The following is a 53034-nucleotide window of genomic DNA, read 5'->3' as shown; positions in this document are numbered from 1 at the left end:
GGTGAACGGTTCGCAGCTGTACGCGACGAACACGAACGTGTCGAACCTCGCGGGCACGGTGACGAACATCGCCGGTGACGTGTCGAACATCGCCGGTAACGTGACCACGCTGCAAGGTCAGATGGCCGATGCGGTGTCGTACGACTCGTCGGCGCATGATTCGGTGACGCTGGGCGGTTCGGGTGCATCGCCGGTCGCGCTGCACAACGTGAAGGACGGCGACGTCTCGGCATCGAGCACGGACGCAGTGAACGGCTCGCAGCTGTACGCGACGAACACGAACGTGTCGAACCTCGCGGGCACGGTGACGAACATCGCCGGTGACGTGTCGAACATCGCGGGTAACGTGACCACGCTGCAAGGCCAGATGGCCGATACGGTGACGTACGACACGTCGGCGCATGACTCGATCACGCTGGGTGGTACCGACGCAACGACGCCGGTCGCGATCCACAACGTGAAGGATGGTGATGTCTCGGCATCGAGCACCGACGCGGTGAACGGCGCACAGCTGTACACCACGAACACGGCGGTTTCGAACCTGGCCGGCGACGTGACGAACCTGCAAGGCGACATCACGAACATCAACGGCAAGCTGCAGGACGCCGTGCTGTACGACACGTCGGCGCACGATTCGGTGACGCTGGGCGGTTCGGGTGCCTCGTCGGCAGTCGCGCTGCACAACGTGAAGGATGGCGACGTCTCGGCATCGAGCCTCGACGCAGTGAACGGCTCGCAACTCTACGCACTCGGCAGCAGCACCGCCGACTCGCTGGGCGGTGGCTCGACGGTGAACCCGGACGGTTCGATTTCGAACCCGACGTACAACATCGGCGGCAAGTCGTTCACGAACGTGGCGGGCGCGATCACGAATCTCGCAGGCGATATCACCAACATCCAGGGGCAACTCGGCGATACGGTGTCGTACGACTCGTCGGCGCATGACTCGATCACGCTGGGCGGTACGGATGCAACGACGCCGGTCGCGATCCACAACGTGAAGGACGGCGATGTCTCGGCATCGAGTACCGACGCGGTGAACGGCGCACAGCTCTACACCACGAACACGGCGGTGTCGAACCTGGCTGGCGATATCACGAACATCAACGGCAAGCTGCAGGACGCCGTGCTGTACGACTCGTCGGCGCATGACTCGGTGACGCTCGGCGGTTCGGGTGCATCGTCGGCAGTCGCGCTGCACAACGTGAAGGATGGCGAAGTCTCGGCATCGAGCCTCGACGCAGTGAACGGTTCGCAGCTCTACGCACTGGGCAACAGCACCGCTGATGCACTGGGCGGTGGCTCGACGGTGAACCCTGACGGTTCGATTTCGAACCCGACGTACAACATCGGCGGCAAGTCGTTCACGAACGTGGCGGGCGCGATCACGAATCTCGCAGGCGATATCACCAACATCCAGGGGCAACTCGGCGATACGGTGACGTACGACACGTCGGCACACGACTCGATCACGCTGGGCGGTACGGACGCAACGACGCCGGTGGCGATCCACAACGTGAAGGACGGCGATGTCTCGGCATCGAGCACCGACGCGGTGAACGGTTCGCAGCTCTACACCACGAACACGGCGGTGTCGAACCTGGCTGGCGATATCACGAACATCAACGGCAAGCTGCAGGACGCCGTGCTGTACGACACGTCGGCGCATGATTCGGTGACGCTGGGTGGTTCGGGTGCCTCGTCGGCAGTCGCACTGCACAACGTGAAGGATGGCGACGTCTCGGCATCGAGCCTCGACGCAGTGAACGGCTCGCAACTCTACGCACTCGGCAGCAGCACCGCCGACTCGCTGGGCGGCGGCTCGACGGTGAACCCGGACGGTTCGATCTCGAACCCGACGTACAACATCGGCGGCAAGTCGTTCACGAACGTGGCAGGCGCGATCACGAATCTCGCAGGCGATATCACCAACATCCAGGGGCAACTCGGCGATACGGTGACGTACGACACGTCGGCGCATGACTCGATCACGCTGGGCGGTACCGACGCAACGACGCCGGTGGCGATCCACAACGTGAAGGACGGCGATGTCTCGGCATCGAGCACCGACGCGGTGAACGGCGGCCAGCTGTACGCGACGAACACGAACGTGTCGAACCTGGCCGGCGACGTGTCGAACCTGGCTGGCGACATCACGAACATCAACGGCAAGCTGCAGGACGCCGTGGTGTACGACTCGTCGGCGCACGATTCGGTGACGCTCGGCGGTTCGGGTGCATCGCCGGTGGCACTGCACAACGTGGCAGCAGGCGAAGTCTCGGCATCGAGCTTCGACGCAGTGAACGGCGCGCAGCTCTACGCACTCGGCAGCAGCACCGCCGACGCGCTGGGCAGCGGCTCGACGGTGAACCCGGACGGTTCGATCTCGAACCCGACGTACAACATCGGTGGCGACACGTTCAACAACGTGGGCGGCGCGCTGACGAACATCGACGGCCGCGTGACGACCATCGCGAACGAGATCGACAACGGCACGATCGGACTGGTGCAGCAAGACCCGACGTCGCGCAACATCACGGTCGCGAAGGACACGGACGGTACGGTCGTGGACTTCACGGGCACGGCGGGTACTCGCGTGCTGACGGGCGTGAGCGCGGGCGAAGTGTCGGCATCGAGCGTCGATGCAGTGAACGGTTCGCAGCTGTACGCGACCAACACGAACGTGTCGAACCTCGCGGGTACGGTGACGAACATCGCCGGTGACGTGTCGAACATCGCCGGTAACGTGACCACGCTGCAAGGCCAGATGGCCGATGCGGTGTCGTACGACTCGTCGGCACACGACTCGATCACGCTGGGCGGTACCGACGCAACGACGCCGGTGGCGATCCACAACGTGAAGGACGGCGATGTCTCGGCATCGAGCACGGACGCAGTGAACGGCGGCCAGCTGTACGCCACGAACACGAACGTGTCGAACCTCGCGGGCAACGTGACGACGCTGCAAGGCGATATCACGAACCTGAGCGGCAAGCTGCAGGACGCCGTGGTGTACGACTCGTCGGCGCATGACTCGGTGACGCTCGGCGGTTCGGGCGCATCGCCGGTCGCGCTGCACAACGTGGCAGCAGGCGAAGTCTCGGCATCGAGTTTCGACGCAGTGAACGGCGCGCAACTCTACGCACTCGGCAGCAGCACCGCCGACGCGCTGGGCAGCGGCTCGACGGTGAACCCGGATGGTTCGATTTCGAACCCGACGTACAACATCGGTGGCGACACGTTCAACAACGTGGGCGGCGCGCTGACGAACATCGACGGCCGCGTGACGAACATCGCGAACGAGATCGACAACGGCACGATCGGTCTGGTGCAGCAAGACCCGACGACGCGCAACATCACGGTCGCGAAGGACACGGACGGTACGGTCGTGGACTTCACGGGCACCGCAGGCACTCGCGTGCTGACGGGCGTGAGCGCGGGCGCAGTGTCGGCATCGAGCGTCGATGCGGTGAACGGTTCGCAGCTCTACGCACTGGGCAACAGCACGGCTGATGCGCTGGGCGGCGGCTCGACGGTGAACCCGGACGGCTCGATCTCGAACCCGACGTACAACATCGGCGGCAAGTCGTTCACGAACGTGGCAGGCGCGATCACGAATCTCGCAGGCGACATCACGAACATCAACGGCAAGCTGCAGGACGCCGTGGTGTACGACACGTCGGCGCACGATTCGGTGACGCTGGGCGGCTCGGGCGCATCGCCGGTGGCGCTGCACAACGTGAAGGGCGGCGACATCTCGGCATCGAGCACGGATGCAGTGAACGGTTCGCAGCTGTACGCCACGAACACGGCGGTGTCGAACATCGCTGGCGACGTGACCAACCTGCAAGGCCAGATGGCCGATGCGGTGTCGTACGACACGTCGGCGCATGACTCGATCACGCTGGGCGGCACGGATGCAACCAAGCCGGTGGCAATCCACAACGTGAAGAATGGCGACATCTCGGCATCGAGCACCGACGCGGTGAACGGTTCGCAGCTGTACGCGACCAACACGGCGGTGTCGAACCTGGCTGGCGACATCACGAGCATCAGCGGCAAGCTGCAGGACGCGGTGCTGTACGACTCGTCGGCGCACGATTCGGTCACGCTCGGCGGTTCGGGCGCATCGCCGGTCACGCTGCACAACGTGGCAGCGGGCATGGTGAACGCTTCGAGCTTCGATGCCGTCAACGGTTCGCAACTCTACGCACTGGGCAGCAGCACGGCCAGCGCGCTGGGCGGCGGCTCGAAGGTGAACGCCGATGGCTCGATCACGAACCCGACTTACGTGCTGAACGGCAACACGTTCAACAACGTGGGCGACTCGCTGTCGAACCTCGCGGGCAACGTGACGACGCTGCAAGGCCAGATGGCCGATGCCGTTTCGTACGACTCGTCGGCGCACGATTCGGTGACGCTGGGCGGTTCGGGTGCGACGAGCGCGGTGAAGCTGAGCAACATCGCCAACGGTGATGTCTCGGCGACGAGCTCGGACGCGGTCAACGGCGCGCAGCTGTACAACGCGATCGCTGGCATCGAGAACATCGCTTCGTCCGGCAATCCGATGTTCGCAGCGGATGGCAATCGCGACACGGAAGCGGCGAATGCAAGCGGCACGCATTCGACGGCAGCGGGCGCGAACGCGGTGGCCAGCGGTGAAACGTCGACGGCAATGGGCGCAGGCTCGCAAGCCACGGGCAAGAACTCGACGGCGATCGGCGCGAACTCGACGGCGAGCGCGGAAGGTGCTGTTGCGCTCGGCGCAGGTTCGGTGGCGGATCAGGCGAACACGGTGTCGGTCGGCTCGGCTGGCAACGAACGCAAGATCGTCAACGTCGCGAACGGCACGAACGCCACCGACGCGGTCAACGTGAGCCAGTTGAACGACGCGGTGAGCACCGCCCAGTCGTACACGACGCAAGCGGTCGCGCAAGGCGTGCAGCAAGCCAACGCGTACACCAACCAGCAGATCGGTCAGGTTCGTCGCGAGATGAACTCGCTGGGTGCGGCGGCCATGGCGGCTTCCTCGCTGATCCCGAACGCACGGGCGGAAGGCAACTTCCAGATGGCCGTCGCGGCGGGTACGTACGGCGGTGAAAGCGCCCTGGCGCTTGGTGCGAACTGGTACGTCAACGACCGTCTCCTGCTGAACGCGCACGTCGCGCGTTCGACGGGCCCCGGCGGCAGCACCGGCGCATCGGTCGGCGCAACGTTCGGCTTCTGAACGCAGCGCTAACGAGGCCCGCCACGGGAAACCGTGGCGGGCGCGGAGAACGAAGTCATGAAGAAACTATTGCTATGCGGCGCACTGGCGACAGCGCTGTCCGCGTTGTCGGGCGCCCAGGCGTTCGCCAGCGTGGGCAGCGACGCCGAAGCGCTGATGCCCGCCGCGCAACGGATCGCCGATCCGTATCAGCGCGGTCTGGCCGAAGGCTGGCTGGAAATCGCCGATCGTCAGGACAGCCACGTGCTGGTCTCGAAGGTCTACAACGATGCGGCGGCGCGCTCGCTCAACAACGGCCGTCATTACATCGACGGCAGCGTGGCGTTCCAGCCGATCTACGGGCAGAAGAACTGGCCGCCCGTCGAGACGCGCGAGAAGTGGGTGAAGGCGCTGCAGGAAATCGAGCGCACCAACCAGCGCGCCGAGCAATCGCCGTGCAAGGGCGAGGACGCGGGTCGTTTGCGCGCGCTCACCGACGAAGCCTGGAAGGAACAGGACGAGACGCACGGCACGCATTGGGTGCACGGCTGGGACGCCATCGAGCGCGCGCAGAAGCTTGCGCAGAAGGTCAATGGCGAACTCGACAAGTGCGTGCCGCCTGCGCCGCCGCCTGTCGTGGCGCCGGTGGCCGCAGCGGTCGTTGCGCCGGTGGCAAAGCGCATCTCGCTGTCGGCCGACGCGCTGTTCGATTTCGACAGCGCCGTGCTCAAGCCCGAAGGCCATCGCCAGATCGCCTTGCTCGCGCAGCAGTGGCGCGAGTCGGGCGCGACGCTCAGCGTGGTCGGCATCACCGGCTATACGGACCGCTTCGGCTCGGCGGCGCACAACGACCGTCTGTCGAAGCAGCGTGCGGCGGCCGTGATGCGCGAGATGCTGGCGCAAGGCGTGCAGGCGCAGCGTTTCGAGATCGACGGTCGCGGCGCGTCGAATCCGGTCAAGTCGTGTGCGGGCAAGAAGGCGACGTCGGCGGTGGTGGCGTGTCTCGCACCGAACCGGCGCGTGGAGATCACCGCGAAGTAAGCGTGCGCTCGCGCGCTTCGAGCGGAGTGTGAGTCGGGCGGCGTACCGCTGCCCGATTGAGTAGGGCGATTTGCGGCGTGTCTTCGGGCACGCCGCTTTTTTTATGCGCGCCCGGCGCGCGACGTCACGCTTTCTTCGTCACCGATACCGCCGCAGGCTTGCCGAGCAACTCGATGATCGCGCGATGCAGCGGATATTTTTCAGCCAGCGCGGTGGTATCCGCGATCTCGAACTCGCTGAACTCGAACCCCGGCGCCACCGTGCAGCCGACGAGCGCATAAGTGGACGGATCGCAGCAGCGCGCCGCGAACCAGTGACCCGCCGGCACCAGCGCCTGGAACACCGTGCCCGGATGGTCGAGCGCGTGGCCGAGCTTGCGCGTGGACAGCACGCCGCGCTCGTCGATCGAGTGGATCTCGATGGGCGCGCCTGCGTAGAAGTGCCAGAGTTCGTCGGAGCGGATGCGGTGCCATGCGGAGTAGGCGCCGTCCGCGAGCAGAAAGTAGATGGCGGTCGAGGCGGCGCGCGTGCCGTCCTCGTCGCGGCCGCCGTCGCGGCGGACCAGTTTGTCGGAGCGATAGGTCTCGCTGTAGTAGCCGCCTTCGGGATGCGGTTCGAGTGCGAAGCGGCGGATCAGTTCGTCGACTGCGGTGTTCGCGGTGGCCATGACGGCGTCCTCCTGGATGATCGGCGGTGAACCCCACGCGCCGCCCAGTATGCCGCGTCCCGGCTCAGCGCTCCTGTTCGTCGATCAGCGCGAGCAGCCCGCGCAGCGCGTGCGCGGCGGCCTGCACGCGAATCTGGTCGCGATCGCCCTTGAAGACGAGCGTTTCGACGTTCGTGTGCAGCCGGTTGCTCCAGCCGAACGACACCATGCCGACCGGTTTCTCCGGCGTGCCGCCGCCCGGACCGGCGATGCCGGTGATGGCGAGCGAAACCTGTGCCCGGCTGTTGCGCAGCGCGCCCTCGGCCATCGCGCGCGCGACCGGCTCGCTGACCGCGCCGTGCTTCTCGATCATCTCGGCGGGCACGCCGATCATCTCGGTCTTGGCCTGGTTCGAATAGGTGACGAAGCCGCGCTCGAACCAGCCGCTGCTGCCCGAAATATCGGTGATGGCGGCGGCGACCATGCCGCCCGTGCAGGACTCGGCGGTGGCGAGCATCAGGCGCGCGTCGCGCAGCTTGTTGCCGGCGCGGATCGCGAGTTGGTGGACGACGGAATCGGTGGGCATGGCGGTGTGTCCGTGGCGGGTTGCCGTGTGGGTTGCCGAGGGTTGTGGGCGACGCGAAAAATCAGACCGACATGCGCCAGAGCGCGATCACGAGCAGCGTGAAGAAAGCGGCGACGAGGTCGTCGATCATGATGCCGAAGCCGCCCTTGAAGCGCCGGTCGAAATAGCGGATGGGCGGCGGCTTCACCATGTCGAAGAAGCGGAAGATCACGAAGGCCCAGAGCTTGCCGGTGAATTCGATGGGCGTGACCATCAGCAGCACGAGCCAGAAGGCGATGATTTCGTCCCAGACGATCGCTGACGGATCGTCGGTGCGCAGTTTCTTCGCCGTGAAGTCGGTAATCCAGATGCCCGCGAGAAAGCCGCCGAAGATCAGCACGCCCCAGTCGAGCACGCTCAGATAGCGGTTGAGCACTTCGAACGCGGCCCAAGCGAACAGCGTGCCGGCGGTGCCGGGCGCGAGCCGCGAGAGGCCCGAGCCGAAGCCGAGCGAAATGATGTGCAGCGGATGCGTGAGCATGAAAGGCGCGTCGGCGCGGCGCGGGCCTTTGGGCGTGCTCGCGTTTTGTCCCGCGGGCTGCGAGCTTGCCGGTAAAGCCGCCGACGACGCGCCGCCGGGCGCATCGGCCGGCGGCGCGCCGTTGCCGGCGGGCGAGGGCGTGGGGTCAGTCTGCATGGAAATGATCGAAGCCTTGCAACGTCAGGTTAAGTGGCGCGCCGGCGGCATCGTGCCAGGCGATGGCGGGCCGCGCGTGCGGATCCGCGCCGCTCCCACCTTGAGGCGAAGTTATTGTACCGATGCGCGTCACGCGCACACCCGCCTGTTGCGCCGCCGCCTCGACAGCCTCACGCCGGGCTTGCGCTGCGGTGAAACACAGTTCGTAGTCGTCGCCGCCCGCGAGCGCGCATTGCAGCTGCAGCTCGCGCGGCAGGCGCCGGAGCGCGGGCGAGAGCGGCAGCGCATCCACGTCGATGGCGGCGCTCACCCGCGAGCGTTCGAGGATGTGCCGCAGGTCGCCGGCCAGCCCGTCGGAGACGTCGAGCGCCGCGCGCGCCACGCCCGCGAGCGCGAGGCCCAGCGCCACGCGCGGCTGCGGATATTCGAGCGCGCGCCGGAACTGGGCGGCGTCGGCGGCGTCGATGGGCGTGTCCGGCCAGTCGTTGCGCAGCACGGCGAGGCCCGCGCGCGCGTCGCCGGGCGTGCCCGAAACCCAGACGTCGTCGCCCGGCTGCGCCGCATCACGCCGAAGTGCGACATCCTGCCGCACCGAGCCGAACACCGTCACGCAGAGGTTGAGCGGCCCGGCCGTGGTGTCGCCGCCGACCAGTTCGCAGTCGTGCTGATCGGCCAGCTCGAAGAGGCCCGCGCTGAAAGCCGCGAGCCAGTCCTCGCGCGGCTTGGGCAGCGCGAACGCGAGCGTGAAGCCGAGCGGCTTCGCGCCCATCGCCGCGAGGTCCGAGAGATTGACGGCGAGCGTCTTGTGGCCGAGCGCGTGGGGATCGACGTCGGGCAGGAAATGGCGGCCTTCCACCAGCATGTCGGTGGACACGGCCAGCATCTCGCCGGGCGCGGGCGCGACGAGCGCGCAATCGTCGCCGATGCCGAGCGCGGCGCGTCGCGTGTGCTCGCGCGCGCGCCGGGCGAAATAATGGTCGATCAGGGAGAACTCGGAAAGCATGACGAAAGGTCTATGACGAATGAATGGCGAGGCCGCTGCAAGGCCACGGCACCGGCCGCCGACGCGGCTTTGCCTGCACGGCGGTCGCGGCAGCTGCGCCTGAACTGAAAGGAATCCTGCTGGGGAATGGCGCTACAATCGGGCACATTCGCGTTCGAACTGTCATTCTAATCCGCACTCACGCCCCTGCCCCCATGTCGAATCCCGCCACGAACAAGCTTCGCGAAGCCGCCCTCGACTATCACGAGTTTCCCACCCCCGGGAAGATCGCGATCGCGCCGACCAAGCAAATGATCAATCAGCGTGACCTCTCGCTCGCGTACTCGCCGGGCGTTGCGTTCGCGTGCGAGGCGATCGTCGAGAATCCGCTGAACGCCGCGCGCTTCACGGCGCGCAGCAATCTCGTCGGCGTCGTGTCGAACGGCACGGCGGTGCTCGGCCTCGGCAATATCGGGCCGCTCGCCTCGAAGCCCGTCATGGAAGGCAAGGCGGTGCTGTTCAAGAAGTTCGCGGGCATCGACGTGTTCGACATCGAGCTGAACGAGTCGGACCCGCACAAGCTCGTCGACGTGATCGCCGCGCTCGAACCGACCTTCGGCGGCATCAATCTCGAAGACATCAAGGCGCCGGAATGCTTCATCGTCGAACGTGAAGCGCGCAAGCGCATGAAGATTCCGGTCTTCCACGACGACCAGCACGGCACCGCCATCGTCGTGGCGGCGGCGTTCACCAACGGCCTGAAGGTCGTGGGCAAGGACATCAAGCAGGTCAAGCTGGTGGCGTCGGGCGCGGGCGCGGCGGCGCTGGCGTGTCTGGACCTGCTGGTCGATCTCGGCCTGCCGCTCGAAAACATCTTCGTGACCGACCTCGCGGGCGTGGTCTACAAGGGCCGCACCGAGCTGATGGACCCGGACAAGGAGCGTTTCGCCCGTGAAACCGAGGCGCGCACGCTCGCCGAAGTGATCGAAGGCGCCGACATTTTCCTCGGCCTTTCCGCGGGCGGCGTGCTCAAGCAGGATATGGTCAAGCAGATGGCCGCGAAGCCGCTGATTCTCGCGCTCGCGAACCCCACGCCGGAAATCCTGCCGGAACTGGCGCTGGAAGTGCGCCCGGACGCCGTGCTCGCCACCGGCCGCACGGACTATCCGAACCAGGTGAACAACGTGCTGTGCTTCCCGTTCATCTTCCGCGGCGCGCTCGATGTGGGCGCGACCACGATCACGCGCGAGATGGAAATCGCCGCCGTGAACGCCATCGCGGAACTGGCGCGCCAGGAGCAGAGCGACGTCGTGGCCACGGCCTACGGCATCCAGGATCTGCAGTTCGGCCCCGAGTACCTGATTCCGAAGCCCTTCGACCCGCGCCTGATCGTGAAGATCGCGCCGGCCGTCGCCCAGGCGGCGATGGACGCGGGCGTGGCCACGCGTCCGATCGAGGACATGGACGCCTACGAGCAGCACCTCCAGCAGTTCGTCTACCACAGCGGCACGACCATGAAGCCGATCTTCCAGCTCGCGCGCGCCGTGGAGCCGGAGAAGAAGCGCATCGTGTTCGCCGAGGGCGAAGAGGAGCGCATCCTGCGCGCGGTGCAGATCGTGGTCGACGAAAAGCTCGCGAAGCCCATCCTGATCGGCCGCCCGGCGGTGATCGAGCAGCGCATGGCGCGTTACGGGCTGCGTCTGGTCGCGGGTCAGGACTACACGGTCGTCAACACCGACCATGACGAGCGTTATCGCGACTTCTGGCAGACCTACGCGAAGCTGATGGCGCGCAAGGGCATCACGCCGCAAATGGCCAAGCTCGAAATGCGCCGCCGCACCACGCTGATCGGCGCGATGCTGGTGGAAAAGGGCGAAGCGGACGGCATGATCTGCGGCACGGTCAGCACGACGCACCGCCATCTGCACTTCATCGACCAGATCATCGGCAAGAAGGCAGGCTGCAACGTGTTCGCCGCGATGAACGCGCTGGTGCTGCCGAACCGCCAGATTTTCATCGTCGACACGCACGTGAACGTCGATCCCACGCCCGAGCAGCTCGCCGAAATCACGATCATGGCGGCGGAAGAAGTGCGCCGCTTCGGCATCGAGCCGAAGATCGCGCTGTGCTCGCATTCGAACTTCGGTTCGAGCAACGCGCCGTCGGCGCAGAAGATGCGCGATCTGCTGGAAATCCTCCAGGAGCGCGCGCCCGATCTGCAAGTGGACGGCGAAATGCACGGCGACGTCGCGCTCGACGCGAATCTGCGCCGCGAAATCCTGCCGGAATCGACGCTCGAGGGCGAAGCGAACCTGCTGATCATGCCGAACATCGACGCGGCCAACATCTCGTACAACCTGCTCAAGACGGCGGCCGGCAACAACATCGCCATCGGGCCGATCCTGCTGGGCGCGGCCAAGCCGGTGCACGTGCTGACGGCGTCGGCCACGGTGCGCCGCATCGTCAACATGACGGCGCTGCTGGTCGCGGATGTGAACGCAACGCGTTAAGCGCGACGGATTCGCCGCTCATTTGCTGGGTTGGCGGCAGTCACAAAACGGCGTGTCCGGTCTCCGGCGCGCCGTTTTTTTGTCTTTTTTGCGATTGTAAAAGTTACCGGTTTGCCGCTTGTGCGCGGTCAACGGTGTGGTATCGCCGCCTGGCTGTGATTGCTTCCAGGTCCCATTAGCGATACCCTTACATCTTTCAGGGTCGTCGAACGCGTTATCCCCAGGGTGGAAATCCGTAAATGGTGCGCAGATGGCATGCATAGGACTGCCTGAGGATAATTGTGCGCAAAATGGCGTCGTATCGGCCAGTCAGGTTCGAGTAAATCCTTGTTCCCAAAGCGTATTTCGCGGTCGCGCCGGTGGCGCTGCCGGTCGGCTTGGGCGCGCGGTTTCGGGCTTTTTTCTGGTGGCGGCGCTGGCGTTCACGCAAGGCGCGGCAGCGCGAGGCTCGTCGTGGGATGAATCCGGCGACAGCGGCGCGGCCGGTGCGACGGTCGGAACGGTCAGTGTGGGCGCATTGCCGCGCGAGGCGGTCGCCACGCTCGGTCTGATCGGCGAGGGCGGACCTTACCCGTACGAGAAGGACGGCGTCGTGTTCGGCAATTTCGAACGGCAGTTGCCGCATCATCGGCGCGGCTTCTATCACGAGTACACCGTCCCCACGCCGCACGCGCACAATCGCGGCGCGCGGCGGATCGTCTGCGGCGGGCCACTCAGGCGCACCGACAACTGCTATTACTCCGACGACCACTACGCCAGTTTTAAGCGAATTGTTGAATGACACCGGGAAGAGCGGCATGAGCGATAACACTTACGCACACGACCCGCGGGTCGCGAGCGATCTGTTCGCGTCCGGCGAGGGCAACCTGTTCCAGCGCGTCATGCAGATGAAGCACGACGATCAGCAGCGCGAGGATCAGCAGCACGACAGCGTGCACACGGACGAGGCGCATTCATCGAACGAGGCGGCCATGAGCCTGTTTTCGACCGTCAGGCCGAATATCGTCCAGTCGATCCGCGCGTTCCGCGTCCAGGATCTCGCCGACGAGGCCGAGCGCCTGCAGCAGCATTTCCTCTATGCGTTCTGCGCCAACGCGCTGACCAAGCAGGAAGTGCTGGAGACCATCGCCACGTCGTTTCTGTTTCCGAAGCATTTCGGCAAGAACTACGACGGCCTGTACGACTGCCTGACCGATCTGGTGCAGAAGGCCGGCGAGCAGCCGGGCTTCGTGGTCGTGCTGGACGGCCTGCCGATCGCGCAGAAGTTCGATAAAGATGGCCGCGAGACGCTGCTCGATGTGTTCCGCGAGGCCTCCGAATACTGGGCCGAGCGCGGTGTGGCGTTCCGGGTCTTTTATTCGTTCGCCTGAACGCAGCCGGGCGAGCGTGAGCCTTTAACGCTTTCCGCATCCGCCGTCGCATTCTTGCGACACAAAAGCGCAGGCCCGCCTTCCGGCGGGCCTTGTCATTTTTACGCGCCGTAACGCCAGGCGTGCGCCCGGCGCGAGGCTTACCAGCCGCCCCAGCGTGCCGCGAGCGCCGCGAGCACGGCGATGCCGGCCGTTTCCGTACGCAGGATGCGCGGCCCGAGCCCCACGGCGATAAAGCCATGATCGAGCGCGGCGGCTTCTTCCGGCGACGAAAATCCCCCTTCCGGCCCCACCAGCACGGTGATCTCGCCTTGCGGCGGCGTGGCGGGCAGCGTGGAAAACGATACGTTCGCGCGCGGCGAGAGCAGCACACGCAACTCGCCTTCGGCGGGCGTCTTCGGCAGCGAGCCGAGCCACGTGCCCATTTCGCGCGTGGGCGCGACTTCGGGCATGCGGTTACGGCCGCACTGTTCGCATGACGCCTGCACGATGCGCTGCCAGTGCGCCTGGCGGCGCACGGCGCGCTCGCCCGAGAGGCGCACGACGCTGCGCGAGGTCGTGAGCGGTACGAAATTCGTCGCGCCCAGCTCGACCGCCTTTTCGATCAGCCAGTCCATCTTGTCGCTGCCGGCGATGCCTTGCGCGAGCGTGAGGCGGTAGGGCGGCTCGGTTTCGATGTCGCGATACGGACCGACGCGCACCTGCGCCTCGCGCCTTTCCATTTCGATGATTTCGGCGCTGAATTCGCCGCCCATGCCGTTGAACAGCACGACGGTGTCGCCGGGCTGCAAACGCAGCACCTGGACGTGCCGGGTGACTTCGTCGGGCAGGGTGAAGACGTCGCCGGATTCGAGAGAATTACCGACGAAAAAACGGGGCATAAGACAGGTTCTCATTGCTTCATGACAAATGGCGGGCAAGCGCCCAGCGGTAACCGTCGAGGTCCTCGACCTGGGCGAAACGGTCGCCCCAGAACTGGTCTTGTGGTTCGCTCAACGATTTGGCGCCGGCTGCAAGCGCGCGCGCATACACCGCGTCGACGTCGTCGACATACAGATAAAAGGATTGGGGGGCGATGGCGCTCGAGCTTTTGGGCGTGCGCGCCGTCGAGCCGAAAGCGCCTTCGGGCGCGAACATCACGATCAGCTGGTCGTGGTAGGTCATTTCCACGTGCATCACCGCGCCGTCGTCCTCGACACTGTCGCGCACCGCGAAGCCGAAAGCCGCCTCGAAAAAGGCGATCGCGGCGCGCGCATCGCGCACCGTCATATACGGCGTCAGCCACGGCACACCGGCGGGGCGGGGTGGGGTCATCGAGTCTCTCCAGATTCGTTTCGGGCAAGGACCTGGGTGGGCGGATTTCGGCGGGTAAGCAAAAAAGTGTAAGGAACCCAGCGATTTTCCAACGTCGCACCTGCTAAAGCTGTAGGAATTGGCCTAGTTTATCGCGCGCCATTCGTGGTGCGGCCAGGAGTGCCGCATGGACCTGCGCGTCGTAGAAGCGCAGACCCTCGATTTCGCGCGCGGCGAGGCGCGTTTCGAGCGTCGCCGCGTCCAGCGCCGCCGGGTCGAGCCGGTCGCTGGCCACGGCCATCATCCAGAACGCGCCGTAGAGCGGCACGTATGCGCCGAGCGGGCGCACCCGCGCGAACGCGTCACGCAGTCCGGCCAGCAGCGCGCCGATGCGCGCGGCGTGATGATACGGCGCGCCCAGATGCAGCGAAACCAGCGCATCGTCGCTCATCACGCGCTTGAGCGCGGCGTAGAACGCGGCCGTGTACAGGCCCGCGGCCGGCGAGTCGGGCGGCGTGAGATCGAACACGACGAGGTCGAAGCGTTCCTGCGTGCGCGCGACGAAATCGGCGGCGTCGCCGATCACCAGTTCCACGCGCGGATCGTCGAAGGCGCCGCCGCGCACGTCAGGCAGATAGTCGCCGGTCAGCCGCACGACGTCCGGGTCGAGTTCGGCCACGACGATGCGCTCGATTCCCGGATGGCGCAGCAGCTGGCGCGCCGCGCCGCCGTCGCCGCCGCCCAGCACGAGCGCCGCGCGCGGCGCCGGATGCGTGAGCGCGGCCACGTGCGTCATGCACTCGTGATAGACGAACTCGTCGCCGGCCGAAGTCATCGGGCGGCCGTCGAGCGTGAACAGGCAGCCGAGCTGCGGCGTGTCCCAGACCTCGATGTGCTGCCAGGCCGAATCGGCGGCGGCGAGCAGGCGCGCGCCGGGGAAGCCGTATTCGGCGTCGGCGGCGGGGCGGAAGACGAGCGGAGCGGTCACGGATTGGGCGGCGATCTGTGTGCGATCTGGGCGGGTTCGATGCGGCGCGGCATGGGGCGGCGACAAGCGCGGCCGCCGTACGTCAAGCCGCCGGGAATCAGTGAGGAATCGGGGCGATATCGGCGTTCATCGGCATTATAAAGGCGGCTTTCGCCCGGCCCGCCGCCGCGCTGCGACTTCGGCGCCGCGATCGCGTCATCACGGGGCGGGATCGGCGTGTGCCAGAGTTTGATCCCGCTCCTGCCGATCCGGGAAAATCCCCATGATCTGCTAGAATGTCCGCCTTTGCAGCCCTGTCCGTTTGCTCTGCCGTTTGCGTCTTTCTGGCGCCGCATCGCGCGCCGGGGTGAACGTTTGCCGAGCTCCCGGAGAGCCTCGCTGCTGTGCGCGATCCGCAATGCGTTTGACGCGTTGCCCGCCCACGCCGCTTTTTGCACTCGATCCCCGGACTCGACATGACGACCTCGTCCTCCGCCTCCCCCGCTACCACCTCGTTGATGGCCAACGCGATCCGCGCGCTGTCCATGGACGCCGTTCAGCAAGCGAATTCCGGCCACCCCGGCATGCCCATGGGCATGGCCGAGATCGCCGTCGCGCTGTGGGCGCGCCATCTGCGCCACAACCCGACGAACCCGCACTGGAACGACCGCGACCGCTTCGTGCTGTCGAACGGCCATGGCTCCATGCTGCTGTATTCGTTGCTGCATCTGACGGGTTACGACCTGCCGATCGGCGAGCTGAAGAACTTCCGCCAGATGCACTCGAAGACGCCGGGTCACCCGGAATTCGGCATCACGCCGGGCGTCGAAACCACGACCGGCCCGCTCGGCCAGGGTCTGGCGAACGCGGTCGGCATGGCGCTTGCCGAAGCGCTGCTCGCGGCTGAGTTCAACAAGGCCGACGCGAAGATCGTCGATCACCACACCTACGTGTTCCTCGGCGACGGCTGCCTGATGGAAGGCATCTCGCACGAAGCCTGCTCGCTCGCCGGCACGCTCAAGCTGAACAAGCTGATCGCGCTGTACGACGACAACGGCATCTCGATCGACGGCGACGTCGAGCACTGGTTCCACGACGACACCCCGAAGCGTTTCGAAGCCTACGGCTGGAACGTGATCGCGGGCGTGAACGGCCATGACGTCGACGCCGTCGACGCAGCCATCGCCAAGGCCAAGGCATCGGACAAGCCCACGCTGATCTGCTGCAAGACGCAGATCGGTCACGGCGCGCCGACCAAGGCCGGCGGCCACGACGTGCACGGCGCGCCGCTCGGCGCCGAAGAAATCGCCAAGTGGCGCGACGCGGTGGGCTGGAAGTGGGAGCCGTTCGTGCTGCCGCAGGAAGTCTACGCAGACTGGGATTCGAAGGCCACGGGCGCGAAGCTCGAAGCCGAATGGAACGAATCGTTCGGCGCGTACAAGTCGAAGTACCCGACGGAAGCCGCCGAATTCGAGCGCCGCATGGCTCACAAGCTGCCCGCAGACTGGGCGCAGAAGGCCGCCGCGATCGTCGCCGGCGCGGACTCGCGCAAGGAAACCGTCGCTACGCGCAAGGCGTCGCAGCAGGCCATCGAAGGTCTCGCCGCAGCACTGCCCGAACTGCTCGGCGGCTCGGCCGACCTGACCGGCTCGAACCTCACGAACTGGAAGGCCTCGAAGCCCGTGCGCGCCGCCAAGGCAGGCGAGAGCGGCATCGAGTGGGGCAACCACATCAACTACGGTGTGCGTGAGTTCGGCATGAGCGCCGCGCTCAACGGCATCGTGCTGCACGGCGGCTACAAGGCCTTCGGCGGCACCTTCCTGACGTTCTCGGACTACAGCCGCAACGCGCTGCGCGTCGCCGCGCTGATGAAGTGCCCGTCGATCTTCGTGTTCACGCACGACTCGATCGGCCTCGGCGAAGACGGCCCGACGCACCAGTCGATCGAACAGGTCCCGAGCCTGCGCCTGATCCCGAACATGACGCTCTGGCGTCCGGCCGACACGGTGGAAACGGCCGTGGCCTGGACCGAGTCGATCGCGCATCAGGGTCCGTCGTCGCTGATCTTCAGCCGTCAGAACCTGCAGTTCAACGAACGCACCGACGCGCAGATCGCCAGCATCGCCAAGGGCGGCTACGTTCTGAAGGACTGGAACGACGACATCCCGAGCCGCAAGATCATCCTGATCGCCACGGGTTCGGAAGTCGAACTGGCGATGAAGGCTGTCGAAGCGCTGCAGCGCGAAGGCATCGGCGCCCGCGTGGTGTCCATGCCGTCGACCAACGTGTTCGACCGCCAGGACGCCGAGTACAAGGAACGCGTGCTGCCCAAGGGCGTGCGCCGCGTCGCGATCGAAGCCGCGCAGGGCGACTTCTGGCGCAAGTACGTGGGCCTCGAAGGCGGGGTGGTCGGCATCGACACCTTCGGCGAATCGGCCCCGGCTGGCGTGCTGTTCAAGCACTTCGGCTTCACGGTCGAGAACGTCGTCGCGACGGCCAAGGCCGCGCTGGACAACTAAGCATGCTTCACACGGGCTCGCCGCCTACCCGACGGCGGGCCCGTTTGCCGTGTGCGCCCCGCAGCGTCGCGCTCGCACGCGACGGCGAACGGAGCGGCCGCACGGCGTCCGTCTCAGAATTTTTAACCATCAGGAGATGAACCATGACGATTCGCGTCGCTATCAACGGCTATGGCCGTATCGGCCGTAACACGCTTCGCGCGTTCTACGAGAACGGCAAGAAGCACGACATCCAGATCGTGGCGATCAACGACCTGGGTGACGCGAAGACCAACGCGCATCTGACGCAATACGACACGGCTCACGGCAAGTTCCCGGGCGAAGTCAGCGTCGACGGCGACTACCTCGTCGTCAACGGCGACCGTATCCGCGTGCTGGCCAACCGCAACCCGGCCGAACTGCCGTGGGGCGAGCTGGGCGTCGACATCGTGTTCGAATGCACGGGCTTTTTCACGACCAAGGAAAAGGCGAGCGCCCACCTGAAGGGTGGCGCGAAGAAGGTCATCATCTCGGCGCCGGGCGGTAAGGACGTCGATGCGACCATCGTCTACGGCGTGAACCACAACGTGCTGAAGGCTTCGGACACGGTCATCTCGAACGCATCGTGCACGACGAACTGCCTCGCGCCGCTCGTCAAGCCGCTGAACGACAAGATCGGCCTCGAAACCGGTCTGATGACGACGATCCACGCTTACACGAACGACCAGGTTCTGACGGACGTGTACCACGAAGACCTGCGCCGCGCGCGCTCGGCCACGCACAGCCAGATCCCGGCGAAGACGGGCGCAGCTTCGGCTGTCGGCCTCGTGCTGCCGGAACTGAACGGCAAGTTGGACGGTTACGCGATCCGCGTCCCGACGATCAACGTGTCGATCGTCGACCTGTCGTTCATCGCCAAGCGCGACACGACGGTCGAAGAAGTCAACGCGATCATGAAGGAAGCCTCGGACGGCGCGCTCAAGGGCATCCTGGGCTACAACACCGCACCGCTGGTTTCGATCGACTTCAACCACAACCCGGCATCGTCGACGTTCGACGCCACGCTGACCAAGGTCTCGGGCCGTCTGGTCAAGGTGTCGAGCTGGTACGACAACGAGTGGGGCTTCTCGAACCGCATGCTGGACACGGCTGTGGCACTCGCGAACGCGAAGTAAGCTCGCTCGCTGGATGAAAAACCGCCCCTCGGGGCGGTTTTTTTACGCGCTCGCGTGGCGTGCGCGCCACGGGAATCTAGCTAAACCTAGCCACGCATTACGGGAAAAAACAAAAACGCCACGGCTGAGCGTGGCGTTTTTCCTGCGCTGAGAGGCTCGCCAGGCATGCCTGGGCGCACCTCGCACACCCTCAATGCTTGCGGTGCGGGCAGTTTTCCTTCGTGCAGGCGCCGTAGAGCGCGAGCGCGTGTTCCTGGAGCTTGAAGCCGCGCTCGTTGGCGATCATCTGCTGGCGCTTTTCGATTTCGGGGTCGAAGAATTCCTCGACGAGACCGCAGTCGAGGCACACCAGGTGGTCGTGGTGGCTGCCTTCGTTGAGTTCGAAGACGGCCTTGCCCGACTCGAAATTGCTGCGCGTGAGCAAGCCCGCCTGCTCGAACTGGGTGAGCACGCGGTAGACCGTGGCGAGGCCGATGTCGAGCTCCTCGTTCAGCAGATTGCGGTACACATCTTCAGCCGTCAGATGGCGTACCGGGCTGTGCTGAAAAATCTCCAGGATCTTGAGGCGCGGCAGAGTCGCCTTCAGACCGATGTTCTTGAGATCGGTTGGATTGGTCATGACGATAAGTCCCTGGAGTACAATGCTAGGTTCTTATGTTAATGCGTTTTTGCCGTTCCGGGCATTTTCGGCAGAACTTCGAACGAACTTCTACAGAATACGCGCGGCTTCGCGACAAGCCCGCACGGTGAGGGAAATGATTCCAGAATTCACAACGATCGGCCGCCGTCTGAGCGGCAGCCGCGTGGCGTGCACCCTGCTGGCCGCTGCCGCGTTCGCATCCCTCGGGGGCTGCAAGACCTATGACGGCGTGACCCAGCGCATCGCGCAGAGCATCACGCCGTACCGCATTACCATCGTGCAAGGCAACTTCGTTTCGAGCGAAATGGCCGCCCAGATGCACGCGGGCATGTCGCGCGCCGAGGTCAAGCAGCTGCTCGGCACGCCGCTGCTCACCGACATGTTCCACGCGAACCGCTGGGACTACGTCTTCTACTTCAAGCGCGGCTCGACCGCCGTCGTCCAGCAGCGCGACTTCGTCGTGATGTTCGAAGGCGACCGCGTCGCCAGCTGGTCGGGCGGCGAAGATCTGCCGTCGAATCTGGAACTGCTCGCCGAAATCGACGGCGACAAGTCGGGCAAGAAGGCGAAGGCCGCTGTTGCCGCTTCGGGCGCGTCGGGTGTTTCGGCCGCTTCGCTGGCGCCGGCCGCTGCCAGCGGCACGAACGCCGCGGCGCCGGCTGTCACGGACACGGCGCGCACGCCGTCGTCGGAACTGGGCACCGCTACCTCGCAACTGCCGCAGGACGCCAACGCGCAGGCCGCCGCCGCCGCGAACCGCGCCACGGAAGCCGTGCAGACGCCGGCCGGCGTGACGCCGTCGGTGCGCGCGGGCACGCCTACCTCGTCGGCGCTGCCGCCGAACGTCGGCACGATGCCCTCGCAGGTGCAGCTGCGCCGTCAGCCGCCGCCGCAAATCCAGGGCGTGCCGCCGTCGAACCCGGTCGGCCCGACCGCGGGTGCGCAAGGCACCGGCGACACGACACCGCCGCCGCCGTCGCAGAACGCGCCGCTGACCGCACCGCCCACCGTGCCGGCTTCGGGCGCCACGGCGACGGGCAACTGATCGCGTCGGACAGGAAGATTCGCGAACCATTCGCGGACTGTTCGCACCGGGCGTAGCGCGAGGCGCTGCGCCCCTCCTCGGCGGCTTCGGCCGCCGCGTTTTTTGGCGCTGCCCGCGCGCGGTAGATTCCGTGCGCCGGCGCGGCCAGTTTCACGTTTGCAGGAACCGTCATGAAAATCGCAATCGCCGGCGCATCGGGCCGCATGGGCCGCATGCTCATCGAAGTCGTTCTCAACTCGCCTGACTGCACGCTCTCGGGCGCGCTCGCGCGCACGGGTTCGTCCGCCATCGGCCAGGACGCGGGTGCGTTCCTCGGCAAGCAAACCGGCGTGCAGATCACCGACGACATCGAGCAGGTCTTCGCGCAAAGCGACTGCCTGATCGACTTCACGCGCCCCGAAGGCACGCTCGTCCATCTGGAAGCCGCGCAGCGCCACGGCGTGAAGATGGTGATCGGCACGACCGGCTTCGACGCGCAGCAGAAGGCGCAGCTCGGCGCCGCCGCGCAGAAGGTCGGCGTCGTGTTCGCCGCGAACATGAGCGTGGGCGTGAACGTCACGCTCAAGCTGCTCGAATACGCCGCGCAGTTCTTCGACAAGGGCTACGACATCGAGGTCATCGAGGCGCATCATCGCCACAAGGTCGACGCGCCCTCGGGCACCGCGCTTGCGATGGGCGAAGCCGTGGCGCACGCGCTCGGCCGCAGCCTCGACGACTGCGCCGTCTATGGCCGCAACGGCGTGACCGGAGAGCGCGATCCGTCGACCATCGGGTTTTCGGCGATTCGCGGCGGCGACATCGTCGGCGACCATACGGTGCTGTTCGCGGGCATCGGCGAGCGCATCGAGATCACGCACAAGTCGTCGAGCCGCCTGTCGTACGCGCAAGGCAGCGTGCGCGCCGCGCTGTTCCTGCAGGACAAGGCCAGCGGCCTGTACGATATGCAGGACGTGCTCGGCCTGCGCTGAGCGAACCTGACACCAACGCGGCAGTCCCGCCGCGAGACGAGGGCCGATGGCAGCGAGTTCCGGAGTCATCCACTATCTGCAGACGAGCGACGCCGTCACCCATGCGGTTGCGTGGGTGCTGCTGGCCATGTCGATCGCGAGCTGGTGCTTTTTGATCGTCAAGTGCTGGGTGCTGGTGCGCGCGAAGCGCCAGGGTCCGCGCGCCGTGGCCCGCTTCTGGCAGGCGCATTCGCTGGCCGAGGGCGTCAACGCGATGCGCGCGGTCGACCGCGAACGCGTGTTCCTGCCGCTCGCGCAGGCGGCGCTCGCCGCCGCCGAAACCGATGCGCCCGGCGCCTTGCTGGCGCGCGTGGATCGCGGCGAACGCGTGCTGCGCGCGCTGCGCGTCGCGCTTCAGGGCTCGCAGCGGCGGCTGGAATTCGGCCAGGTGCTGCTGGCTTCGGTGGGCAGCACCGCGCCGTTCGTCGGTCTGCTCGGCACCGTTTGGGGTATCTATCACGCGCTCGGCAGCATCGCCGCGAGCGGCCAGGCGATGATCGAAAACGTGGCCGGGCCGGTGGGCGAGGCGCTCATCATGACGGCCTTCGGCCTCGTCGTGGCGATTCCCGCCGTGCTCGCCTATAACGTGCTCGGCCGCCTCGTGCGCCAGATCTGCGACGATCTCGACGGCTTCGCGCACGATCTGCACGCTTACGCGAGCGCTTCGGACGAAAGCGCGGCTTCGCGCGATCTGCCGCTGGCCGCGCGCAGCGAAGGCGTCACGCGCGCCGGGGCGCTCTGAAGCGCCGCTGACCACGGAGGCACGCATGGCATTCGGCGGACTCGAAAAGAAGCGCGATTCGGCACCCATGGCCGATATCAACATGACGCCGCTGATCGACGTCATGCTCGTGCTGCTCGTCATCTTCATCATCACCGCGCCGCTTTTTACGCACGCGATCCGGCTCGAACTGCCGCAGGTGGCCGCCGAGGCCGCGCGGCAGACGCCGCAAACCGTCACGCTCTCGATCGACGGCGCGGGCAAGCTCTACTGGAACGCCCAGCCGATTTCGCTCGACGAACTGCGCAAGCGTTTCGCCGATGCGGGCAAGGCGCCCGAGGAACAGCAGCCCGACTTGCAGCTGCGCGCCGAGCGCGACACGCGCTACGACATCATCGCCCAGGTAATGGGCGCGGCGCAGGCCGCGGGCCTCGCGCGCATCGGTTTCGTGACCGATCCGCCGGCCGCGCCGCACTGATCCGCGCGTTGTTCGCCACGCCAATCGGCGTGCGCCGCAGGCAGCCGCGCCCGCCGCTCGCGCCGTCATGCGAAACCGGGCGGAAAGCCCGGCCCAGTCAACGGTATAATCAGCGTTTCCCCGCTTATCACGGGGTCGTTTAGCCAGCGTAGCCCGCCACCCGCCGGCGTCGCAGTCCGGCTGCGAACGACCGGTCCGGTGCATCCGGCACCGACTCCGCCTGAATTTGAACTGAATCGGGCCAGAATCCGCCAGATTCCGCGTTACCCCATCCACACCATGCTCGAAAAATACGTTCCCTCCGACGTCGAATCCGCCGCGCAAGGCGAATGGCGCGACAGCGACGCTTACCGGACGGCCGAAAAGGCCGACAAGCCCAAGTTCTACTGCGTCTCGATGCTGCCGTATCCGTCGGGCAAGCTGCACATGGGCCACGTGCGGAACTACACGATCAACGACGTGATGTACCGCTATCTGCGCATGAACGGCTACAACACGCTCATGCCGATGGGCTGGGACGCGTTCGGCATGCCCGCCGAAAACGCTGCGATGGCCAACGGCGTGCCGCCCGCGCAGTGGACGTACTCCAACATCGAGTACATGAAGGGCCAGATGCAGTCGATGGGTCTCGCGATCGACTGGTCGCGCGAAATCGCCACCTGCAAGCCCGACTACTACAAGTGGAACCAGTGGTTCTTCCTGAAGATGCTCGAAAAGGGCATCGCGTACAAGAAGACCGGCACGGTGAACTGGGACCCGGTCGATCAGACCGTGCTCGCCAACGAGCAGGTGATCGACGGCCGCGGCTGGCGCTCGGGCGCGCTGGTGGAAAAGCGCGAAATCCCGATGTACTACCTGCGCATCACGCAGTACGCCGATGAACTGCTGAACGACCTCGACGGCCTCGGCTGGCCCGAGCGCGTCAAGATCATGCAGCAGAACTGGATCGGCAAGAGCTTCGGCGTCAACTTCGGCTTCCCGTACGAACTCGACGGCGAGAAGAAGCTGCTGCGCGTGTTCACCACGCGCGCCGACACGATCATGGGCGTGACCTTCTGCGCGATCGCCGCCGAGCATCCGCTCGCCACGCGCCTCGCCCAGGACAAGCCGGAACTGCTGCCGTTCATCGACGAATGCAAGCGCGGCGGCGTCGCCGAAGCCGACATGGCGACGATGGAAAAGAAGGGCATGCCCACGGGCTTCACCGTCACGCACCCGGTCACGGGCGAGCAGGTGCCGGTGTGGATCGGCAACTACGTGCTGATGAGCTATGGCGAAGGCGCCGTGATGGGCGTGCCGGGCCACGACGAGCGCGATTTCGCGTTCGCAAAGAAATACGATCTGCCGATCAAGCAGGTGATCGCGGTGGAAGGCGAGACGTACTCGCTCGACGGCTGGCAGGAGTGGTACGGCGACAAGGAACGTGCGGTCTGCATCAACAGCGGCAAGTACGACGGCCTCGGCTACACGGCGGCGGTCGACGCCGTCGCGGCGGATCTCAAGACGCAAGGTTTGGGCGACAAGCAGGTCACGTGGCGTCTGCGCGACTGGGGCATCTCGCGCCAGCGCTACTGGGGCACGCCGATCCCGATCATCCACTGCCCGAGCTGCGGCGACGTGCCGGTGCCCGAGCAGGACCTGCCGGTCGTGCTGCCGGAAGACCTCGTGCCGGACGGCACGGGCAACCCGCTCGCGAAGTCGGAAGCGTTCCTGAACTGCAAGTGCCCGACCTGCGGCGCCGACGCGAAGCGCGAAACCGACACGATGGACACCTTCGTCGACTCGTCGTGGTACTTCTACCGCTACGCGGCGCCGGACGCGAAGACCATGGTCGACGAGCGCACCGACTACTGGATGCCGATGGACCAGTACATCGGCGGCATCGAGCACGCGATTCTTCACCTGCTGTACTCGCGTTTCTGGGCGAAGGTCTCGCGCGACCTGGGCCTCGTGAAGTTCGGCGAACCGGCGAAGAACCTGCTCACGCAGGGCATGGTGCTCAACGAAACCTTCTACCGTGAAGACGCGTCGGGCAAGAAGACCTGGTACAACCCGGCCGACGTCACGGTCACGCACGACGACAAGGGCCGCCCGGTCGGCGCGACGCTCAACGGCGACGGCCAGCCGGTCGTGCTGGGCGGCATCGAGAAGATGTCGAAGTCGAAGAACAACGGCGTCGACCCGCAGGTGCTGATCGACCAGTACGGCGCCGATACGGCGCGTCTGTTCACGATGTTCGCCGCGCCGCCCGAGCAGCAGCTCGAATGGTCGGGCGCGGGCGTGGAAGGCGCGAGCCGCTTCCTGCGCCGCGTCTGGTCGTTCGGCGTGACGAATGCGGAAGCGATCCGCTCGCGCGCGTCGTTCGACGCCGCCGCGCTCAGCGACGCCGAAAAGGCGCTGCGCCGCGAAGTCTACGGCGTGCTCAAGCAGGCCGACTTCGACTATCAGCGTCTGCAATACAACACGGTCGTGTCGGCGGCGATGAAGATGCTCAACGCCATCGACGGTGCCAAGACCGCCGGCGCGGGCGTGCAGCGCGAGACGTTCAGCGTGCTGCTGCGCGTGCTCTATCCGGTCGTGCCGCACCTCACGTTCGAACTCTGGAAGGCGCTCGGTTACGCCGACGAATACGGCACGCTGCTCGACGCGCCCTGGCCGAAGGTCGATGAACAGGCGCTCGAACAGGCCGAGATCGAACTCGTGCTGCAGGTGAACGGCAAGGTGCGTGGCGCCGTGACCGTCGCCAAGGATGCGCCGAAAGACGCGATCGAAGCGGCTGCGCTCGCTCACGAGATGTTCGTCAAGTTCGCGGAAGGCCGCGCGCCGAAGAAGATCATCGTCGTGCCGGGCCGTCTCGTGAACGTCGTCGTCTGACGTGCCTCCCAGGCCGGCGCGCGCGGGCGAGAACGCCATGCGCGCCGGCCGTACTGAATCTGTCGCGAACCCAGGAGTCCACGTGATTCGCAGATCGTTCCTGTTAGTGGCGAGCAGCGCCCTGATGCTCTCGGCGTGCGGTTTTCAGCTGCGCGGCGAGCAGAACTACGCGTTCAAGCGCCTTGCCATCGTCGGCGCGCCCCCGCCCGTGACGGCGCGGCTTACGCGCATGATCGAAGGCGGCAGCGATTCGGTCGTGGTCGATTCGACGGCCAACGCCGACGCCGTGCTGCGCGTGGGCGAATCGCGCAGCTTCAGCACGCTGACGCTGAGTTCGCTCGGCGCGGTTGAGGAATATCAGGTCAACTATTCGCTCAACTACATGCTCACGGCGCCGGACGGCTCGCCGCTGATCCGCCCGAGCACGATCGCGCTGAACCGCGCGATGACCTATAGCGACCAGTACTCGACCGCGAAGGTGACCGAGTCCGAACTGCTGTTCGCGGACATGCAGAACGACGCGGTCGACCAGCTCACGCGCCGCCTCGCGGTGCTCAAGACGCTGCATCCGACGCCCGACCAGGTCGTGCCGGGCGTCGCGCCGCGCGCGCCGCTGCCGCCGCCGCCGCTGTGATCACGGCGGCGATCACCCCGGTGATCGCCGCTTGGTTCAACCCGCGTTGACGCTGTTTTCGTACTTCTTCTAAAGCGCTCTCCATGCAACTGCGACTGGACGCACTCGAGCCGCACCTCGCCAAGGGGGTGGCCGGCCTGTACGTCGTCTTCGGCGACGAGCACCTGCTCGCCCAGGAGGCGTGCGACCGCATCCGGGCGAGCGCGCGCGCCGCGGGCTTCACCGACCGCTCGGTGTTCACGGTCGAGCGCGGTTTCGACTGGAGCGCGCTGCTCGGCGCGAGCCAGTCGATGTCGCTGTTCGGCGACCGTCAGCTGGTCGAGTTGCGCATTCCCACCGGCAAGCCCGGCAAGGAAGGCGCGGACGTGCTGAAGACGCTTGCGAAATCGGGCAACCCCGACGTGCTCACGCTCGTCACGCTGCCGCGCCTCGACGCGGCCACGCAGAAGTCCGCGTGGTTCACGGCGCTGTCCGAAGGCGGCGTGGCGATCAAGATCGATCCGGTCGAGCGCGCCGCGTTGCCGAACTGGATCGGCCAGCGTCTGGGCATGCAGGGCCAGCGCGTCGCGCCGGGCGAAGACGGCCGCCGCTCGCTGCAATTCGTGGCCGAGCGCGTGGAAGGCAACCTGCTGGCGGCGCACCAGGAAATCCAGAAGCTCGGGCTGCTGTATCCGCAAGGCGTCCTGAGCTTCGAGCAGATTCACGACGCCGTGCTCAACGTGGCGCGCTACGACGTGTTCAAGCTCAACGAAGCGATGCTGACCGGCGACGCGGGCCGCCTCGCGCGCATGCTCGACGGGCTGCAGGGCGAGGGCGAAGCCTCGGTGCTGGTGCTGTGGGCCGTGGTCGAGGAAATCCGCACGCTGCTGCGCATCAAGCGCGGCGTCGGCGCGGGCAAGCCGCTCGCCATGCTGCTGCGCGAGAACCGCGTCTGGGGGCCGCGCGAGCGCCTGATCGGACCGGCGCTGTCGCGTCTTTCCGAAGCGACGCTGGAGCGCGGTCTCGCGCTCGCGGCGCGGCTCGACCGTCAGGTCAAGGGTCTCTCGGGGCAGGCGCGCGGCGACTGGCGCAATGCGCTGCCGCCCGACGCGTGGGACGGGCTGTTCGAACTCGCGATGATGGTGGCGGCGCCACGCGACTCCGCGCCGCCGCCGCGTGCGGGTGCGCGCAGCGAGGGCGCGAATGCCAACAACGCTCGCCGCGCCGCGCCAGCGAATCCAGCCGCAGCCGCCGCTGCTGCGGCCGCCGCAGCCCGACCGCGCACCGCAGGGCCGGGGCGCCGGACCAGCTAGCGCGTCACGCGCAGCGTCCTCGCTCCCGCACCTGCTTCCGCTTTGGCGCGATCGCCGCTTGACCGTCGCGCCTGGACGAACCCGGCCTCGGCCCGGCTGAACTCCGCTGAATCCCGCCCGCGCCCAGCAAAGCTGGCCCGCTGGCTTTAAAATCGACCTAATCTGAACCGCGCATCCCGCCGCTTTGCTGCATTCGCGCCGGACGCGCCGCATCTCGAAGACATCATGGATATCGACCAGTACATGACCGACCTCGGCCGCCGCGCACGCAAGGCATCGCGCGCGATGGCGCGTGCCTCGACGGCCGCGAAGAACGCCGCGCTCGAAGCGGTGGCCCAGGCCATCGAACGCGACGTGCAGCAACTGAAGGACGCCAACGCCCGCGACCTCGCGCGCGCGAAGGACAAGGGCCACGACGCGGCCTTCATCGACCGCCTCACGCTCTCCGACAAAGCGATCGGCACGATGGTGGAAGGGCTGCGCCAGGTCGCGGCGCTGGCCGATCCGATCGGCGAGATCAGCAACCTCAAGTTCCGCCCGAGCGGCATCCAGGTCGGCCAGATGCGCGTGCCGCTCGGCGTGATCGGCATCATCTACGAATCGCGCCCGAACGTGACCATCGACGCCGCGGCGCTGTGCCTGAAGTCGGGCAACGCCACGATCCTGCGCGGCGGCTCCGAGGCGCTCGAATGCAACACGGCGCTCGCGAAGCTGATCGGCGAAGGGCTGACGGCGGCGGGTCTGCCGCAAGACGCGGTGCAGGTCGTCGAAACGGCCGACCGCGCGGCGGTGGGCAAGCTCATCACCATGACGGAGTTCGTCGACGTGATCGTGCCGCGCGGCGGCAAGAGCCTGATCGAGCGCCTGATGGCCGAAGCGCGCGTGCCGATGATCAAGCACCTCGACGGCATCTGCCACGTCTACGTGGACGACCGCGCCGACCTCGCGAAAGCGCTCACCGTCTGCGACAACGCCAAGACGCATCGCTACGGCACCTGCAACACGATGGAAACGCTGCTGGTCGCGCGCGGCATCGCGCACGACGTGCTGCCGCCGCTGGGCCGTCTCTATCGCGACAAGGACGTCGAGCTGCGCGTGGACCCCGCGGCGCGAGCGATTCTCGCGGATGCCAACGTGAGCCCGCTCGTGGACGCGACCGAAGAAGACTGGCGCACGGAATACCTCGCGCCGGTGCTGGCGATCAAGATCGTGGACAACCTCGATCAGGCCGTCGAGCACATCAACCTGTACGGCTCGCACCATACGGACGCCATCGTTACCGAGGATCACGACCGCGCGATGCGTTTCCTGCGCGAAGTGGATTCGGCGAGCGTGATGGTGAACGCCTCGACGCGTTTCGCCGACGGCTTCGAGTTCGGTCTCGGCGCGGAAATCGGCATTTCGAACGACAAGCTGCACGCGCGCGGCCCGGTCGGACTCGAAGGCCTGACGTCGATGAAATACGTGGTGCTCGGCCACGGCGAAGGCCGCCAGTAAGACGCGGCGCATCCCCAAGAACAACAAGGATTACCGATGCTTTGGGTCAAGACGTTTCATATCGTGCTGATCGCCTCGTGGTTCGCCGGTTTGTTCTATCTGCCGCGGATCTTCGTCAATCTCGCGATGGAAACCGAACCCGTTGCCATCAACCGCCTGCTCATCATGGCGCGCAAGCTGTACCGCTTCATGACGCTGATCGCCGTGCCCGCGCTGCTGTGCGGGCTGTGGCTGTGGCTCGTGGTGGGCATCGGGCGCGGCCAGGGCTGGATCCATGCGAAGGTGGGCGTGGTGGTGCTGCTGATCCTCTACCACGCGTATTGCGGCCGGCTGCTCAAGATCTTCGAGCGCGGCGAGAACACCCGTTCGGACAAGTGGTATCGCATGTTCAACGAGCTGCCGGTGCTCGGCATGCTGGCGGCGGTGGCGCTGGCCGTGATCAAGCCGTTCTGAGCGTCCTTTCCGCGCGGTTTTCCCCCTTTCCCTCGACGGGCAGCCTCAGATGCTGCCCGTTTCTTTTCTGCGCATGCGCGAGACCGCCACGCGCCAGCCGTTTTCGCGCTTCACGAACACATCGGTGAAGCGGTATTCGATCGGCTTGTAGCCCGACGCGGGCGTATAGCGGTTGATGCCCGTCGCGACGGCCAGGTCGCCCAGCACCTGCACGCGCACGTCCTCCAGCACCTGCGAGCCGCCTCGCGGCTGAGCGGCGGCGGCCAGCAGTTCGCGCTTGCTGCGGCGCACGTCGCCTGGAAATACTTCGAAGAACTTATCGTCGAGCAGGTCGTTGAGCACCGGCCGGTCGCCTTGCGAGGCGGCTTGGGTCCATTGATGCTCGAGCATCTGGATCTGTAGCGTTTCGGGGATGGGATTGCTTGCGGGCGCACCGGCGCTGGCGAGAGTGACGGCCGGCAGCGCGAGCGCGCTGGCGGCGGCGAGAATCAGCATGCGTTTCATGACGTTTCCTTTGGACTGCGAACGGGTGGGTTCACGTTGGGGAAACGACGTGCCGTGGCCGGTGCCTGTTCGGCGCGGGCGGCAGATGCCGATCATGCAAGCAGCGCGATGCCTGGGTGATGCGTAGGACTGGAGTCAGCGTTTCCCGACAGATTCAGTGTATGGCGCTGTCAGTGGACACAACATAGGACAAATCTCAAAACCTGTTGGGTCACCTTTATGCCATTCGGCGTCGGTATTCAGTGTCTCAATTAAATCGATTAAGTTTGTAGGGATTTTTCTGATTGGAGATAGGTTAAAAAGATTTTAAGAGTAATAAGAGCGTGTTTTGGATATCGGAATCTGGCTTGTTTGCGATTTTTCGTGCTGTCGCAAAAAACCGGATAAGCGGGTGAAATATCTGAGGCAGCTAACTGCGTAAATCCCGCGTTGTCGGCCGGAAAGTCAAGCTTGGCAAGGGATCTGTTGTGATGTTGTTGCGTGCAAAGGTTTAAGAATTTTCGTATGTGAAGTTCTATGTGTGCTCCATAAAGTTTCGGGTGTCATCGCAAATGGCTTGATTAACTCCAGTGAAGAGATCGGGTTTCACTTCGGAGTTTTCTGGTTTTGCGTAGTCGATGTGAGTCGCTGGCCATCACAGGGTGGCCTGTTGCGCTTTCAATGTGCCGGCATGTCCGCATGCGGTGCTCGCCCGCTAGTTTTTTCGTCGTATATCAGGAAACACAATGAACAAGACATACAGATCAGTCTGGAACGAAACCACGGGGACGTGGGTGGCGGTACAGGAAAATGCGGTAGCGCATGGGAAAAAGGCTTCGCGCAGCACGATCGTGGCGGCGACGCTCGTGTCGGTGGCTGCGGGTGTTGCGCATGCCGGTTCGCTTGACGGCGGCACTGCGGCGACGGGCAGTCTGGCCTATGGAACGGGAGCCACGACAGCGAAGAGCAATCAGATTGCCATCGGTGTTGGTACAAAAATTCTGAGCAACACGAACGACGCTGGGCAGGACGTCGCCATTGGGTACAACGCGCTGATAACAGCCAATGGCACCTATGCGATTGCTATCGGTGGTCAAGCCCAGGTCGACAGTGGCTCCAGCATGGCTATCGGGTCGTATTCTTATGCCGGCAAGGGCAATTACGCTACGGCGCTTGGATGGGGGGCAAGTTCAACCGGTGGAGGGTCTATCGCGCTCGGGATGGGAGCGACTTCCAGTGCCGATTATTCCAACGCGCTGGGCGCCTATGCTGTTTCATCGGGGGGGAACTCGCTCGCACTCGGATACGTAGCAACATCATCTGGGCTGAACTCGGTCGCAGTCGGACGCGCAGCAATAGCAGGCACCGATAATTCGGTTGCGCTCGGTTATGCCTCGACCACGGCAGCGGCTGTGGCGAACCCCAATGGCGTGATCGGCGGCACGACGTACACCTATGCGGGCACGTCGCCGACTGGCGTGGTGAGCGTGGGCAAGGCAAGCGCTGAACGTCAGGTGACGAACCTCGCGGCAGGCCGCGTGAGCTCGGGGAGCACCGACGCGGTGAACGGCTCGCAACTCTACGCGACCAACACGCAGGTCTCGAAAAACAGCACGGATATCACGACGCTGCAAAGCCAGATTACCAATATCGGCGGCTCGACCGACGCGGTGATGTACGACTCGTCGGCGCATACGTCGGTGACGCTGGGCGGCACCAGTTCGATCGCGCCGATCGCGCTGCACAACGTTGCAGCGGGGCTCAAGGCCACGGATGCCGTCAACGTCAGCCAGCTCACTTCGGCAGGATTCTCGGTCGATCAGACCTCGGGTGCGGTGCTCAACAAGGCCGTTACTTATGATGCGGGCTCGATCGCCTCGGGTTCGCCCTCGATCACGCTCGACAAGGGGGTAGGCAACAGTCCTTACTACCGCAACGGCAACCGTTCCGATGGTCTGCTGCCGAAGGGCACGATCATCAGCAACGTGGCGAGCGGCATTCAGGACACGGATGCGGCATCGGTCGGGCAGGTCAACGACATCGTCAACGGCGCGTTCCAGAACGGCTCCACCATGGCGATGATGGCCGCGAGGACGAATTTGCTCACGGCCTCGCAGGGCTCGGGTGTCGACCCGACGGGTTTGACCTCGACGTTCAAGACGGCCGCCTGGTATACGCAGGTCAAGGGTATTGCCAACGCCTCGGGTTCGACCGGACCGACCGACCTGGCACGCGCGAACGGCGCGGGCAGTATCGCGATGGGTTCGAACTCGCAATCCGACGGTCTCTCGAGCATGGCGCTGGGCCTTCAGACGCTCGCAAAGTCGAACGATTCGGTCGCACTGGGCTCGGGCTCGGTGGCGAACGAGGCCAACACTGTGTCGGTCGGTAGTGATGGCACGTCAACGCGTGTCGTCTACGACGCGGACAACAACGCGACCACGGTGAAAAGCCAGGCGAACGCGCGCCGTATCGTCAACATGGCCGCAGGTCAGGGTGACACGGACGCCGTGAACGTCGCGCAGCTCAAGAGCGTGACGAACGCGCTGGGCGGCGGCTCGACGGTGAACGGCGACGGTTCGGTCACGGGACCGACGTACATGGTGGGTGGCAAGACGTTCACCAACGCGGGCGACGCGTTCACGAATATCGACGGCCGCACGACGCAAAACACGACCAATATCACCAATCTGCAAGCGCAGATGGTCGACGCGGTCAAGTACGACAGCTCCGCACACACCTCGGTGACGCTTGGCACGAGCGGCACGCCGGTGGCACTGCGCAACATTGCCCAGGGTACCCTTTCGGCATCGAGCACCGACGCGGTGAACGGCGCGCAACTGTTCGCCACGAACACGAACGTCTCGAACCTCGCTGGCGCGGTCACGAACATCGCAGGTAGCGTGACGAATCTCGCCGGCGATGTGACGAATCTCGCGGGTCAAGTCGCCGATGTGGTGAAGTACGACACGCCGTCGCACGATCAACTGACGCTCGGTAACGCCGGTAAGCCGGTCGCAGTGCATAACGTTGCGGCGGGCACGCTGTCCGCATCGAGCACCGACGCGGTGAACGGCGCGCAACTGTTCGCCACGAACACGAACGTCTCGAACCTCGCCGGCGCGGTCACGAACATCGCGGGTAACGTGACGAATCTCGCCGGTGATGTGACGAATCTCGCTGGCGCGGTTGCCGATGCGGTGAAATACGACAGCTCTGCGCACAACTCGGTGACGCTGGGCGGCGCCGGTTCGAGCGTCGCGGTCGCGCTGCACAACGTTGCAGCGGGGCTTAAGGCCACGGATGCCGTCAACGTCAGCCAGCTCACCTCGGCAGGATTCTCGGTCGATCAGACGTCGGGTGCGGTGCTCAACAAGGCCGTCACGTACGATGCGGGCTCGATCGCCTCGGGTTCGCCCTCGATCACGCTCGACAAGGGCGTAGGCAACAGTCCTTACTTCCGCAACGGCAACCGTGCCGACCCGCTGCCGAAGGGCACGATCATCAGCAACGTGGCGAACGGTATTCAGGACACGGATGCGGCATCGGTCGGGCAGGTCAACGACATCATCAACGGCGCGTTCCAGAACGGCACCACCATGACGATGATGGCCGCGAAAGCGAACTTGCTCACGGCCTCGCAGGGTTCGGGTGTCGACCCGACGGGTTTGACCTCGACGTTCAAGACGGCCGCGTGGTACACGCAGGTCAAGGGCATTGCCAACGCCTCGGGTTCGACCGGACCGACCGACCTGGCACGCGCGAACGGCGCGGGTAGTATCGCGATGGGTTCGAACTCGCAATCCGACGGTCTCTCGAGCATGGCGCTGGGCATTCAGTCGCTCGCAAAGTCGAACGATTCGATCGCACTGGGCTCGGGCTCGGTGGCGAACGAGGCCAACACCGTGTCGGTCGGTAGCGACGGCACGGCAACGCGTGTCGTCTACGATGCGGACAACAACGCGACCACGGTGCTAAGCCAGGCGAACACGCGCCGTATCGTCAACATGGCCGCAGGCCAGGGTGACACGGACGCCGTGAACGTCGCACAGCTCAAGGGCGTGACGGACGCACTGGGCGGCGGCGCGACGGTGAACGGCGACGGCTCGGTCACGGGACCGACGTACACGGTGGGCGGTACGGTGTTCGGCGACGTGGGTTCGGCGATTGCGGCTGCGGCGGCCAGTGGCGGCACTGCGGACGCGGTCGTCTACGACTCGTCGAAGCACGACAAGATCACGCTCGGCGGAACGGGCGCCCCGGTCCAGGTGTCGAATGTCGCTAACGCTACGCAGTCGCATGACGCCGTGAACCTGGCGCAGCTGCAGGCGATGGGTGCGGAGGTCGACACGTCGGGCAACGTCACGAATGCATTCGTGGCCTACGACGACGCGTCGAAGGGCTCGGTCACGCTCGGCGGCAAGAACGCCAGCGCGGCGGTGGCGATCCACAACGTGGCAAACGGCATCGCAGACGCCGACGCCATCAACGTCGCGCAGTTGAAGGCGGCGGGCCTGGGCTTCGACACGTCGGGCAACGTCACGAATGCGTTCGTGGCCTACGACGACGCCTCGAAGGGCTCGGTCACGTTCGGCGGTGTCGGCGCAAGTTCGCCGGTGGTGCTGCGCAATGTGGCGGCAGGCACGGTGAGCGCGGCCAGCAACGAAGCCGTGAACGGCTCCCAGCTTTACGGTCTGGCGGCCTCCACGGCTGCTGCGCTGGGCGGCCACACTACGGTCAATTCGAACGGCACGGTCAGCACGCCGACCTATGTTGTCAGCGGCAGCTCGTTCTACAACGTGGGCACGGCGCTGGATGCCATCGCAGCGGTCGCGCAAGGCGGCTCGGTAGACGCGGTGGTTTATGACTCGGGCGCGCACGACAAGCTCACGCTGGGCGGCGCCAACGCGTCGACGCCGGTCAAGTTGACGAACGTTGCTAATGCTACGCAGTCGCGTGACGCCGTGAACCTGGCGCAGTTGCAGGCAATGGGTGCGCAGGTCGACACGTCGGGCAACGTCACGAATGCGTTCGTCGCCTATGACGACGCCTCGAAGGGCGCGGTCACGCTCGGCGGCAAGAACGCCAGCACGGCGGTGTCGATCCACAACGTGGCAAACGGTATCGCGGACGCCGACGCCATCAACGTCGCGCAGCTGAAGGCGGCGGGCCTGGGCTTCGATACGTCCGGTAACGTGACGAATGCGTTCGTGGCCTATGACGATGCCTCGAAGGGCTCGGTCACGCTCGGCGGTAGTGGCGCGGCACCGGTCCAACTGACGAACGTCGCTAATGCCACGAAGTCGCGTGACGCCGTGAACCTGGCGCAGTTGCAGGCGATGGGTGCGCAGGTCGACACGTCGGGCAACGTCACGAATGCGTTCGTGGCCTACGACGACGCCTCGAAGGGCTCGGTCACGTTCGGCGGTGTCGGCGCAAGTTCGCCGGTGGCGCTGCACAACGTGGCGGCAGGCACGGTGAGCGCGGCCAGCAACGACGCCGTGAACGGCTCGCAGCTTTACACTCTGGCAGACTCCACGGCAGCCGCGCTGGGCGGCCACACGACGGTCAATTCGAACGGCACGGTCAGCACGCCGACCTATGTCGTCAGCGGCAGCTCTTACTACAACGTGGGCACGGCGCTGGATGCTATCGCAGCGGTTGCAGGTGGCGGCTCGGTGGACGCGGTGATTTACGACTCGGGCGCGCACGACAAGCTCACGCTGGGCGGTGCCAACGCGTCGACGCCGGTCAAGTTGACGAACGTTGCTAACGCTACGCAGTCGCGTGACGCCGTGAACCTGGCGCAGTTGCAGGCAATGGGTGCGCAGGTCGATACGTCGGGTAACGTGACGAATGCGTTCGTGGCCTACGACGACGCTTCGAAGGGCTCGGTCACGCTCGGCGGCAAGGACGCCAGCGCGGCGGTGTCGATCCACAACGTGGCGAACGGTATCTCGGACGCCGATGCGATCAACGTCGCACAGTTGAAGGCGGCGGGTCTGGGCTTCGATACGTCGGGTAACGTCACGAACGCGTTTGTGGCTTACGACGATGCCTCGAAGGGCTCGGTCACGCTCGGCGGTAGTGGCGCGGCGCCGGTCCAGCTGACGAACGTCGCGAATGCCACGAAGTCGCGTGATGCCGTGAACCTGGCGCAGTTGCAGGCAATGGGTGCGCAGGTCGATACGTCGGGCAACGTCACGAATGCGTTCGTGGCTTACGACGACGCCTCGAAGGGCTCGGTCACGCTCGGCGGTAGTGGCGCGGCACCGGTCAAGCTGTCGAACGTTGCTAACGCTACGCAGTCGCGTGACGCCGTGAACCTTGCGCAATTGCAGGCGATGGGTGCGCAGGTCGATACGTCGGGCAACGTCACGAATGCGTTCGTGGCCTACGACGACGCGTCGAAGGGTTCGGTCACGCTCGGCGGTAGTGGTGCGGCACCTGTCCAGCTGTCGAACGTTGCTAACGCAACGAAGTCGCGTGATGCCGTGAACCTGGCGCAGTTGCAGGCAATGGGCGCGCAGGTCGACACGTCGGGTAACGTCACGAATGCGTTCGTGGCCTACGACGATGCCTCGAAGGGCTCGGTCACGTTCGGCGGTCTCGGCGCAAGTTCGCCGGTGGCGCTGCACAACGTAGCGGCAGGTACGGTGAGCGCGGCCAGCAACGACGCCGTGAACGGCTCGCAGCTTTACGCTCTGGCGGACTCCACGGCAGCGGCGTTGGGTGGCCACACGACGGTCAATTCGAACGGTACGATCAGCACGCCGACTTATATCGTAAGCGGCAGTTCGTTCTCCAACGTGGGCGCGGCGCTGGATGCCGTTTCAGCAGTTGCGCGTGGCGGCGCGGTGGATGCGGTGGTGTACGACTCGGGCGCGCACGACAAGCTCACCCTCGGCGGCGCCAACGCGTCGACGCCGGTCCAACTGACGAACGTCGCTAACGCAACGCAGTCGCGCGACGCCGTGAACCTGGCGCAGTTGCAGGCAATGGGCGCACAGGTCGACACGTCGGGTAACGTGACGAATGCGTTCGTGGCCTACGACGACGCTTCGAAGGGCGCGGTCACGCTCGGCGGCAAGGACGCCAGCACGGCGGTATCGATCCACAACGTGGCAAACGGCATTGCAGACGCCGATGCGATCAACGTCGCGCAGTTGAAGGCGGCGGGCCTGGGCTTCGACACGTCGGGTAACGTCACGAATGCGTTTGTGGCCTACGACGACGCCTCGAAGGGTTCGGTCACGCTCGGCGGCTCCGGTTCGACTAAGCCTGTGGCGCTGCATAACGTGGCCAATGCCACTTCGGACAACGACGCCATCAACATGGCACAGTTGAAGGCGGCAGGTCTGAACTTCGATACGTCGGGCAACGTGGTCAACGGCTTCGTCGCTTACGACGACGGCACGAAGAGCTCGGTGACGTTCGGCGGCGTGGGGGCAACCTCGGCGGTCGTGCTGCACAACGTGGCGAACGGCAAGCTGGACAACGACGCGATCAACGTCGCGCAGTTGAAGGCAGCAGGCCTGAACTTCGACACGTCGGGCAACGTGGTCAACGGCTTCGTCGCTTACGACGACGGCACGAAGAGCTCGGTGACGCTCGGCGGTGTCGGCTCGACCACGCCGGTCGCGCTGCATAACGTCGCGAACGCCACGCAAGCCAACGATGCGGTGAACCTCACGCAGCTTCAGGCGATGGGTGCGATCGTCGACACGTCGGGTAACGTGACGAACGCGTTCGTGGCGTACGACGATGCGTCGAAGTCCTCCGTCACGCTCGGCGGCGTCGGATCGACCAAGCCGGTCGTGATCCACAATGTTGCTGCGGGAGCGGTTTCCGTGAGCAGCACCGATGCGGTGAACGGCTCGCAGGTCTACGGGCTGGCTTCGAGTGTCGCTGACGCGCTGGGTGGCGGTTCGAGTGTTGACGGCGAAGGCAAGGTTAAGGCGCCGACCTACAACATTGGCGGCAATACCTACAACAACGTCGGCGGTGCACTGACGAACATCGATACCCGCGTTTCGACGCTGGAAGGGAATGTGACGCAAGTCATGGGCCAGGCCGCCAATGCGGTGCAGTACGACAGCTCGGCGCATGACAAGGTCACGCTCGGCGGCACCGGCACCTCCACGACGGTGAAGCTGACCAACCTTGCGGATGGCGACATTTCGTCCGCATCGAGCACCGACGCGGTTACGGGCGGTCAGTTGTACGCCACGAACAAGAGCATCGCGGACCTGAACCAGGCAGTCCAGAACATCGGCGATTCGACTTCGCCGTATGTCGCGGTCAACTCGACGAGCGGTCCGGCTTCGGCAACGGGCAGCAGCTCGATCGCGATGGGCGGTGGTGCGAACGCCTCGGGCGCGAACTCGACGGCGATCGGCGACAAGGCGTCGGCCACGGGTAAAAACTCGGTCGCGCTGGGTGCGAACTCGGTGGCGGATCAGGATGACACCGTGTCGGTCGGTTCGGAGGGCAGCGAGCGCCGGATCACGAACGTCAAAAATGGTGTGGCAGGCACTGACGCCGTCAACATGCGCCAGTTCCAGGCGGGCATGACGGAGATGCAGCGCAACGCCTACGGCGGTATCGCGGCGGCCTCCGCGCTGACGATGATCCCGGACGTCGATCAGGGCAAGACCATTGCAGTGGGCATCGGTACCGCCAACTACAAGGGCTACCAGGCGACGGCGCTCGGTCTCTCGGCACGCGTGACCCAGAACCTCAAGGTCAAGATGGGGGCGGGTTACAGCGCGGGCGGCGACACCACGTGGGGCGGCGGTATGTCCTACCAGTGGTAAGCGTCTGACGGTGAGAGAGGAAGCGGGGCCGCAAGCTCGCTTCTTCTCGACCCCGGTTCATCGGAGCGTGAGGCAGTGGAACGCCCGGCACGCCAGGCTCAAAAGCAAAGCGGACTCCCTCGGGAGTCCGCTTTTTTTATTGCTCGACGTTTGTGGACGTGACGGACTTCCGCCCGCGTTTATCCGTTCGCGTCGAGCCTGCGACGATCGATGATGTCCTTCGCACCGGCGAGCTTTTCCGCGAGTTCCGGGCCGCGCTGCAGCGCGACGCCCACCGCCAGGATGTCGCCGATCGCGAGGTGCGAGGTGCGCGAGGTCATCGGCGAAAAGACATCAGTGTCTTCGTCCACGTTCGCGTGCAGGCCGACGCTCGCGAGGCGCGCAAGCGGCGAGGTGCCGTGCGTGATCGCGATCACTTTCGCGCCGCGGTCGAGCGCGGTGCGGGCGGCGTCCACCACGTCGCGCGTGCGTCCCGTATTCGAAATGGCGACAACCACGTCGCCGGGCCCGAGCAAGGCCGCCGACATCAGGAACGTGTGCGGGTCCGAGTAGGCCACGCTCGGCATGCCCAGACGGAAGAACTTGTGCTGCATGTCCTGCGCCGCGATGCCCGAACCGCCAGCGCCGTAGAACTCGATGCGCGCCGCTTTCGCGAGCAGATCGATCGCGGCGCCGAGCGCGTCGGTCGAGAGATTGTTGCGCACCTGGAGCAGTGCGCCGATGGTGCGTTCAAGCACCTTGGCCGCGACGCCGGGCACGGGCTCGTCCGGGCTCACGTCGCGGTAGACGGCGGGCAGGGCGCTCGGCAGATCGCCGGCCACGGCTTGCGCGAGCCGGATCTTGAACTCGCGGAAGCCCGAGAAGCCCAGCGCATGACAGAAACGCGCGATCGTTGGCTGGCTCACGCCGGCGCGCTGGGCAACTTCGGTCATCGAAAGGTCGAGCAATTCGCGCGGCGCGTCGACGATGTAATCGGCGAGCTTGCGCTCGGAGGGTCGCAATTGCTCGCGGATAGCCTTCACCTGGGACAGCAGCATCGGGAAACTCGCACTATGCTGAAAGATCCGTGGACTATAGCGGATCATGGGTCATGTACAAAAACTACAGAATCTTGATCGAGGGCGCAATCCGGGGTTGTCCCGGATCGGATGAAATCGAGCTAAATAGCGGTTTTTACAGCGCTTGCACCATTCGATCCCAGGGCAAAACCGGGATTGCGACCGTGTAGTTTTTCTACTAACATCGCGCCATCGCTGTTTGGACCGCGTGATGTGTCCCCGAGCGCCCGCGCGAGATAACAAGGAAGGAGATTCGATGGTTTCCCCGCATTCGCAGTTGATGAAGGTCACGCAACGCGTGATCGAGCGCAGCAAGCCGACGCGCGAGGCCTATCTCGCGCGCATCACGGCGGCGCAAGACCGTTTCCCGGCACGCGGCGCGCTGTCGTGCGCGAATCTCGCCCACGGTTTCGCCGGTCTCGAAGGGCGCGACAAGTTCGCCATCAAGGCGATCCGCGAACCGAACATCGGCATCGTCTCGTCCTACAACGAGATGCTCTCGGCCCACGCGCCCTATAAGGATTTCCCCGACATCATCAAGAAGGCGGCCCGCGAAGGCGGCGGCGTCGCGCAATTCGCGGGCGGCGTGCCGGCGATGTGCGACGGCGTCACGCAGGGCAATGCCGGCATGGAGCTGTCGCTGTTCTCGCGCGAAGTGATCGCGATGAGCACGGCCGTCGCGCTCACGCACAACATGTTCGACGCGGCGCTGTGCCTCGGCGTGTGCGACAAGATCGTGCCGGGCCTTTTGATCGGCGCGCTGCAATTCGGCCATCTGCCGACGATCTTCGTGCCCGCCGGTCCGATGACGAGCGGCATCTCGAACGACGACAAGGCCAAGGTCCGCCAGAAGTTCGCGACCGGCCAGTGCGATCGCGACGCGCTGCTCGAATCCGAAGCCGCCGCGTATCACGGCCACGGCACCTGCACGTTCTACGGAACGGCCAACAGCAATCAGATGCTGATGGAAGTGATGGGCCTGCATCTGCCGGGTTCGGCGTTCATCCATCCGCATACGCCGCTGCGCGACGAACTCACCGCCGCCGCCGCGCGCCGTGTGCTCGAACTGACGGTCGAGCGCGGCAACTACACGCCGATCGGCCATGTGGTCGACGAAAAGTCCGTGATCAACGGCATCGTCGCGCTGATGGCGACGGGCGGTTCGACCAACCACACGCTGCACCTCGTGGCGATGGCCCGCGCGGCGGGCATCCTGATCGACTGGAACGATTTCGACGAACTGTCGGCGGCCGTGCCGCTGCTCGCGCGCGTCTATCCGAACGGCAAGGCCGACGTGAACCACTTCCACGCGGCGGGCGGCATCGCCTTCCTCGTGCGCGAACTGCTCGACGGCGGTCTGCTGCATGAAGACGTGAAGACGGTGGCGGGCGAAGGCCTGCGTCATTACACCGAGGAGCCGAAGCTGCTCGACGGCAAGCTCACGTGGGTCCCGGCGGTGGAAAAGAGCGCCGACGACGCCGTGCTGCGTCCGCTCGCCACGCCGTTCCAGCCGGACGGCGGCCTGCGTCTCATGCAAGGCAAGCTGGGCCGCGGCGTCATCAAGGTCTCGGCGGTTGCGCCGCAGCATCGCAAGCTGAGCGCGCCCGCGATCGTGTTCGATTCGCAGGAAGCGGTGCAGGAAGCGTTCGACCGCGGCGAGCTGGAGCGCGATTTCGTGGCTGTCGTGCGCTTCCAGGGCGCGCGCGCCAACGGCATGCCGGAGCTGCACCGCCTCACGCCGCTGCTCGGCGTGTTGCAGGACAAGGGTTTCCACGTCGCACTGGTGACCGACGGGCGCATGTCGGGCGCGTCGGGCAAGGTGCCGGCCGTGATCCACGTGTCGCCGGAAACGCTGCTGCACGGCCCGATCGGCAAGGTGCGCGACGGCGATACGATCGTGATCGATGCGGAACGCGGCGTGCTCGATATCGAAGTCGATGCAGCCGAATGGGACGCGCGCCCGGTCGTGCAGCCCGCGCATCAGGAAAGCAACGAAGTGGGCTTCGGCCGCGAGCTGTTCGGCGTGTTCCGCGCCGCCGCGGCCCCGGCCGAGCTGGGCGCGACGGTGTTCGGCCCGCTCGTCGGCGAAGTGCCGGCCAGCGCGGCGGCCGCGCAGCCCGCGCACGCGTCGCAGACCGCGAACGCCTGAGTGGCCCACGCAACGTCACAGCGACGCCGCAACGCAACGAACAGAATTCATCATCAAGGAGCCTGAACATGGCACAAAGCACGGTGGCCGACATTGTCCGCCTCGGCCCGGTGATTCCGGTGCTGGCCTTCGAGACGCCCGAGCAGGGCGAGCACGTTTCGCGCGCGCTGCACGCGGGCGGCGTGAAGGTGCTGGAAATCACGCTGCGCACCAAGGCCGGTCTCGAAGCGATCGAACGCGCGTCGCAGATCGCGCCGGATATCGCCGTCGGTGTCGGCACGATCACGAAGCCCGAGCATTGCGCGCTGGCGAAGAAGGCGGGCGCGACGTTCGGCGTGTCGCCGGGCCTCACGCGCGAGATCCATCAGGCGTCGCTCGACGCGGGTCTGCCGCTGCTGCCGGGCGTCATGACGCCGACCGACATCATCGTCGCGATGGAACTCGGCTACGAGATCGTCAAGTTCTTCCCGGCGGTGCCGGCGGGCGGCCTGAACATGCTGCAGGCGTTCCACGGCCCGTTCCCGACGCTCAAGTTCTGCCCGACGGGCGGCATCAGCGCCGAAACCGCGCCGAACTTCCTCGCGCTGCCCAACGTGGTCTGCGTGGGCGGCTCGTGGCTCACGCCGAAGGCCGCGCTTGCCGCGCAGGACTGGGCCGAAGTCACGCGCCTCGCGCGCGCTGCGAGCGAGCTGTCGCGTCCGGTGGCTTGAGGCGTTCGCTCGATCGACGAGGAAAGGCAACTAACTGAGAATTGATGGCGAAGGATTGAGCGTCCACGGACGACGGATAGAGCCGCCCGCCGCGCGATGGGCGTCCTGATGTGGCACCTTATAGCGCTTCGGTGCGCTAAATAAGGTGCCGATCATCAGCGACGAGCGCGATGGGCCGGGCGCGCCGCTCGGCTCATCGCGCCCGGCGGTTCGGCGGCGGTTTCGACCGCGGTTTCCACCACGGCCTGCGCCGCCGTCCACGCCGCGCTTTCCGTGATTTCGCATCGTGTTTTCACGAGCCGCGCAGGCCGCGCCCGGAAGGGCGTACGCCTTGCGCGGCTCGCTCGTCTTTCGAGCAGACAACCCTGAAAGTCGTTATAACCTCTACAATCCCGGCCCGGCGACGGCCGACCCCCTGCGTGTTCCGCGCGCGCGTTTTTCAAGATGCGCCAGGCGCGGCGGCGCGGGGATACCGAACAACTACCTGGAGAGGAGCCTCATGGGAGTGGCCCACGGCAGTTCGCTGCTGATTTACGCGCTCGTCGCGATTGCCGCGCTGATCCTGATGATCACGCGTTTCAAGGTGTACCCGTTTCTGGTCCTGATCATCGTTTCGCTGCTGCTCGGCCTCGCCGTCGGCATGCCGATGGATCAGATCGTCAAGTCGTTCGAAACCGGCAACGGCAACACGCTCGGCCACATCGCGATCGTGGTCGGTCTCGGCACGATGCTCGGCAAGATGATGGCCGAGTCGGGCGGCGCCGAGCGCATCGCCACCACGCTGATACGCTGGTTCGGCGAGAAGAACATCCACTGGGCGATGATGTGCGTGGCCGTGATCGTCGGCCTGCCCGTGTTCTTCGAAGTCGGTTTCGTGCTGCTGATTCCGATCGCGTTCAACGTCGCCAAGCGCACCGGCAAGTCGCTGCTGCTGATCGGCCTGCCGATGGTCGCGGGCCTGTCGGTCGTGCACGGCCTGATTCCGCCGCACCCGGCCGCGCTGCTGGCCGTGCAGGCGTATCACGCCGACATCGGCAAGACCATCGCGTATGGTCTGATCGTCGGGATTCCGACCGCGATCGTCGCCGGTCCGCTGTTCGCGCTGTTCATCCATCGCTTCATCAAGCTGCCGGAAAACAATCCGCTTTCCGCGCAGTTCGTGAGCAAGGCCGATCCGAAGCCCGATAGCGAACTGCCGAGCTTCGGCATCACGCTGTTCACGATCCTGCTGCCGGTGATCCTGATGCTGATCGGCTCGTGGGCCGACCTCGTGTTTACGCCGAAGACGCTGCCGAACAATCTGTTGCATTTCGTCGGCACCTCCGATGTCGCGCTGCTGATCGCCGTGCTGGTAAGCTTCTGGACCTTCGGTGCGCAACGCGGCTTCAATCGCGAGCAGATCCAGAAGTTCTGCGGCGACTGCCTCGCGCCGATCGCCGGCATCACGCTGATCGTGGGCGCGGGCGGCGGTTTCGGCCGCGTGCTGATGGACAGCGGCGTCTCGAAGCAGATCGTCGAACTCGCGCAGACGGCGCATCTGTCACCGCTTCTGCTCGGCTGGCTGGTCGCCGCGCTGATCCGTCTCGCGACGGGCTCGGCCACGGTCGCGATGACCACCGCGTGCGGCATCGTCGCGCCGATCGCCTCGGCGGCCGGCGTCACGGTTCAGCCGGAACTGCTCGTGCTCGCCACGGGTTCGGGCTCGCTGATCTTCTCGCACGTCAACGACGGCGGATTCTGGCTGATCAAGGAATATTTCGGCATGACCGTGGGTCAGACGTTCAAGACCTGGTCGCTGCTGGAGACCATCATTTCGCTGCTGGGCCTCGGACTGACGTTCGCGCTCTCGGCAGTGGTGTAACAGGCAATTTTGCATGAGGCGGCACGCGGCGCTTACGCCGCGGCGGCCGCCGACTGAGGAGCAGTAGATGATTCTGATTGCAATGGGCGTGTCGGGCGCCGGCAAGACGCGCATCGGCGAGATGCTGGCCGAGCGCCTCCAGTGCACCTTCACCGACGGCGATGCTTTCCACAGCGAAGCCAACAAGAAGAAGATGCACGACGGCAATCCGCTCACCGACGACGACCGCTGGCCGTGGCTGCGCACGATCCGCGCCGCCATCGAGGAAAAGCAGCGCGCGCACGAGACGGCCGTGTTCACGTGCTCGTCGCTCAAGCGCTCGTACCGCGACATCCTGCGCGGCGGCGATCATGACGTCGTGTTCGTCTATCTGCACGGCTCGTACGAGGTGCTGCACGAGCGCCTCGCCACGCGCACCGGTCACTTCTTCGATCCGTCGCTGCTGCAAAGCCAGCTCGACACGCTCGAAGTGCCGGGCGCCGACGAAGCGATCCAGGTGAGCATCGAGCTCACGCCCGAACAGATCGTCGACGATGTGCTCAAGCAGCTCGAAACGCGCCGCGCGGGTTGATTCGCGCGGTTCGTCGCCGCATGCCGATCAAGGCGTGCGGATAAAAAAAGCCCCGGCATCGAACCGGGGCTTTTTGTTTGACGGCGGTTTGGCGGCGCGCAAAGCGCGCCGACCCGCGAATGCGCTTACGAAATGCGCTTCGCCAGTTCGGCGGCCTTGCCGATGTACGAGGCGGGCGTCATTTCCAGCAGACGCTTTTTCGCGTCTTCAGGAATCGCGAGGCCCGAAACGAAGGTTTGCAGCGCTTCGCGCGTGATGCCCTTGCCGCGCGTGAGTTCCTTGAGCTGCTCGTACGGATTCTCGATGCCGTAGCGGCGCATCACGGTCTGCACCGGCTCGGCCAGCACTTCCCACGTGGCGTCGAGGTCGTCGTTCAGGCGCTGCGGGTTCACTTCGAGCTTGTCGATGCCGCGGATCAGCGCGTCATAGGCGAGCAGCGAGTAGCCGAACGCGACGCCGATGTTGCGCAGCACCGTCGAGTCGGTCAGGTCGCGCTGCCAGCGCGAAACCGGCAGCTTGTCGGCGAGGTGGCGCAGCGTCGCGTTCGCGAGGCCGAGGTTGCCTTCCGAGTTTTCGAAGTCGATCGGATTGACCTTGTGCGGCATCGTCGACGAACCGATTTCGCCGGCCTTCAGCTTCTGCTTGAAGTAGCCGAGCGAGATGTAGCCCCAGACGTCGCGGTCGAGGTCGAGCAGGATCGTGTTCGCGCGCGCGACGGCGTCGAACAGTTCGGCCATGTAGTCGTGCGGCTCGATCTGGATCGTGTACGGATTGAACGTGAGCTTCAGGCGCTGCTCGACGACGTTCTTCGAGAACGCTTCCCAGTCGAATTCCGGGTACGCCGACAGGTGCGCGTTGAAGTTGCCGACCGCGCCGTTCATCTTGCCGAGCAGTTCGACCTTCTCGATACGCGTGATCGCGCGCGCGAGGCGGGCCGCGACGTTCGCGACTTCCTTGCCGAGCGTGGTCGGGCTGGCGGGCTGACCGTGCGTGCGCGAGAGCATCGGCTGGTCGGCCTGGGCGTGCGCGAGCGCCACGAGGCGCTGATGCACCGAGCGCAGCGCCGGCAGGATCACGTGTTCACGCGCGCCGGCGAGCATCAGGCCGTGCGACGTGTTGTTGATGTCTTCCGAGGTGCAGGCGAAGTGGATGAACTCGCTTGCGCGCTCCAGTTCCGGCTGGCCCTTCACCGATTCCTTGAGCCAGTACTCGACCGCCTTCACGTCGTGGTTCGTCACGCGCTCGATGTCCTTGATGCGCGCGGCGTCGTGCGCCGTGAAGTTCTCGGCGAGCTTGAGCAGGAACTGCTCCGACGCTTCCGAGAAGCGCGGCACTTCCGCGAAGCCGGCCTGCGACAGCGCGATCAGCCAGTGGATTTCCACGGTCACGCGGTTGCGCATGAAGGCGGCTTCCGAGAGCCATTCGCGCAGGGCTTCGGTTTTCGAGGCGTAGCGGCCGTCGAGCGGGGAAAGCGCGTTGAGCGCGAAGAGGGTATCGGGACGAGTGTCGGACATGATGGGGACGTAACGTGTGGCGTTACGATCAGAAAGGAACCGGGGGGAGCCTGGTATTTTATCACCACGCTGACAGCGTCCGGTCGGGGATTCTGGACGGGTGCGGCAGGGGGCGTGTGTGGCGCGTGTGTCGCTCCTGCGTGGCCCGATGGTGCGATGGTGCGCGGCGTCAGAGTTTCGGAACTGTCTGACAGACATCGGCCGGGGCGGGGCATACGGTAAGTGGGTCGGCAGCCTTTGCTGCTTCTCGATTCCCGATCCGCATGAACCGCGATTCCTTCTCCGCCTTGCCCGACGATGCCGCCGGGCTCGTCGACTCCGCTCTCACCGAACACCGCGCCGGACGGCTCGACGCCGCGCAGGCGCTGTACGAGCGCGCGCTCGCGTGCGATCCGCGCTGCGCGCGCGCCTTGCACTACCTCGGCGTGCTGGCGATGGGCCGCGGCGAACTCGCGCGCGCGGCCGGGTTCATGGACCGCGCGCTGGCGCTCGATCCTCTCGACGCGGAATGCCTGAGCAATCGCGGCGTGGTCGCGGCGCGCCTGAACGATCACGTGAGCGCGGCGGCGTTCCAGCGCCAGGCGCTCGCGTTGTCGTCCGATTTCGCCAATGCGCACAACAACCTCGGCAATGCGCTGATCGAACTCGGCGATCTCGCAGGCGCGGAGCGTCATTACGGGCGCGCGCGCGAGATCGAACCGCAATCGGCGCATTTCGCCTTCAATCTCGGGCGCGCGCTCGAAAAGGCGGGCCGCACCGACACCGCCATCGCGCACTATCGCGCGTCGCGCGCGCTGGCGCCGCACGACACGGCCACGCTCATGGCGCTGGGCAAATTGCTGCGCTCGTCGGGCCAGCACGCGGAGGCGGCCGCCTGTTTCGAGCCGGTCGTCGCGCGCGAGCCGGACAATGCGCACGCGCTGTTCGAACTCGGCTACGCCTACGACGCGATGCATCGCTACGACGAGGCGATTCCGCTCTATCGGCGCGCGGCGGCGCTCAAGCCCGAGGCCGCGGGCGTCGTCAACAATCTCGCGTTCGCCTACACGGCGCTGGCGCGCTACGACGAAGCCGAAACGTACTATCGGCGCGCGCTGGAACTGAACCCCGCGTTGCCGGAATCGCGCTTCCAGCTCGGCATGCTGTTGCTGCGCCGCCAGGATTACGACGAGGGCTGGCCGCTGTTCGAGGACCGCAAGACCACGACGCTCGGCAAGCCCAACTATCGCACGCTGCCGCCGCCTGAATGGCAGGGCGGGCAGGGCGAGCCGCTCGCGGGCAAGCGTTTCCTGATCGCGCGCGAGCAGGGCGTCGGCGACCAGATGCAGTTCGTGCGTTACGCACAGTGGCTCGCCGAGCAAGGCGCTCAGGTCGATGCGTGGGTCGCGCCCGAACTGGCCTCGCTGGCGGCGACGGTGCCGGGCGTCGCGCGCGTGCTCGACGCCGCGCCCAGCGACGCGGCCATGGCGCGCGACTACGACTACTGGTGCGACGTGATGAGCTTGCCGCTGAAATTCCCCGGTCAGCCGATTTACGCGCCCCCATCCTATATGCGCGCCGATCCGGCCCTCGTCGAGATGTGGCGCATGCGCGTGGCGGCGCGCTCGGCGGGCGCGCGGCGGCGCATCGGGCTCGTCTGGGCGGGCAATCCGCGCCATCATTTCGACGCCTTCCGCTCGCTGCCGCTGACCGCGCTGCTGCCGCTGGCTGCGCTCAAGGGCAATGCGTGGTTCGCGATCCAGAAGGGCGAGGGCGTCAAGCAGTTGCCCGACGTGGCGGGGCGCTGGCCGCTGCACGCGGTCGGCGACGATCTGCCCGATTTCGCCGCCACGGCCGCGCTGATCGAGGCGCTCGATCTCGTGATTACCGTCGATACGTCGGTCGCGCATCTCGCGGGGGCGCTCGGCAAGCCGGTCTGGGTGCTGCTCGCCGCGCAGCCCGACTGGCGCTGGGGCATGGGCCGCCGCGACTCGGTCTGGTATCCGTCCGCGCGGCTGTTCCGGCAGACCACGCTCGGCGACTGGCGCGGCGTGGTGGCGGAGCTGGAGGCCGCGCTGCGCTGACAGCGCCCGCGCGCGGGCCTAGAATGCGGACTTCTCATTCGCTCGCCGGTCCCGCATGGAACTCAAATGGCTCGAAGACTTCGTTTCGCTCGCGGAAACGCATAGTTTCAGCCGCTCGGCCGAGCTGCGGCACGTCACGCAGCCGGCGTTCTCGCGCCGCATCCAGGCGCTCGAAGCGTGGCTCGGCACGGAACTGATCGACCGTTCGGTTTACCCGACGCGTCTCACGCCGGCGGGCCAGGTGTTCTACGAGCAGGCGCTCGCGATGCTCTCGCAGTTCCACGAGGCGCGCACCTTGTTGCGCGGGCACACGGCCACGCCCGAGGCGACCATCGAATTCGCGGTGCCGCACACGCTCTCGCTCACGTATTTCCCGCGCTGGCTCCAGCGCGTCGAGGCCAAGCTCGGACGCATCCACACGCGGCTGCGCGCGCTGAACGTGCACGATGCCGTGCTCTCGCTCGTGGAAGGCGGCTGCGACCTCGTGATGGGCTATCACCATCCGAGCCACCCGGTCACGCTCGATCCGGCGCGCTACGACACGCTCACGCTCGGCATCGAATCGATCAGCCCGTACTCGGCGCCGCAGCGCGCCGGGCGCGCGCGCTACACGCTGCCGGGCACGCCGGACGCGCCCGCGCCGTACCTCTCCTACACGCCGAACGCCTATCTCGGCCGCATGACCGAAGTGATCGTGGCGAACGCGCCCGCGCGGCTCTATCTGGACCGCGTCTACGAAACCGATATGGCCGAAGGGCTCAAGGCGATGGCGCTCGCGGGCCACGGCATCGCGTTCCTGCCGCACAGCGCGGTCGAGGACGCGGTGGCGCAAGGCAAGCTGATCCGCCTCGATCGCGGCACGCGCGGCTCGCCCGAAGGCCAGTTCACGCTCGACATGGAAATCCGCCTCTATCGCGACAAGCTCGCCGCGCAAGGCAACGACGCGCGCGAAGCGCTCGTGCGCGCGGTCTGGGACGCGGTCAGCGACGAACTCGCGCGCAACGGCGCGTAACTGCGTTAATCAGCCTTTCACGTAAGCGATGTGCCGCCTGACCCGCAGGCGGCACGCGCCCGCTCGCGCCCGCTCATGCGCGATCACGCGTGATCGCTTGTGACCTCACGCATTCGCGTAGAAGGTCTTTTTCGCGCGCGGCAACAATGCGCGCGGCCGCCCATGCGCACCTCGAAAACGCCTGTAAATAGCGGAGCCAGCGACAAGTTTTTTCGACTTCCGACACGTTATGCAAGAAAAGCATGACGCGATGACCAAACGGCATTGGCATAGACGTGGGCCTTTTCTGACAATGGCACCACTTCTTCGATCGCTGGAGCGTTCATGTCTTCCCAACAGCAGTCTGCAGTGTCTTCGTCGGTTCCGTCTTACCTTCACGCGGACGATCTCGGTCCGTGGGGCAACTATCTTCGTCAGGTCGATCGCGTCGCGCCGTATCTCGGTTCGCTGTCGCGCTGGCTCGAGACGCTCAAGCGTCCGAAGCGCATCCTGATCGTCGACTGCCCGATCGAACTCGACAACGGCACCGTGGCGCACTTCGAAGGCTATCGCGTCCAGCACAACGTTTCGCGCGGTCCCGGCAAGGGCGGCGTGCGTTATCACCAGGACGTTACGTTGTCCGAAGTGATGGCGCTGTCCGCGTGGATGTCGGTGAAGAACGCGGCTGTGAACGTGCCGTACGGCGGCGCGAAGGGCGGTATCCGCGTCGATCCGCGCACGCTGTCGCGTGGTGAGCTCGAGCGCGTGACGCGCCGCTACACCAGCGAAATCGGCATCATCATCGGACCGAACACCGACATTCCCGCGCCGGACGTCAACACGAACGAGCAGATCATGGCGTGGATGATGGACACGTACTCGATGAACCAGGGCCAGACGGCCACGGGCGTCGTGACCGGCAAGCCCATCTCGCTCGGCGGCTCGCTCGGCCGCAAGGAAGCGACGGGCCGCGGCGTGTTCGTGGTCGGCTGCGAAGCGGCTCGCCGCAAGGGTCTGTCGATCGAAGGCGCACGCATCGCCGTGCAGGGCTTCGGCAACGTGGGCGGCATCGCGGCCCGCCTGTTCCAGGAAGCCGGCTCGAAGATCGTCGCCGTGCAGGATCACACCGGCTCGATCTACAAGTCGACGGGTCTCGACGCAGCGGCGCTGCTCGAACACGTCGCGAAGACGGGCGGCGTGGCAGGCTTCGCGGGCGCCGACATGCTCGGCAACGACGAATTCTGGACCATCGAAACCGACATCCTGATTCCGGCCGCGCTGGAAAACCAGATCACCGAGCACAACGCCGGCAAGATCCGCACGAAGATCATCGTGGAAGGCGCGAACGGCCCGACCACGACGGCCGCCGACGACATCCTGCACGACAAGGGCGTGCTCGTGATCCCGGACGTGGTGGCGAACGCGGGCGGCGTGACGGTTTCGTACTTCGAATGGGTGCAGGACTTCTCGAGCTTCTTCTGGACCGAAGGCGAGATCAACGAGCGTCTCGAACGTGTGATGCGCGAAGCGTTCACGGCGGTCTGGCAGGTGTCGAGCGAGCAGGGCGTGTCGATGCGTACCGCAGCGTTTATCGTGGCGTGCAAGCGCATCCTGATGGCACGCGAAATGCGCGGCCTGTATCCCTGATTCACGAATCTTTCCGGCCTGCCGCATGGCGCCCGTTCGGGCGGCCCATGCGAGCGGCATCGGTACAAAATACGTGCGGCCTACCCAGGCCGCGCGTCAAGGCGGACGGTCTCCACAAGAGGCCGTCCGCCTTTTCTTTTGAGGTTTCCAGACGGGTTTTGCCGCGGGCTTTCCCGCGTGGTTTCCGCGAGTTTTCCCGCGAGTTTTCCCTATGGCATCCGTATGTGCGGCAAGCCCTACACGCGCGCGCGTGCGCGCTTACAACGCCAGGGTCCGTCTATATACTTTCAAAATAATTACTTTGCTACACTGGCCGCGATTCTTGCAAAGGAGATCACAGATGAAAATCAAAAAGGCCGCGCTCGTTCTCGCCACTCTCGGTTTGGTCGCCGCGAGTGCCCAGGCGCAGGACTCGGGGACGCTGAAAAAAATCAAGGACACCGGCGTCATTTCGCTGGGCCACCGCGAATCGTCGATCCCGTTTTCCTACTATGACGACAAGCAGAACGTGATCGGCTACTCGCAGGACTTCGCGATGAAAATCGTCGAAGCCGTGAAGCAGAAGCTGAACATGCCGAACCTCAAGGTCAAGATGGTTCCGATCACGTCGCAGAACCGCATTCCGCTCGTGCAGAACGGCACGGTCGACATCGAATGCGGCTCGACCACGAACAACGCGGAACGCCAGCAGCAAGCAGCGTTCACGAACACGATTTTCGTGATCGGCACGCGTCTGATGACCAAGAAGGATTCGGGCATCAAGGATTTCGCCGACCTCAAGGGCAAGACCGTCGTGACGACGGCGGGCACGACCTCCGAGCGTCTGCTGCGCAAGATGAACCAGGACAAGAGCCTGGGCATGAACATCATCAGCGCGAAGGACCACGGCGAGTCGTTCCTGACGCTCTCCACGGGCCGCGCGGTCGCGTTCATGATGGACGACGCACTGCTCGCGGGCGAGCGCGCGAAGTCGAACAATCCGGGCGATTTCGTGATCGTCGGCACGCCGCAATCGCGTGAAGCCTACGGCTGCATGCTGCGCAAGAACGACCCCGAGTTCAAGAAGGTCGCCGACGACGCGATCGCCAAGGTCGAGACCTCGGGCGAAGCCGACGCGATCTACAAGAAGTGGTTCGAGTCGCCGATTCCGCCGAAGGGTCTCAACCTGAACTTCCCGGAAAGCGAAGACATGAAGGCGCTCTACAAGAGCCCCAACGACAAGGCCATCGACTAAGTCCGGTCGCAGCTTTGACCAGCGTTTAGAACGGAACGGAAGAAGCGGCGCTTCTTCCGTTCTTTTTGTTGGAGTATCTTCATGTCCTATCACTGGAACTGGGGCATCTTGCTCAGCCCGGTCTCGACGGGCGAACCCACGACCTACCTCGGCTGGCTCATTTCGGGTCTCTGGGTGACGGTGTCGGTGTCGCTGTGCGCGTGGGTTATCGCGCTCATCGTCGGTTCGATCTTCGGCGTGCTGCGCACGGTGCCGAACACATTCCTCGCGGGTCTCGGCACGGTCTACGTGGCGATCTTCCGCAATATTCCGCTGATCGCGCAGTTCTTTATCTGGTACTTCGTGT

General features: G+C 65.6%; 37 protein-coding genes and 1 pseudogene (1 of these 38 running past the window's edge). 27 read left to right on the top strand and 11 right to left on the bottom strand.

The annotated features are described in order from the left end of the window. Nucleotides 1-37 precede the first annotated feature (37 nt). Nucleotides 38-5227, top strand: coding sequence for a YadA-like family protein (locus tag U4Y88_RS34960; protein ID WP_415774540.1), 5190 nt, complete (start codon nucleotides 38-40; stop codon nucleotides 5225-5227). Between the two features lie 57 nt (nucleotides 5228-5284). Then, nucleotides 5285-6247, top strand: a complete 963-nt coding sequence (locus U4Y88_RS34955; protein WP_321789427.1) for an OmpA family protein — start codon at nucleotides 5285-5287, stop codon at nucleotides 6245-6247. 124 nt (nucleotides 6248-6371) lie between these two features. On the opposite strand, the gene U4Y88_RS34950 is transcribed toward U4Y88_RS34955, so the two are convergent. From U4Y88_RS34950 to thiL, 4 genes are all read right to left on the bottom strand, one after another. Beyond that, nucleotides 6372-6914 carry a cupin domain-containing protein gene (locus tag U4Y88_RS34950; protein WP_224012085.1) on the bottom strand — a complete coding sequence of 181 codons (543 nt, stop codon included), beginning with the start codon at nucleotides 6912-6914 and terminating at the stop codon, nucleotides 6372-6374. 64 nt (nucleotides 6915-6978) lie between these two features. After that, the gene (locus U4Y88_RS34945) at nucleotides 6979-7479 is read right to left on the bottom strand and encodes a CinA family protein (protein WP_224012084.1); all 501 of its coding nucleotides are present in this window, start codon (nucleotides 7477-7479) and stop codon (nucleotides 6979-6981) included. A 61-nt stretch (nucleotides 7480-7540) separates the two neighbouring features. Beyond that, nucleotides 7541-8155 (bottom strand): phosphatidylglycerophosphatase A, encoded by a 615-nt coding sequence (locus tag U4Y88_RS34940; protein ID WP_321789425.1) that lies wholly within the window; start codon nucleotides 8153-8155, stop codon nucleotides 7541-7543. After that, nucleotides 8145-9158 carry a thiamine-phosphate kinase gene (gene thiL / locus U4Y88_RS34935; RefSeq protein ID WP_310633260.1) on the bottom strand — a complete coding sequence of 338 codons (1014 nt, stop codon included), beginning with the start codon at nucleotides 9156-9158 and terminating at the stop codon, nucleotides 8145-8147. The genes U4Y88_RS34940 and thiL overlap by 11 nt, the downstream gene beginning before the upstream one ends. A 194-nt stretch (nucleotides 9159-9352) precedes the next feature. Between thiL and U4Y88_RS34930 the strand changes: the two genes are divergently transcribed. The 3 genes from U4Y88_RS34930 (at nucleotide 9353) to U4Y88_RS34920 (ending at nucleotide 13017) form a co-directional block, all read left to right on the top strand. Beyond that, the gene (locus U4Y88_RS34930) at nucleotides 9353-11647 is read left to right on the top strand and encodes an NADP-dependent malic enzyme (RefSeq protein ID WP_310633259.1); all 2295 of its coding nucleotides are present in this window, start codon (nucleotides 9353-9355) and stop codon (nucleotides 11645-11647) included. A 415-nt stretch (nucleotides 11648-12062) separates the two neighbouring features. Continuing rightward, complete coding sequence (locus tag U4Y88_RS34925; protein ID WP_415774541.1) at nucleotides 12063-12428, top strand: ribonuclease; 366 nt, start codon at nucleotides 12063-12065, stop codon at nucleotides 12426-12428. 16 nt (nucleotides 12429-12444) lie between these two features. Beyond that, on the top strand, nucleotides 12445-13017 hold the full coding sequence (locus tag U4Y88_RS34920) for a barstar family protein (RefSeq protein ID WP_224012080.1): 573 nt from the start codon (nucleotides 12445-12447) through the stop codon (nucleotides 13015-13017). A 140-nt stretch (nucleotides 13018-13157) separates the two neighbouring features. Here U4Y88_RS34920 and U4Y88_RS34915 read toward each other — a convergent pair whose 3' ends face one another. The 3 genes from U4Y88_RS34915 to speE all read right to left on the bottom strand — a co-directional run bounded on the left by U4Y88_RS34915 (nucleotide 13158) and on the right by speE (nucleotide 15298). Then, the gene (locus tag U4Y88_RS34915; protein ID WP_310633257.1) at nucleotides 13158-13898 is read right to left on the bottom strand and encodes a 16S rRNA (uracil(1498)-N(3))-methyltransferase; all 741 of its coding nucleotides are present in this window, start codon (nucleotides 13896-13898) and stop codon (nucleotides 13158-13160) included. 19 nt (nucleotides 13899-13917) lie between these two features. Beyond that, complete coding sequence (locus U4Y88_RS34910) at nucleotides 13918-14331, bottom strand: VOC family protein (RefSeq protein WP_224012078.1); 414 nt, start codon at nucleotides 14329-14331, stop codon at nucleotides 13918-13920. 103 nt (nucleotides 14332-14434) lie between these two features. Next, a complete protein-coding gene (speE, locus tag U4Y88_RS34905; RefSeq protein ID WP_321789423.1) occupies nucleotides 14435-15298 on the bottom strand; it encodes a polyamine aminopropyltransferase in 864 nt (287 codons plus the stop codon). Nucleotides 15299-15753: 455 nt separating this feature from the next. On the opposite strand from speE, the gene tkt reads away from it, so the two are divergent. Together tkt and gap are read left to right on the top strand one after the other, a co-directional pair. Continuing rightward, nucleotides 15754-17796, top strand: coding sequence for a transketolase (gene tkt, locus U4Y88_RS34900; protein WP_321789422.1), 2043 nt, complete (start codon nucleotides 15754-15756; stop codon nucleotides 17794-17796). A gap of 143 nt (nucleotides 17797-17939) precedes the next feature. Next, nucleotides 17940-18950: a type I glyceraldehyde-3-phosphate dehydrogenase gene (gap, locus tag U4Y88_RS34895; RefSeq protein ID WP_321789420.1), complete on the top strand. Its 1011-nt coding sequence runs from the start codon at nucleotides 17940-17942 to the stop codon at nucleotides 18948-18950. Nucleotides 18951-19140: 190 nt separating this feature from the next. On the opposite strand, the gene fur is transcribed toward gap, so the two are convergent. Continuing rightward, nucleotides 19141-19569 carry a ferric iron uptake transcriptional regulator gene (gene fur, locus U4Y88_RS34890; RefSeq protein WP_103702255.1) on the bottom strand — a complete coding sequence of 143 codons (429 nt, stop codon included), beginning with the start codon at nucleotides 19567-19569 and terminating at the stop codon, nucleotides 19141-19143. A gap of 136 nt (nucleotides 19570-19705) precedes the next feature. On the opposite strand from fur, the gene bamE reads away from it, so the two are divergent. The 9 genes from bamE to U4Y88_RS34845 all read left to right on the top strand — a co-directional run bounded on the left by bamE (nucleotide 19706) and on the right by U4Y88_RS34845 (nucleotide 29591). Next, a complete protein-coding gene (gene bamE, locus U4Y88_RS34885) occupies nucleotides 19706-20635 on the top strand; it encodes an outer membrane protein assembly factor BamE (RefSeq protein ID WP_224012074.1) in 930 nt (309 codons plus the stop codon). A 170-nt stretch (nucleotides 20636-20805) separates the two neighbouring features. Next, complete coding sequence (dapB, locus tag U4Y88_RS34880) at nucleotides 20806-21603, top strand: 4-hydroxy-tetrahydrodipicolinate reductase (protein ID WP_321789418.1); 798 nt, start codon at nucleotides 20806-20808, stop codon at nucleotides 21601-21603. Nucleotides 21604-21649: 46 nt separating this feature from the next. Next, on the top strand, nucleotides 21650-22384 hold the full coding sequence (locus U4Y88_RS34875) for a MotA/TolQ/ExbB proton channel family protein (protein ID WP_224012072.1): 735 nt from the start codon (nucleotides 21650-21652) through the stop codon (nucleotides 22382-22384). A gap of 25 nt (nucleotides 22385-22409) precedes the next feature. Then, entirely contained in the window at nucleotides 22410-22841 is a 432-nt protein-coding gene (locus tag U4Y88_RS34870; protein WP_224012071.1) for an ExbD/TolR family protein, read from the top strand. Nucleotides 22842-23120: 279 nt separating this feature from the next. Then, nucleotides 23121-25715 carry a leucine--tRNA ligase gene (leuS, locus tag U4Y88_RS34865; protein WP_224012070.1) on the top strand — a complete coding sequence of 865 codons (2595 nt, stop codon included), beginning with the start codon at nucleotides 23121-23123 and terminating at the stop codon, nucleotides 25713-25715. An 82-nt stretch (nucleotides 25716-25797) separates the two neighbouring features. After that, complete coding sequence (gene lptE, locus U4Y88_RS34860; protein ID WP_321789416.1) at nucleotides 25798-26349, top strand: LPS assembly lipoprotein LptE; 552 nt, start codon at nucleotides 25798-25800, stop codon at nucleotides 26347-26349. An 83-nt stretch (nucleotides 26350-26432) separates the two neighbouring features. Continuing rightward, the gene (gene holA / locus U4Y88_RS34855) at nucleotides 26433-27641 is read left to right on the top strand and encodes a DNA polymerase III subunit delta (protein ID WP_321789414.1); all 1209 of its coding nucleotides are present in this window, start codon (nucleotides 26433-26435) and stop codon (nucleotides 27639-27641) included. Nucleotides 27642-27866: 225 nt separating this feature from the next. Next, entirely contained in the window at nucleotides 27867-29138 is a 1272-nt protein-coding gene (locus U4Y88_RS34850) for a glutamate-5-semialdehyde dehydrogenase (RefSeq protein WP_321789412.1), read from the top strand. A 36-nt stretch (nucleotides 29139-29174) separates the two neighbouring features. Then, on the top strand, nucleotides 29175-29591 hold the full coding sequence (locus U4Y88_RS34845; RefSeq protein WP_321789410.1) for a CopD family protein: 417 nt from the start codon (nucleotides 29175-29177) through the stop codon (nucleotides 29589-29591). 45 nt (nucleotides 29592-29636) lie between these two features. Here the strand turns inward: U4Y88_RS34845 and U4Y88_RS34840 are convergent, their stop codons facing one another. Then, on the bottom strand, nucleotides 29637-30095 hold the full coding sequence (locus U4Y88_RS34840; RefSeq protein WP_224012065.1) for a nuclear transport factor 2 family protein: 459 nt from the start codon (nucleotides 30093-30095) through the stop codon (nucleotides 29637-29639). Between the two features lie 725 nt (nucleotides 30096-30820). On the opposite strand from U4Y88_RS34840, the pseudogene U4Y88_RS37820 reads away from it, so the two are divergent. Then, nucleotides 30821-31459: pseudogene (locus tag U4Y88_RS37820) on the top strand (ESPR-type extended signal peptide-containing protein); the annotation flags it as partial. A gap of 27 nt (nucleotides 31460-31486) precedes the next feature. Next, nucleotides 31487-38890, top strand: coding sequence for a YadA-like family protein (locus U4Y88_RS34835; protein ID WP_321789409.1), 7404 nt, complete (start codon nucleotides 31487-31489; stop codon nucleotides 38888-38890). 179 nt (nucleotides 38891-39069) lie between these two features. Here the strand turns inward: U4Y88_RS34835 and U4Y88_RS34830 are convergent, their stop codons facing one another. After that, entirely contained in the window at nucleotides 39070-39927 is an 858-nt protein-coding gene (locus tag U4Y88_RS34830) for a MurR/RpiR family transcriptional regulator (protein WP_065065146.1), read from the bottom strand. A 277-nt stretch (nucleotides 39928-40204) separates the two neighbouring features. Here U4Y88_RS34830 and edd point away from each other — a divergent pair, with 277 nt between their 5' ends. The 4 genes from edd (at nucleotide 40205) to U4Y88_RS34810 (ending at nucleotide 45239) form a co-directional block, all read left to right on the top strand. Further along, nucleotides 40205-42097, top strand: coding sequence for a phosphogluconate dehydratase (edd, locus tag U4Y88_RS34825; RefSeq protein WP_321789407.1), 1893 nt, complete (start codon nucleotides 40205-40207; stop codon nucleotides 42095-42097). 68 nt (nucleotides 42098-42165) lie between these two features. Then, nucleotides 42166-42807 (top strand): bifunctional 4-hydroxy-2-oxoglutarate aldolase/2-dehydro-3-deoxy-phosphogluconate aldolase, encoded by a 642-nt coding sequence (gene eda, locus U4Y88_RS34820; RefSeq protein WP_224004689.1) that lies wholly within the window; start codon nucleotides 42166-42168, stop codon nucleotides 42805-42807. Between the two features lie 499 nt (nucleotides 42808-43306). Next, nucleotides 43307-44668 (top strand): GntP family permease, encoded by a 1362-nt coding sequence (locus tag U4Y88_RS34815; RefSeq protein WP_310632329.1) that lies wholly within the window; start codon nucleotides 43307-43309, stop codon nucleotides 44666-44668. 67 nt (nucleotides 44669-44735) lie between these two features. Beyond that, nucleotides 44736-45239, top strand: coding sequence for a gluconokinase (locus U4Y88_RS34810; protein ID WP_224004694.1), 504 nt, complete (start codon nucleotides 44736-44738; stop codon nucleotides 45237-45239). Nucleotides 45240-45364: 125 nt separating this feature from the next. On the opposite strand, the gene purB is transcribed toward U4Y88_RS34810, so the two are convergent. Then, a complete protein-coding gene (gene purB, locus U4Y88_RS34805; protein ID WP_321789405.1) occupies nucleotides 45365-46753 on the bottom strand; it encodes an adenylosuccinate lyase in 1389 nt (462 codons plus the stop codon). A gap of 263 nt (nucleotides 46754-47016) precedes the next feature. Here purB and U4Y88_RS34800 point away from each other — a divergent pair, with 263 nt between their 5' ends. From U4Y88_RS34800 to U4Y88_RS34780, 5 genes are all read left to right on the top strand, one after another. Beyond that, entirely contained in the window at nucleotides 47017-48816 is a 1800-nt protein-coding gene (locus U4Y88_RS34800) for a tetratricopeptide repeat protein (protein WP_321789403.1), read from the top strand. 55 nt (nucleotides 48817-48871) lie between these two features. Then, entirely contained in the window at nucleotides 48872-49828 is a 957-nt protein-coding gene (locus U4Y88_RS34795) for a LysR family transcriptional regulator (protein ID WP_224004703.1), read from the top strand. Between the two features lie 324 nt (nucleotides 49829-50152). Beyond that, nucleotides 50153-51454, top strand: a complete 1302-nt coding sequence (locus tag U4Y88_RS34790; RefSeq protein ID WP_224004706.1) for a Glu/Leu/Phe/Val family dehydrogenase — start codon at nucleotides 50153-50155, stop codon at nucleotides 51452-51454. A 340-nt stretch (nucleotides 51455-51794) separates the two neighbouring features. Beyond that, nucleotides 51795-52688 (top strand): glutamate/aspartate ABC transporter substrate-binding protein, encoded by an 894-nt coding sequence (locus tag U4Y88_RS34785; RefSeq protein ID WP_224004709.1) that lies wholly within the window; start codon nucleotides 51795-51797, stop codon nucleotides 52686-52688. 81 nt (nucleotides 52689-52769) lie between these two features. After that, nucleotides 52770-53034: the start of an amino acid ABC transporter permease gene (locus U4Y88_RS34780; RefSeq protein WP_224004712.1), read on the top strand. The gene runs 476 nt beyond the window's last position; only the first 265 of its 741 coding nucleotides appear in the window; it begins with the start codon at nucleotides 52770-52772; its stop codon lies beyond the right edge, outside the window.

The organism is Paraburkholderia sp. J94 (assembly GCF_905220285.1).
Taxonomy (GTDB): Bacteria; Pseudomonadota; Gammaproteobacteria; order Burkholderiales; family Burkholderiaceae; genus Paraburkholderia; species Paraburkholderia tropica_A.
The sequence above is the reverse complement of the archived record's forward strand: the minus strand, read 5'-3'. Positions and strand labels throughout refer to the sequence as shown.

What these genes read in the sequence shown, in the direction of transcription:
- U4Y88_RS34955 (WP_321789427.1), top strand. Translation starts at nt 5,285, where the DNA reads ATGAAGAAACTATTGCTATGCGGCGCACTGGCGACAGCGCTGTCCGCG.
- U4Y88_RS34950 (WP_224012085.1), bottom strand. Translation starts at nt 6,914, where the DNA reads ATGGCCACCGCGAACACCGCAGTCGACGAACTGATCCGCCGCTTCGCA.
- U4Y88_RS34945 (WP_224012084.1), bottom strand. Translation starts at nt 7,479, where the DNA reads ATGCCCACCGATTCCGTCGTCCACCAACTCGCGATCCGCGCCGGCAAC.
- U4Y88_RS34940 (WP_321789425.1), bottom strand. Translation starts at nt 8,155, where the DNA reads ATGCAGACTGACCCCACGCCCTCGCCCGCCGGCAACGGCGCGCCGCCG.
- thiL (WP_310633260.1), bottom strand. Translation starts at nt 9,158, where the DNA reads ATGCTTTCCGAGTTCTCCCTGATCGACCATTATTTCGCCCGGCGCGCG.
- U4Y88_RS34930 (WP_310633259.1), top strand. Translation starts at nt 9,353, where the DNA reads ATGTCGAATCCCGCCACGAACAAGCTTCGCGAAGCCGCCCTCGACTAT.
- U4Y88_RS34920 (WP_224012080.1), top strand. Translation starts at nt 12,445, where the DNA reads ATGAGCGATAACACTTACGCACACGACCCGCGGGTCGCGAGCGATCTG.
- U4Y88_RS34915 (WP_310633257.1), bottom strand. Translation starts at nt 13,898, where the DNA reads ATGCCCCGTTTTTTCGTCGGTAATTCTCTCGAATCCGGCGACGTCTTC.
- U4Y88_RS34910 (WP_224012078.1), bottom strand. Translation starts at nt 14,331, where the DNA reads ATGACCCCACCCCGCCCCGCCGGTGTGCCGTGGCTGACGCCGTATATG.
- tkt (WP_321789422.1), top strand. Translation starts at nt 15,754, where the DNA reads ATGACGACCTCGTCCTCCGCCTCCCCCGCTACCACCTCGTTGATGGCC.
- gap (WP_321789420.1), top strand. Translation starts at nt 17,940, where the DNA reads ATGACGATTCGCGTCGCTATCAACGGCTATGGCCGTATCGGCCGTAAC.
- fur (WP_103702255.1), bottom strand. Translation starts at nt 19,569, where the DNA reads ATGACCAATCCAACCGATCTCAAGAACATCGGTCTGAAGGCGACTCTG.
- bamE (WP_224012074.1), top strand. Translation starts at nt 19,706, where the DNA reads ATGATTCCAGAATTCACAACGATCGGCCGCCGTCTGAGCGGCAGCCGC.
- dapB (WP_321789418.1), top strand. Translation starts at nt 20,806, where the DNA reads ATGAAAATCGCAATCGCCGGCGCATCGGGCCGCATGGGCCGCATGCTC.
- U4Y88_RS34875 (WP_224012072.1), top strand. Translation starts at nt 21,650, where the DNA reads ATGGCAGCGAGTTCCGGAGTCATCCACTATCTGCAGACGAGCGACGCC.
- U4Y88_RS34870 (WP_224012071.1), top strand. Translation starts at nt 22,410, where the DNA reads ATGGCATTCGGCGGACTCGAAAAGAAGCGCGATTCGGCACCCATGGCC.
- leuS (WP_224012070.1), top strand. Translation starts at nt 23,121, where the DNA reads ATGCTCGAAAAATACGTTCCCTCCGACGTCGAATCCGCCGCGCAAGGC.
- holA (WP_321789414.1), top strand. Translation starts at nt 26,433, where the DNA reads ATGCAACTGCGACTGGACGCACTCGAGCCGCACCTCGCCAAGGGGGTG.
- U4Y88_RS34850 (WP_321789412.1), top strand. Translation starts at nt 27,867, where the DNA reads ATGGATATCGACCAGTACATGACCGACCTCGGCCGCCGCGCACGCAAG.
- U4Y88_RS34845 (WP_321789410.1), top strand. Translation starts at nt 29,175, where the DNA reads ATGCTTTGGGTCAAGACGTTTCATATCGTGCTGATCGCCTCGTGGTTC.
- U4Y88_RS34840 (WP_224012065.1), bottom strand. Translation starts at nt 30,095, where the DNA reads ATGAAACGCATGCTGATTCTCGCCGCCGCCAGCGCGCTCGCGCTGCCG.
- U4Y88_RS34830 (WP_065065146.1), bottom strand. Translation starts at nt 39,927, where the DNA reads ATGCTGCTGTCCCAGGTGAAGGCTATCCGCGAGCAATTGCGACCCTCC.
- edd (WP_321789407.1), top strand. Translation starts at nt 40,205, where the DNA reads ATGGTTTCCCCGCATTCGCAGTTGATGAAGGTCACGCAACGCGTGATC.
- eda (WP_224004689.1), top strand. Translation starts at nt 42,166, where the DNA reads ATGGCACAAAGCACGGTGGCCGACATTGTCCGCCTCGGCCCGGTGATT.
- U4Y88_RS34815 (WP_310632329.1), top strand. Translation starts at nt 43,307, where the DNA reads ATGGGAGTGGCCCACGGCAGTTCGCTGCTGATTTACGCGCTCGTCGCG.
- U4Y88_RS34810 (WP_224004694.1), top strand. Translation starts at nt 44,736, where the DNA reads ATGATTCTGATTGCAATGGGCGTGTCGGGCGCCGGCAAGACGCGCATC.
- purB (WP_321789405.1), bottom strand. Translation starts at nt 46,753, where the DNA reads ATGTCCGACACTCGTCCCGATACCCTCTTCGCGCTCAACGCGCTTTCC.
- U4Y88_RS34800 (WP_321789403.1), top strand. Translation starts at nt 47,017, where the DNA reads ATGAACCGCGATTCCTTCTCCGCCTTGCCCGACGATGCCGCCGGGCTC.
- U4Y88_RS34795 (WP_224004703.1), top strand. Translation starts at nt 48,872, where the DNA reads ATGGAACTCAAATGGCTCGAAGACTTCGTTTCGCTCGCGGAAACGCAT.
- U4Y88_RS34790 (WP_224004706.1), top strand. Translation starts at nt 50,153, where the DNA reads ATGTCTTCCCAACAGCAGTCTGCAGTGTCTTCGTCGGTTCCGTCTTAC.
- U4Y88_RS34785 (WP_224004709.1), top strand. Translation starts at nt 51,795, where the DNA reads ATGAAAATCAAAAAGGCCGCGCTCGTTCTCGCCACTCTCGGTTTGGTC.